The following is a 56507-nucleotide window of genomic DNA, read 5'->3' as shown; positions in this document are numbered from 1 at the left end:
TAAAAGGGCGGCATGACAAAAAAAAGAAGGCATCCTTTTTAGACACCTTCTTTTTATATATACAAACCGACAACTCGCAACATGTGCCATTTTCAAATGTGTCTGTTTTTTGTCATAAAAACACAATTTTCTGTAAGTTTTTGTCATAAAAAACGTTTTAAGCACATCATTTTTGATTGAAAATACATAAAAATAGAGACAACTGCTTGCAAATAAAAAAACAATATATACCTTTGCTTTTTGAAAAGGATTGAAAATGCTAGGTTTACAAAAATACAGGATAATAAACTCGACAGAAACTCAATTAAATAATAAACCGTCGCATCAAACTGTAAAACAAGAAATTAACTTAAACATTTAACTCATATGAAGAAAAGCAAGTTTATCTTGTGGGGAATAATGTTCTCTTTTATCGGTGTCTGCTATGCCGGAGAATTGCCTGTAAACAATACGATTCAACAAGAAGAATTACAACTAAACATATTCAAGAAAAAGAATAAAAAATCCCGTAAATCTAAAAAGGATGAAACCGTAGCGGCCAAAGACTCTACAAAATCAAAAAATGATTATGAAAAAATCGTTGGGCCGGGAACTATTACCCAAGAAGGGATGTTCCGCATTCATAAAAAGAAAAACGATTACTATTTCGAGATTCCGGCAAAGCTACTTAACCGGGATATGCTGATTGTCAATAAGCTGACAAAAGTTCCGGCTGTCATCAACGGATCGGGAATAAATAAAGGAATCAATTACCAAACCGAGTTAGTACGTTTTGAGTGGAATAAGGACGAAAATAAAATTCTTGTCCGGGAAATACAGCCCAAACCTCAATATCCGGAAGGCGATGCCATCGGTAAATCGGTCGATGAAAATTACATCTCACCGTTAATGACAAGTTTCAAAATAGAAGCATACAATAAAGACACAACTGCGTTTGTAATCAAAATTAATGATATTTACAATGGAGAATCTCCTATCAACAGATTTTTTCCGAATTTGAATGTCAATTCTTCAATAGATAAGAATCTTTCAAGAATTGTCAAAACCAAGGCATTCGAAAATAATGTAGTTGTCATATCCGAATTGACGACCCATGAAAAAGAGTTCAACAAAGTAAATAATCTGACTGCAGAAGTCAGCTCCTCGATTGTGTTGTTACCGGAAAAACCGATGATAGGACGTTATACGACTCCCCGAGTAGGATACTTTTATGTTCCTCAACTCTTTTTCAGCGATAAACAACAAAAACTGGATTCTCGAAAATTAATTACCCGTTGGCGGCTCGAACCGAAACCCGAAGACAAGGAAGCCTATCTTAGAGGAGAACTGGTCGAACCGCAAAAGCCGATAGTCTTTTATATCGACAAAACGACTCCCGTACAATGGAGAAAATATATAAAACAAGGAGTAGAAGACTGGCAGGTAGCTTTTGAAAAAGCAGGATTTAAAAATGCTATAATTGCCAAACAACTTCCGGATAGTGTTGCTGCTGACGAAGATGACATTAATTATTCTGTTATCAATTATGTCGCTTCGGCAGAGTCGAATGCCATGGGTCCTTCGATATACGATCCCCGTTCAGGAGAAATCATCGAAGCCGATGTTATCTGGTGGCACAATGTCATTTCTATACTTAAAAATTGGATTACCATTCAAACCGGAGCTGTTAATCCGGCTGCACAACAATGTCTATTACCGGATAGTCTCATGGGAGATGCCATGCGTTTTGTAGCCTGTCATGAAATCGGACATTCTTTGGGTTTACGCCACAATATGATCGCTTCGGCAGCTTATCCGACAGATTCATTACGCTCCAAAACATTTACAAACAAAATGAAATCTACGGCATCGTCTATCATGGATTATGCACGCTATAATTACGTAGCGCAACCCGGAGACGGAATTACTGAATTCGCTCCGCATATCGGCCCGTATGATATATTTGCTATAGAATTCGGATACCGTTGGAGAGATATTGAATCTCCCGATCAAGAGAAAGATGCCGTTTACGAATTTTTGAGCAAACATACCGGACCGTTATATCGATTTGCCGACGCCCAATCAATGCGTGATGCAACCGATCCGCGAGCCATGATAGAAGATCTCGGAGATGATAACGTAAAAGCAGCCCGTTACGGGATGGCAAATATTAAAAGAATCATGCCGCATATCATCGAATGGACAACCACCGGAGAAAAAGGGCAAACTTATACCGATGCCGGAAGATTATACAATGCGATAATCGGACAATGGAATCTCTATACTTATCACGTACTTTCTAACGTAGGTGGCATGTATCTTGAAAATACGGCTATCGGAGACGGACAAGAAACTTACGCTTTTGTCGAAAAAGATCGCCAGAAAGAAGCATTACAGTTCTTATTAGATGAGGTATTGACCAGTCCCGATTGGCTATTGAATGCGGATATAAACAAATATACATTTCCGATACAAAATTCGATGATGGGAGCTATCGAAAACTCTCCTTCATACACATTAAAAAACATGCACGGATATATTTTCTGGGACTTGCTCACCAATAACCGGATTATCCGCATGATAGAAAACGAGAAACAGAACGGGAAAAAAGCTTTCACCGCTATCGAAATGCTGGACATGATGCACAAGCATATATTCGGTATTACAGAAAGAGGAGGAATTCCCGATGCAAATATGAGAGCGCTACAAAAAGGCTTTATCGATGCGCTTTTAGTCGCCGCCCAAGAAGAAGCAACGACCAAAAGCGCTCCAAAACTAGTCGGAACTGGATTACAAGATCTTGTATTACCTTGCTGCGGACAACATTTTGAAGGAGATGAAGAACGGTCTGCCCGTAATGTAAACTTTTACAGCGGACAATCGAATCGTACTTCTGACGCCGTATCTGTAAAACGAGGAGAATTACTCAGAGTAAGAGAACTGTTACAAAAACGAGTAAATACAACATCCGATTTGGCCGCCCGTTATCATTATACAGACGTTTTATTACGTATCAATACCGGTTTAGGATTAAACAAATAATATCCGTACCGGACTTTTTATAAATTGCTTATCCTTAATTTCATTCAAACAAACGTTCGTTTTTTCAGCAAGAAAAACAAGGTTGTCAGATAAAGTCAAAGGATCAGCAAAAAACTGAAATAAAAGGATTTATAGAAATTATATCCTCGAAGAGTAAATATTATAAACCGTCCGAAAAAACGAACGTTTTTTTGGACATACAGATTTTGTCAGATGAAAAAATTCTTATTGATTTCCACACTGATGGTTTATACAATGTCGGTATTCTCGGCTACCCGTGAAATCAAAGGACTTGTTACCTCAGATGAAGACAACATGCCGCTTATCGGAGCATCTGTATTCGTGTCGACCGATGACCTGAAAAAGATAAATTATCCTAAAGAATCGATCGGTGTAATGACGGCTATCGACGGAAGCTTTATTATCAATGTCCCCGATAATATTACCCGCATTTTCTGCAGTTATCTGGGACACAATCAAAAAGAGATCAAACTCGGAAAAGAAACATTTTACAACATCAAATTAGAATCATCCTCTCATGAGCTTGATAATATCGTCGTTACCGGATATCAGAATATCGAGCGACGGAAACTTACCTCAGCCATTTCTAAAGTAAAAATGACTGATCAACTGATCGGAAGTTCTCATTCGATTGACCAAATCCTAGCAGGGCAGGTAGCTGGGCTTTCTGCAGTAACATCAACCGGTGCTCCGGGTGCTCCGGTAAAAATAAGGATCCGCGGAACTTCTTCATTAAACGGAACACAAGATCCGTTATGGGTATTGGACGGTATTCCGTTAGAAGGCACAGATATACCTAAAATGGAAGACTTACAAGATATAGATAATATATATTCTACATCTATTGCCGGTATCAATCCGAACGATATAGAAGATGTTACCGTTTTAAAAGACGCTGCTGCTACGGCGATATACGGTGCACGAGCTGCCAACGGAGTTATTGTTATTACGACCAAAAGCGGAAAAAAAGGGAAAACTCGGGTTTCTTTCTCTACAAAACTGTCTTATGTTCCCAATGTAAACATCGATAGATTAAACTTACTGAACTCTGATGAAAAAGTTCAGTTAGAAATGGATTTATTACAATCTGACTATACTTATCGAGAAAAAAAAGGCGGTGTATCGGAAATATTGCAACAATACAATCAGCTCGATGCTTTCAAAGCAGGAGGGTTCAGTGCCATTTCTCCCGAAGCCCAAGCCGCAATAAACCAATTACGCGCGATAAATACAGACTGGAATGATATTCTTTTCCGGGATGCATTCAATCAGGAATACAATTTAAGTTTATCCGGTGGAGGCGATCGTGCTACTTATTACACCTCTTTGGGCTATTATACCGAAAAAGGAAACGTTATCGGTGTAGACGCCAGCCGATTCAATTTTACCGGCAAAACCACTTACAAGGTAAATAAATACTTGCAACTGGGAGCTAATATATACGCTAACCAGATGAAGAACCATTCATACTTAACCGATGCGGACAGCTTTACCAGCCCGACATTTTATTCTCGGAGAGCAAATCCGTATCAACAGGTATATGACGAAAATAATAATTACATATATGATGACAACATCACGGGCAAAGGTGACGATGAAATAGAAAATTTCAATATTTTCGAAGAAAGGAATAATACCTCAAACGAAAATACGATTCAATCGTTTTCTTCTATATTCGATGTAAATTTAAGGTTAAACGACCATTTCAAAATTACATCTCAAGTAGGTTTACAGGTAAATAACAGCTCGATCGAAAAAATAGCAGACCACGACAGCTATGCTATGCGTAAAGAAAAGAGAAAAACTCGTCTTGCCAGTTTGGGAGACAAATCATTTCTTCCAGACGGAGGTTTCCACAAACAATACGAAAATAAATCTTCTCAGGTCACTTGGAAAACAATGGCCGAATACCGTACTCAAATAAAGAACATACACGAAATAGAGGCTATGGCAGGAGCTGAGATAAGAAAAACTTGGTATCAAACCTTGTTCTCTGCAGGTTATGGGTTCGACCGGAAAACTTTGACTACACAACCGGTTATTTTCCCAAGTAACGAGCAAGCTTCATCTGTTCCCCTGCATTCAAAAACTTATGTTGAAAATGCTTATGCGTCATGGTTCGGAACATTCTCTTATACGTTGCTGCAACGCTATACATTAGGAGGAAGCATCCGGTTTGACGGTTCTGACCTTTTCGGTGTAGATAAAAAATACCGTTATCTCCCGCTTTATTCGGTCAGCGGATTATGGAGAATCTCCAGTGAAGAATTTATGCGCTCGGCCGATTGGATAGATAACCTTGCTGTCAGAGCTTCTTATGGTATTCAGGGAAATATCGATAAAAATACATCCCCATACGTTATGGGAACTTACAAAGTAGAACAGATATTACCGGGCAACAGCGAGAATACCATCCGGGTAGATTCTCCACCCAATGATAAACTGCGTTGGGAAAAAACCCAATCGGTAAATGCGGGTCTTGATTTCTCGGTACTCGATCAGGCTATCAGCTTGGGAATAGACTATTACTATCGTTATAGCAGCGACTTGATCGGGACAAAAATGACACCTTTGGAAACAGGCTTCTCTTCTACCACTGTCAATTGGGCGACGTTGAGAAACCAAGGAATAGAGTTGAGTTTGACGACAAGAAACATACATACCAAAAATTTCACATGGTACACAAATTTCAACATCGGATATAACAACAACAAGATTTTGAAAATGTCCGTACCTGCCAACCAAACGACACCGTCATTGGTAGGTTACCCGATCGGTGCTATCTTCGCTTATCCGTCTGCCGGTCTCGACAGCGAAGGGTACCCTCTATTCCTAAATAGTGCCGGAGAAAAAGTTACCGCAGAACAATATTTCAATATGAAGAATGATGGTCCTGACCTTACGGCTGAGGAACATCGGGCCCTATTCAAATATATCGGAACTACAGAACCGCTTTACTCAGGAGGTTTTACAAACACATTTACTATCAAACGTTTCGAAATAGCGGTCAACTGTATTTTCAATTTAGGTCAATACGTCCAGACACAACCTTCATACTCCATCACAAGTTATGATCGGGGAATGAATACGAATCGTGATATTTTAGACAGATGGACACCAAGCAACCCGAACGGACGCTTCCCCGCACTTATCAGTGATACGAAAAACGGACAGTCTTATCGCCACAACGAATATACGGCTTTCAATGACTTGAATTATTATAATTCGATGGACACTTGGGTAAAAAAAGGGAACTATATGAGAATACAAAGTATTCGTGTCGGATATAAACTGCCTGAGAATTGGCTGAAGTTATTCCACATGAGTTCCGGATCTATTTCTTTAGAAGGACGCAACCTGTTTGTAGTCGGATCGGACTATACCAATTATCTCGATCCGGAAACAATGGGTAACGTATATGCACAACCCATTCCGAAGTCAGTTACGTTCAGTCTTAATTTAAACTTTTAACGTACGAATCCGATGAAAAAGATAATTTATATACTGTCAATATTTTTGGCAACAGGATTCATTTCCTGCGACAATTTTTTGGATATTACTCCTGTCGGAAAAGTAATTCCTACGACTGCTACAGAATTCAGAGCTTTAATGACACAGGCATACGTAAGTACTCCTAAAAGCGGAAGAGCACGCACGGCATTCCGCAGCGATGAAGTAGGATCTTTTACCGATACGGAAAGCCGAAGTCTTTATTTCGAAGAATGGACATGGGATGATTACAGTCCCGACTATTCTTCTGATTTTGGTTGGCGGCAATATTACCAAGCCCTTTTCCTCATCAACTATACAATAGAAAACGAGAATAAAATGACTGGGGGAAGTAAAGAAGAAATAGCACAACTCGTAGGGGAAGCATACGCCATGCGGGCATATATACATTTTATGCTGGTCAACCTTTACGGAAAGCCCTATAACGAAGAAAATTTAAATACAAAAGCTGTTCCTCTTAAACTGAATTCGAACACTGAAGACGCTCCTTCACGGAATACGGTAGCGGAAATATACGCAGCCATAGAGTCGGATATCGTTGAAGCCGGGAAACGATTGAATGTAGAAAAATGGGATGTAGGTTTTAACTACAGATTCACCACTACAGCTTTAAAAGCATTCAGATCAAGATTATACCTGTATATGCAGAAATGGAGCGAATCTTTAAATGCATCTAAAGAAGTTCTGGAAATAAATAAAGAACTCGTAGATCTTTCGCAAACCACAATGCCAAACAATTATCAATCTGTAGAGTCGATTATGGCACTGGAATATTCCTCAGCAGATATAAACAGAGCTATCTATATCTCTACAGATCTATATAACCTCTACAACTCTAACGATTACAGAAGAAAAAATCGCTTCTACACTTCAGAAGGAGGCGGAAGATATACGGTAAGAAAGGGCGGAAGCAACGAATATGCCTGTACATTCCGAACCGGAGAAATATATCTGAATGCTGCCGAAGCGGCTTGTCAGGATGATAATCTGATTGATGCGAAAGATTATCTTTTACAACTAAAAGCAAAACGGTTCAATGCTACCGGCTATGCCGAAGAAGAAACAAAAGTAGAGGCAATGGATAAGGATGAACTGCTTCAAGAAATATATGACGAACGTTATCGTGAGCTGGCTTTCGAAGGACACCGCTGGTTTGATCTCCGTCGTACTACTCAACCGGCAATCACAAAAACAGAAAACGAGAAAGAATATAAACTCGAACAGGGTGACGAGCGTTATACTATCCGCATACCGAATGAGGCTATACAAAGTAACCCTAATCTGACCAACTAAAGTCAGATTAGGTATTTTTCTCATATACTATTTATTCACTTTAAATTATTGTGATTATGAAAAAAGGACTACTTATTCTTTTTTGTGCAGCGTTAGTAACGTCGGCACAAGCACAGTGGAGTAAAACCATAGATACTCCGACAAAGGCATCCTATGCCACAACATCCTCTGCCGTTGTTGTTACACCATCTGGTGAAACTTACGTGGCAGGAAGCTTAACTAAAGAAGATGTCAGTTTTGGCAATACAGCCTTGAACTTTGAAAACACAGGAGATTCGTTCCTGTTTAAATACAGTGCTACGGGTGAACCGGTATGGGCAAATGTAATTAACGGAGAATCGACTCAAATCAACGCTATCACTTATGATAACGATGGTAATATTTACGTAGCCGGTACATATACAGGAGAAACAACCATATTCAACGGCCAGGACAATAGCAAACAAACAGCAACTTGTAATACATACGAATCTCCATTAGGAGAAGGAACTTTATATACAAATTCCGGATTCATTGCAAAATACAGTAATGCTGGTGTTTTGTTGAAATTGGAAACTTTTAAAACCAATCTGGCAGACCTACCCGGCTCATCTTTTATGTTTCTAATAGTGGACGCAAGTTTTAACATACAAGATCTACAATTTATAAATGGTAAATTATATGCATCTGTTCTTTATGCCGGAAAAACAGAAAAAGACGGATTCACTTTTAATGCAAAAGCCTTTGATGACGGTACAGGCATGGCTGCCGACTTATATAGCGGTTGTGTAATTTCATTGACTACCGACCTCGCAATCGATGCAAAATTAGCAGATTTAAGTCCTATTGTGGAAGGAGCAAATGCCCTTTACTCGGTTACGGATGCCAAAATGTATGCTAATACAGATCACATATACGCTATATTCGGTGCGATGGGTAATCAGACCCTGACCGTAGGTAATAGTTCCGAGAATATAGAGTTACCTATCGAAGGAGAATTATACAGCAGAGGAATTATTCTTGCCGATATTAATATCGACGGTACACTGAATCAGAAAAACGTATATGAATCAGCCAAGGTATTAACAAATGATCTTCAAAATGTAATCGGTGGCATTTCGGAAAGAGATGGCAAAATTGTCGTAGCCGGGTTGTTTAATGAAAACCTTCCTTTCCAAAACGATTTAATATGTAAAGGAAAATTCGACTCGTATGTAGTAAAAATAAATCCATCCGACCTCTCTGTAGAAACAGCAAGACAAGGAAATATAGAGACTCCTGCTATTGATGCTTCACAAAATGAATATATGACCGTATATCCGACAGGAACTACATTCTCCACAAACAATATTTATTCGACTGTCGATTATGGATTCAGCTCCAGAGATCAAGCAAACAAAGTAGTTACCACCTATTCTTCTTATTCCATCGTTTATGACTATAAAAGCGGAGAAACAACATCTACAAAAGAAGCTGAAAATGTATATAAGAATGGTGTAGGAGCATGCGATAATAAAGTATCTACTGTAACTATAAATATAACAAATAGTGAATTTGACGAAGGAACATTTACCGTAAATCAAATTATAGACGGAGAAAGCTCTGCTATCGACAACAATGTAGCTGATAAAACTACTGTTAAAGCTTATCCTAATCCGGTAAAAGACATTCTTAACTTCTCTGAAGTTTGTGATGTGACCATCGTAAACGGACAAGGTAGTGTAGTAAAAGCAGTTTCTGCAACTACTCAAATTTCGGTAGATGACCTTGCTGCCGGTTATTATATCGCAAAAATCAAAACTGCTGATGGAACAACTGTAATTCCATTCATCAAAAAATAAAGAATAGAAGCCTTTTAATAAAAAAACCGGGAAATAATTTTCCTGGTTTTTTTATTAAATAATTGTCTATATATAAGATACGTAAAAAGACAAAAAACAGATCAATCGATTAGAGGAATAGCACGACCCGACCCGATTCCACGTTTCTTGACAGTAGGCTTTCCCTTATAATAAACATCGCCTTTCCCGGTAATAAAAGCTTTCAGATTTTCTTCAGCCCAACAACCTATACTTCCGTTTCCGGTAATATTGCAATTTACATCACGGGCTTTCAGCTCATGACCTTTTATTTCTCCCGAACCGGCAATAGACAAACGGGCTTCACGGCATGTACCGCTTAAAAATATATCTCCCGAACCGGTCATAATACGAGCTTTTACAATGCCATAGTCAAGTTTGTTACAACGAACAAGACCATTACCCATCAGTAGAATATCCAATTCTGAACCGGACAAACTACCGGAAGTCTCGAAAACTCCGCCTGCATCGCTCTGCACTTCCTGTAAATCGGAAGAATAAACGTCTAAAATAATAACTCCGTACTCACGCTTAGCTGTATTGACGAATTTGATCTCTAAAGTTCCGTCTTTCGAAACCGGCTTTACTTCATCCAGAATATTTTCTTCTCCGTAAATCCGGATCAATCCTGCAGAATCCTTACTGTGATGATACACTACATTAAACGCCGTATTGATCTTTACTCTATAAAAATCATCTACTTTCATCTCTTTAGTAACATATTTGTTATTTCCGTCACCGACAGCCTGCGCTGAAAATAACGACAATGAAAAGAGACAGCATACCGCTGCTATTCTCCATAAATTTTTCATTCTCATGATCTCTGTTTATTTTATAATTAATTCTATTTTATCAATATTTCAGACTCTATTTTATCCAAAATAGCAGACAACTCACCAAGAGTTTCAGCCCTGAGCATGGCTATACGCGTATCCCTAAAATTAGGAATACCCTTAAATAAAGGTGTTGCTGCCAAATGTCTGCGGATATGCAAAATTCCACGACGTTCATCCAATCGATCGACGCTTTCTTTCAATTGCCGACGCAAAACAGACATTTTATCCGAAACAGACAAAGGTTCACAATGCCCGGTTTCCATATATTGCTTTATCTCCTTAAAAATCCAAGGAGAACCGATAGAAGCCCTGCCTACCATAATGGCATCTACACCGTACTTTTCGAATTTTTCACGAGCGATTTGCGGTGTCGTTACATCACCGTTTCCTATGATAGGTATTTTCATACGAGGATTCTCTTTCACCTTGCCTATCAAACTCCAATCCGCCTCTCCGGTGTACATCTGACTGCGAGTACGCCCATGAATCGCCAATGCAGCAATACCGCAATCTTGCAACTGCTCGGCCAGTTCTACGATTATTCGGGAATCATGATCCCAACCCAAGCGAGTTTTCACCGTCACGGGGATTTTTACGGCATTCACAACAGCCCGGGTAATCTCAAGCATTTTAGGAATATCTCTCAACATTCCGGCTCCGGCGCCTTTTCCTGCCACCTTTTTCACCGGACATCCGAAATTAATATCCAACACATCAGGACAAGCCTCCTCACAAATACGGGCAGCATCAGCCATAGCTGCTGTCTCGCGACCGTAAATCTGTATTGCGACGGGACGCTCTTCATTTCGGATAGAAAGTTTGGCTTGTGTCTTACTCACATTCCGTATAAGAGCATCGCTCGACACAAACTCGGTATATACCATATCTGCTCCGAACTCTTTACACATGAGTCGAAAAGAAATATCCGTAACATCCTCCATAGGAGCTAATAAGACAGGGTATTTGCCCAAATCCATATTTCCTATTTTCATTATTCAATCTATCATTAGATTATGACTATTCTCATATATACAAGAGATATCTTTACAAACGTACAAAAACTTTTTATTTTACAGACAATCACCTCTTATACCGAACTCTCTTTTCACACATTTTTTAAAGTTATCCCGTTCTTATAACCATAAACTATCTTTCTGAACAAGACAAGAAGCTTAGGGCTTGTCGGAATTTTACAGAAGGAAAATTTAGACTGGCTCTTATATACAGCATATTTTTATTACTTTTGCAAAGATATTTACTATCAAAACCAACATATTGTAAATAACACACTTACGAAAAAGAGATAAAAAAGATATAAAATGGAATATAATTTCAGGGAAATAGAAAAAAAATGGCAACAGTACTGGAAAGATAACCAGACGTATAAAGTGACCGAGAAAGAGGGAAAAAAGAAATTTTATGTTTTAGACATGTTCCCGTACCCGTCCGGTGCAGGTCTGCATGTCGGACATCCGCTCGGATACATCGCTTCAGATATTTATTCCCGTTTTAAGCGCCTGAAAGGATTCAATGTTCTGCATCCGATGGGATATGATGCATACGGGCTTCCGGCCGAACAATATGCGATACAGACCGGACAGCATCCGGCAATAACTACCGAAAAAAATATCAACCGTTATCGGGAACAACTCGATAAAATAGGATTTTGTTATGACTGGAGTCGTGAAATACGCACGTGCGATCCGGAATATTATAAATGGACACAATGGGCTTTTGAAAAAATGTTCAACAGTTTTTACTCCTATGATGAACAAAAGGCTCTACCCATAGAAACTTTAACGAAAATCTTCGAAACGTCCGGAACTGAAGGGTTGAATGTCGCTTGTAGCGAAGAGCTTTCTTTTACGGCGGACGAATGGAAAAAGATGAGTGTCAAGGAACAGCAAAAAACTTTGCTGAATTATCGTATTGCCTATTTAGGAGATACGATGGTAAACTGGTGTCCGCAACTTGGAACGGTCCTCGCTAATGATGAGGTCAGCGAAGGTTTGTCGGTTCGTGGAGGCTATCCCGTAGAACAAAAAATTATGCGTCAATGGTGCTTACGGGTATCGGCTTATGCTCAACGCCTGCTCGACGGACTCGATACGATAGACTGGAGCGAGTCTCTCAAAGAAACGCAAAGAAACTGGATAGGACGTTCCGAAGGTGCTGAAATGAAATTTAAAGTAGTAGAATCGGATGTAGAGTTTACGATATTCACAACACGTGCCGATACGATCTTCGGAGTCACTTTTATGGTATTAGCTCCGGAAAGCGATTACGTGGCACAGGTTACTACTCCTGAACAAAAAAAAGAGGTAGATGCCTATCTGGACAGTATCAAACACAGAACAGAGCGAGAACGATTAATGGACAGAAGCGTAAGTGGCGTATTCTCCGGAGCATACGCCATAAATCCGCTGAATAATGAAAAAATTCCTATCTGGATAAGCGATTATGTGCTCGCCGGGTACGGAACAGGAGCAATTATGGCAGTACCGGCACATGACAGCCGCGACTATGCCTTTGCTAAACATTTCGGCTTGCCGATCATCCCGTTGATAGAGGGCTGCGACGTTTCCGAAGAAAGCTTCGATGCCAAAGAGGGTAAAATGATCAATTCTTGCGGAAACGGTCTCGACCTCAACGGCCTTGAAGTAAAAGAGGCTATAGCTAAAACAAAAGCCTTTATACAAGAAAAAGGATTAGGACGGATCAAAGTCAATTATCGTCTGCGCGATGCCATTTTTAGCCGCCAACGATATTGGGGCGAACCGTTTCCTGTCTATTATAAAGACGATATGCCCTATATGCTGGACGAAAGCAAATTGCCTTTGTTATTGCCGGAAATAGATAAGTTTCTACCGACCGAACAAGGTGAACCGCCTCTGGGAAGAGCGAAAAATTGGGAAACAGAAGATCACTTTCCTTTAGAACTTTGCACCATGCCCGGATTTGCTGGATCATCAGCATATTATCTCCGTTATATGGACCCGCATAATAACAATGCGCTCGTATCGAAAGAGGCTAACGAATATTGGCGCAATGTAGATCTCTATATTGGTGGAACCGAACATGCCACCGGACACCTTATTTATAGCCGTTTCTGGAACAAATTTCTGTATGATCTGGGAATTGTCTGTGAAGCCGAACCATTCCGCAAATTAGTAAATCAAGGTATGATTCAAGGCCGGTCTAATTTCGTTTACAGAATAAAAGATACCAATACATTCGTATCATACAATCTTAAAAAGGAATATGACACGACCCCTATACACGTAGATGTAAACATCGTAAGTAATGATATTCTCGATATAGAGGCCTTTAAAAAATGGAGACCTGAATTCGAAACGGCAGAATTTATCTTAGAAGACGGAAAATATATCTGCGGATGGGCAGTAGAAAAAATGTCAAAATCGATGTTCAACGTCGTAAATCCGGATGATATAGTAGAAAAATACGGTGCAGATACTCTCCGTTTATATGAAATGTTCTTAGGCCCACTCGAACAAAGTAAACCTTGGGATACAAACGGTATAGACGGTGTACACCGTTTCTTGAAAAAATTCTGGAATCTGTTCTTCGACGGAGACCAATTGGTCGTAAACAACGAAGAACCTACACGGGAAGAACTGAAATCATTACACAAACTCATCAAAAAAGTAAGCTGGGATATAGAAAATTTCTCATACAATACTTCTATCAGTGCTTTTATGATTTGTATAAATGAACTTTCTGCGTTAAAATGCAGAAACAGTAAAATACTGGAACAAATCATAATACTGCTGACTCCGTTCGCACCGCATATATGCGAAGAATTATGGTCGCAATTAGGACACACGACATCGGTATGTGATGCTCAATGGCCGGGATTCAATGAAGAATATCTTAAAGAAGATACTGTCAACTATACAATTTCATTCAATGGAAAAGCCCGCTTCAATATCGAATTCGCAGCAGATGCTTCTAAAGAAGAAATAGAAAAAACAGTATTGGAACATCCGTCATCTGCAAAATGGATAGATGGAAAGACTCCTAAGAAAATCATCATCGTCCCTAAAAAAATCGTCAATATCGTTCTTTAAACGAAAAAATTTTTACAAGAATATCCCCGAAAAGTATAATAATTAAGACTTTTCGGGGTTGTTTATGAATATCAGTCTGCTAAGAACCTAAATTTGGAAAAATACAAAAAAGATGTAACTTTGAAATTGTTTTAGAGCGTCGAAATTTTGCTCAGGGCAAGTTTGAAAGTTTCTTTTGAGAACCTTTTTTACGAGAATGATAGTAGGCTATCTGACGAATGAAAACAAGAAAACAGTCCGGAAAAAACACAAAAATGATCTGATCATATTTTCTTATTGGAAAATTCAGACAAGGTTCTTGATAACAATAATATAAACAGTATCAGCATTATGAATCTAAATTCTCATAAAGCCTGGATCGAAATAAAAGACTACACGATCATCGTCTTCGGATTAGTTCTTTATGCTTTCGGATGGACGAGTTTTCTACTTACCAATGAAATCACCACCGGTGGTATTGCCGGAGTTTCGGCACTCATCTTTTTCGGGACTAAAATCCCGGTAGCAATATCTTATTTTACACTAAATGCTTTACTGCTAATAGCAGCAATACGTATTTTGGGAATACAGTTCTGCATACGCACCATATTCAGCGTCATAGTCATGACTTTGCTTCTTTCATTTTTCGGAATGTATATAAAAGAACCGCTTATTACCGGAGAACCGTTTATGTCGTGCATCATAGGAGGAATACTCTGCGGAGCGGGAATAGGTATTGTCTTCACCCATAACGGCAGCACCGGAGGAACAGATATTATTGCCGCCATGATAAATAAGTATAAAGAAATATCTTTAGGAAGATCTATTTTGTATTGCGACTTTCTTATCATATCGTCCTCTTACGTACTTTTCCATAGCATCGAAAAAATTGTTTTCGGGATCGTAGTCATGGCAGTCATGACTTATACCTGCGATATGGTTATAAACGGAGTCAGACGATCTATACAAATATTGATATTTTCAGAAAAGTATGAGGAAATAGCAGACCGTATCAACAAGGATATCAACAGGGGCGTCACTATTCTTGATGGAATGGGATGGTACTCTAAACAACCCAAAAAAGTATTGGTCATCCTTGCCAAAAGAAACGAATCCTTATCGATTTTCCGACTGGTAAAAGAAATAGATCCTCACGCATTCATATCTCAATCTAATGTAGTCGGCGTGTATGGAGAAGGTTTTGATAAGATCAAAGGATAATATTCATTTGCTGCTATTCCGAACTTGCAAAAATACTTTTACTCTTAACGAGTATATCCGTATCCAAACATCCGGCATCTATAATAGAAGGAAAAACAAAATCGGTCATATAAGATTTATCCTTATTTTTTAAGGCATTCTCCAAATGTTCAGGATGCAATGACTTATATTTTTCAGACATCCATACAAACATTGCCGTACGGAACATTGCCGGATGAGAGGTTCCATGTAAATAAAAAGAATCGTCTCCTAAAGCCTCACCATGATCCGAAACAAATATCAAAACAGCGTTTTTATCTTTTAACTTATCTATTATTTCAGAAAGAATATAATCGGTGTATAAGATCGTATTATCATACGAATTTTTGATTTCTTCATCTGTACAATAAGAAATGATCTTACTCTTCAAAACAGGTTTATATACTTCATATTTTTTTGTATAATGCAAATTATACCACCAATGCGAACCGATAGTATGAAGAATTACCAGTTTTTTAGAATACTCAGAGTCTATCATTCGATTATAATAAGGTAATATATCTTCATCAAGCCATTGGTCGAAACTATAAACATCATGAGATCGATTTACATAAAAAATTGTATCGGCTTCATTTATAAAATAAACATACGACTTTTCCGAATCTTGATTACTTATCCACGAAGTATGAAACCCTCCGGCCTTGAATACATCTATAAAAGACCTCTCTTTATAAGCTCTATCCGTATGCAACGTATCGGTACGAGTCATTAAATAGGGAAGAGCTTGATTTGTATAAGAATATAAAGAATTTACATTAGGAAATGATATAACACCGAGAGTATCGAGATTAGGAGTAGTTTTACGAAAATACCCATTTACAGAAAGATGATCGGGACGAAGAGATTCTCCTATAACCAAAACCACAGTAATAGAATCGCATTCCGATTTCACATAGTCAAAAGAGCGTTCTCTCTCTTTAGCTATATCTGCCTTTCCTTTATAATAATCGAGAGTAGTAAAAACAAGATTGGCCGGAATACGCTTCTCTATCATTCTCTTTATAGGGGAGTTGCCTTGAAACATCAGAAAGAAAAGAGAAAATGCTAAGAAACCATTAAAAGAAAACAAGCAAGACTTTTTATATATCTTCATTTTCCAAAGATACCGTACAAATAAAAAAGAAATAAACAGATTTATCAGTACAAATAACACCAAATAAGGAGAAATAAGCTCTGCCGTTATACGCACATCGTTATTAAAAGCTGTATACAGCATCATACTGTTTAAAACAAATTTATAAGCATATCTAAAATAGGCAAGTACAGCACATACAATACTGAATAAAGGAAAAAGAAAAGCGAACAAATATTTGTTCATAGAAACAAATACCCAAAAAAGAAACGGGACAAACGAAACGCAAGCCCATTGAATTCCATTACCTACATAATCTTTGAAAGAGGAACATGGTATAGATATAAAATCTGATAGTGTAAAAAATAAAGCCCAATAGAAACCTATACCAATCAAAAAATAATAATAATTTTTATTCCTATATAATATATTTCCGAACTCCCGAAAAAACTTATATGCCCGTATCGATTTCATAAAATCTATTTTAAAAACAAAAATAGATAATTTTATTCTATAACAATAAGATAATCATTATATAGAATATTCATTTTATATTTTATACTTTTGTTTCAGAAAGAACTAACAATAATAAGTTTATTTATAACGTTATATACAATAAGTTATTCTATTATGAAACAAATCGTCTTCGCAACAAATAATAAGCATAAATTAGAAGAAATCAGGAACATTCTTGATAATGCATTGAATATTTTAAGCCTCGATGATATAAATTGTCATGAAGACATCCCTGAAACCGGAAGTACGATAGAAGAAAATGCACTTATTAAAGCTCGATATATAAAAGAAAAATACGGTTACGACTGTTTTGCAGACGATACGGGGCTCGAAATAAAATCCTTAAATAACGAACCCGGAGTATATTCGGCCCGATATGCCGGAAACGATCATAACTCAGAGAAAAATATGCAAAAAGTCCTTGAAAATTTAAAGGGCAAAAACGATCGTTCAGCCTGTTTCAGAACTTGCATAGCATTAATAACAGGTAACAACGAATATCTTTTCGAAGGAAAAATAGAAGGAGAAATAATCACAGAAAAAAAAGGAGAATCAGGATTCGGATACGATCCTATATTTGTACCGGACGGATATACTCAAACATTCGCAGAGTTAGGAAATGACATAAAAAACAAAATAAGTCACAGAGCCTTAGCTGTAAAGAAACTTATAAACTTTTTGCAATCTATACAATAAAAAAAGAGTACCTCGATTATGACGAAGAAATTATTCTTTTTTGTCGGTATATTACTTTATTCTCTTCTGTCTTTCGCCCAGACAGAAGTAGGAGCATGGAAAATTTATCCGGTATTTCTTACACCTTCACAAATAACGGAAACGAAAGATAAAATATATTTTCTTTCGAACGGATATTTGTTTTCTTATGGTAAAGAAGACGAAGAATTCAGGGAATTGAACCGGTTGAATATATTATTCGACAACGATATAAAACTTATAAAATATAACGATGAACACGATATATTGACAATTGCTTATACAAACAGCAATATAGATCTTATAATAGGGGAATCGGTATATAACATACCTTACATAAAAAATACAGCCATAACTTCTTCTAAAAATATCAATGACATAACTTTCTATAAAGATGAAATATATCTTTCTACAGATTTCGGTATCGTTATATTGAATGTTCCCAAAAAAGAGATAAAAACAACTTATAATTTTAATAAAGCCATTAATTCTGCCGCAGTAATGGGAGAATACTTTTATTGTCTGGTACAAGGAGAGGGGCTTTATCGCTGTAAATTGGATGATGTATTATATGATTTCGACAATTGGGAAAAATGCTATTCGACCGAAGGCACTCAATTGCTTTCTTTAGAAAACGGAATGTGGATGTTAGATACTAATAAAAATATCATTTACTTCGATACGGAAAGTAATTCTAGCACTATTTACAATAAAGGTAATATATCCTCTATAAAAGAAACGAATACCGGCTATATGGCCTGCGGAACAAATAACATAATAGTATATGATAAAAACAATAACAAAACCGATGAAATCATTTATTCTGATTACAATATGTCGGATATTATTCCGATAGATGTAAGTATGAATAATAGACAAAATACATATTGGATATTGCATAAAAAAGGCATTGCCGCATTTAAAAGAAGCAACGAATCTTTCCAGCAATCTAAAAATATAGACAACCTCAATTACTCGACTGTCAATATTCCCTATTTTTTGACTATGACCGACAACGGCAAATTATATGTCAGTACACAGGGGGTAGGCAGTAAAAATATTTATGACCAATACATAGATTCCCACATATCGATTTACGAAAATAATAAATGGTCTAATATAGAAACTGACAATATCCCTACGACCATACATCCGGATATAAAATTTTGTACGACTTACAATATTGCCGAAGATCCGGAAGATCCGGAAACTTTTTATATAGGAACATGGTTCGAAGGGTTATATCGTTTCAAAAATAAGCAATATGACACCCATTGGAATGGAACAGAAGATAATTCTCCTATTTCCGGTGGATGGAGTCATAAAGTAAATTGTTTGAATTTTGATTCATCTAAAAACCTGTGGATGATAAATTACAGTACACCCGGTATTCTTGTCATGAAAAAAGACGGAAATTGGATAAAACTTAATTATCCCGACATAGTAACACAACAATATACCGAACAAATAATATTATGTAAACATTCTTCTTCTAAATGGGTTATTGTTCCTAAAACATCCTTTGTTTTCGCTTTTAATACGAATAATACTTTAGAAAATATGAGCGATGACCAGACCCGAAAATTTTCGACTTTTTCGGATCAGGATAATAAACAGATAGACGGAAACGACTTTATCTGTGCTGCAGAAGACAGAAACGGACAGTTATGGATAGGAACGAATAGAGGACCTATCGTACTAAATAATCCTGACAATTTCATGCAATCGGATTTTAGGTGTACACGGATAAAAATACCGAGAAATGACGGAACAAACGCAGCAGATTTACTTCTAAATGATGAAAATATACAATATATCGCTGTAGACGGAGCTAACCGCAAATGGATAGCTACCCAATCATCGGGAGTATATTTGGTTAGTGAAGACGGTCTTGAAACCATACACCACTTTAATATGGACAATAGTATATTGCCTTCGAATAATGTTCTCTCGATAGCCATAAATAAAACTACCGGAGAGGTATTTTTCGGAACTGAAAAAGGATTGGTTTCTTACCGTTCCGATGCGACCGAACCCAAGGAAGATTTCTCCAACGTATATGCATTTCCTAATCCTGTTCGTCCTGATTATACAGGAGTTATAACAATTACAGGATTACAGGAAAGATCTTTAGTCAAAATTACCGATACTACCGGAAATCTTATTTATCAAGATTATTCGGAAGGCGGCCAAATGGTTTGGAACGGATTGAACAGAAACGGAGATAGGGTGAAAACAGGAGTATATTTGGTATTTGCTTCATCCAGCAATGGAAAAGAAGGTGTCGTTACCAAAATATTAATAGTAAACTGATGACTTTTTTCCTGAACTTTAAGATCCTGTTTGAATTTTGCCCGGGTCAGATTTAAAAGTTCCTTTCGAGAATTTTTTTCTGATTTTACGAGGATGACAGCAGGCTATATGATGAGTGAAAATACTAATCTGACCTGATAATATTTCCTTATCGGAAAATTTACACAGGTTTTAAAATAAATTTGTTATGAAAAAGATTTTAATATTATGTATGACTGCCACTATCTGCATTACTTTTGCAACGGCACAAAACAAAAAATCAGTATCGGCAAATTCTATTCAGAAAGAAAAAACACAACAAACAGAGAGTAAAAAAATATTAGATGCCATACAGAATAAAAAATATAAAATATCGGTTATTTCAGCTTCTCCCATGAACGGAAAGACCGTATATCTCACCTCTCCCTATTCTGTAAAAATAAGTAACGATTCGGCATATATAGAACTTCCTTATTTCGGTGTAGCTTATTCTGTTCCTTACGGTGGCGGAGAAGGAGGAATAAAAGCAAAAAACAAATACGAAAATTATAAACTTCGTACTCTTAAAAAAGGAAAGTATGCCGTTAGTTTCAATATAAGAGGAAACGAAGATTTTTTCAAGGTATCCATAGATATGTGGCCTTCGTCAGGTAGAGCATACATACATGTACAACCGAACAATAAACAAGGTATTTCTTACAACGGAAACATTGTTTTATAGCTTATTTAATTTTCAAAGATAAATTCTACTATAATGTCAAGCCGAAACTGAAACATTCAGACCGGCTTGACGTATTTTCAAAGCTATTTTTTCAAGTTCTTCCTTAGATAGTTTTACAAGGTTTTTCTCAGGAGTCTCTCTATCTATACTATAAATCATTACTTGTTTAGGGTTTATGAGTTTTACGGTTTCTAACCATGCATCCACTTCTTTATCTGTCGTATTATCTATTCTTTTACCCTTATGCTCTCCACGTAAAAATAAAGTCTGTATAATCAAATTTCCATTAAAACGTTTCAGATTATCAACTAACTTATCAACCGAAAATTTCGGTTGATTAGGTTCATTAATGAGTTTTATAGTATCTAAAAATACAGAATCCAATTTCAATATATTATTATCCACTCTATTCAATGCTCTGAAGACAGACTCTTTTCCTATATGACAGGCATTAGATAAAACACTCACTTTAGCCTCCGGAAAATATCTATTCCGCAAATTTATAGTATCTTCTATTATTTCTTCGAACTGCGGATGCAAAGTAGGTTCACCATTACCGGCAAAGGTAATAACATCTGGTTTTTCTCCCTTTTCGACCATAAGCTTCAACTTATCATCTAATGCATTATACACAGCCTCCCGAGTAGGCAAGCCGTTTTTACCCCGCTTGTCGGCATTATATCCGCACTCACAATAAATGCAATCGAAAGAACATACTTTACCGTCATCGGGTAAAAGATTCACTCCTAAAGAAACACCCAATCTTCTACTATGTACCGGTCCGAAAACAATTTCTCTAAATAGAATAGTTGACATATTTTTCCTTTTTACCGACTACAAAAATAATCATTCGCTTTTTCTGTAACAAAAACGAATTGTCAATTGTTATATCAACTATTTTACTCTAATTGTTAATAAACAAAATAATAAACTTATATACAATTGATTATATAATATAATCAATATCTTATAAACAGATAAATTACTAGTTATTAACAAGCTGAAACTATATAATAAATAATGCAAAAAATAAAATTCATACTTACTAATACACTATTTTTGTAACTGATGAAGAAAGTAGTAGTCATAATATGTAGCATAGTATGTTTATGCGGGTTAACCTCCCCTATACATAGTCAGTCCGTAGCTTATAATCAGATGTACAGGACAATTATAGAAAACGGAGATACTGTATGGATGGTACTTATGCGACCTGTTTATTGTTTCCCCCCGTTAAAATTCAAAAACAGCAAAGAAGAAAAATACTACTGGAGAACCGTACGTGATGTAAAAAAAACTCTGCCCTACGCAAAACTTGTATATAATGCACTCATAGAAACTTATGAATATATACAAACCCTACCTGAAAAAGAAAGAAAAGCTCATTTAAAACGTATGGAGAAGGAACTTTTCAAAGAATATAAACCCGTATTGAAAACATTCACCTATTCTCAAGCTAAATTGCTCATAAAACTCATAGACAGAGAATGTAATCAATCTTCCTTCAATCTTATAAAAGCTTTTTTAGGAGGTTTCCGGGCAAATGTATGGCAAACTTTCGGAAGTTTGTTCGGAGTGAGCCTTAAAAAAGAATGGGAACCGGAAGGGAGCGACAAAATGCTGGAAAGAATATGTATCTTAGTAGAATCGGGACAACTTTAATACATAAAATTTATCTCAACATTTTAAAGAAATCCCATATAACTAATCCTGCAGTTACCGATACATTTAAAGAATGCTTTGTCCCGAACTGAGGTATCTCTATACTTTGATCACACTTATTAACAACGCTTTGTTGCACTCCTTTCACCTCATTACCCAAAACGACAGCGTATTTACAATCTTTATTCAACTGTAAATCAGATAATATGATACTGTTTTCAACTTGTTCTATGGCATACACGATATACCCTTCTTCATGTAATTTATCAACAGCAGCGTTAGTATCCTCGAAATAATGCCACTCGACACTATCTTCTGCTCCTAAAGCCGTTTTATGTATCTCAGGATGAGGAGGAGTAGCAGTAATGCCGCATAAATAAACAGCTTTCACTAAAAAAGCATCGCTTGTGCGAAAAACCGACCCTACATTATTCAAACTCCTTACATTATCCAGAATCACTATAAGAGGTATCTTATTTTTCTTTTTAAATTCTTCCTGCGAAATTCGATCAAGTTCTAAAATAGTCTTCTTTTTCATTATCTCTAAATATTACGCATCTTAATATATTGCAAAGATATAATTTTCTCTTTGTGCAAACCCTATTAAAAGTATGCTGATAACTTGTGAAAAACATCGGATAAATAAAGAATAACTTTTTCTCATCAAACATAGGACAATTAAAATATTCTATTATATGAAACGAGAAATCTAAATTACAAATCAAAAACACAAAAGTTTTAAATGAATATATCAACTGTAAAATAAGGGTTTATCCATACAGTAAATAAAAGAAAGTTTTTAACTTTGCTACTTATTAACGTATAGTTAATTATGATGGTAAAACTCTTATAATAAGAGAAAACAGATGTTGATATACTCTTTATAAAAAGACATAAAACCTTAATAACTTAATATACAATAGTTCTTATAAAAAAGATATCAATACTATCAACAAGCTATTATCATCATCTATTTTAAGTTTTAAATAAATAAAAGAAGAAATATAATTATGAGTATTGTGAACATCGATAAGGGATATGTCGATTTCCCTGTTCCGGAAGGTATAGACTTGAGAAAAGAGATCGATAGATTGCGGAAAGATAAGAATGCCGTGATACTTGCCCATTACTACCAATCGGGAGATTTACAAGATATAGCCGATTTTGTAGGGGACAGTCTGGCTTTAGCTCAATGGGCATCTCGGACAAAAGCCGACATTCTCGTATTATGCGGAGTTCATTTTATGGGTGAAACAGCTAAAATTCTTTGTCCCGATAAAAAAGTTTTAGTTCCCGATCTGAATGCCGGATGCTCTTTAGCCGATAGTTGCAATGCTACCGACTTTGCCGAATTCATCAAAAAAAATCCCGGACACACGGTCATTTCTTATGTTAATACATCGGCTGCGGTCAAAGCTCTTACCGATGTAGTGGTCACTTCTACGAATGCCCGTCAAATAGTAGAAAGTTTTCCTGTTGAAGAAAAGATTATATTCGGACCTGATAGAAACCTCGGGAATTATATAAATAGCGTCACAGGGCGTAATATGAAGCTGTGGAATGGTGCATGTCATGTACACGAACAATTTTCTGTTGAAAAAATAGTGGAATTAAAAAAAGAGTATCCTGATGCCTTATTATTGGCGCATCCTGAATGTAAAAACGTCATATTGACGTTGGCTGATAAAATAGGGTCTACGGCTGCATTATTGAAATTTGCAACTCAGTCTGAAGCAAGACGATTTATCGTAGCTACGGAATCGGGTATTTTGCATGAAATGCAGAAACAGAATCCTGATAAAATTTTTATTCCCGCCCCGCCTAATGACAGTACTTGTGCTTGCAATGAATGTAATTTTATGCGGTTAAACACGATGGAAAAATTATATAACTGCCTTAAATATGAGCAACCTGAAATTACAGTGGACGCTGAAATAAGAGAAAAGGCCGTATTGCCTATTCAGAGAATGCTCGATATTTCGGCGAAATTAGGACTCTGATTTATTTTTTCGAAGTATATTTATATTTCTTAGAAGTCCTTCGTATTTTATTCGTTTGACAGCCGATTTTTTAAATATGCGGTTATAATCTTCGTGTGTCAGATGTTCAAGTTTCTCTTGATCGAGAGATAAAAACTCGGAAGAAGGTTCAAACTCCGGTATTGTTGTGGGAATAGAAAACCTGTTCCAAGGACATACTTTCTGACAAGTATCGCAACCATATACTCTATTATTCATTTTAGAGCCTATTTCAAATGGAATATCAGACCTGTTCTCTATCGTTTGGTATGATATGCACCTGTTAGAGTCAAGTGTCGTAAAATCGCCCGGAATCAAAGCCTGTGTGGGACAGTGTTCGATGCACGAATTGCAATGTCCGCATCTGTTTTGCATGGGAGTATCCCATGGTAGTTCGAGAGAAGAAATTATTTCTCCTAAAAAGAAAAAAGATCCTTTTCCCGGTATGATCAGTTGTGTATTTTTTCCTATAAATCCTATACCGGCCTGCTGAGCCCAGTAACGTTCCATGATGGGAGCTGTATCGCAAAATATTCTTCCTTCTATGGGAGTCAGTGTATTTATATAAGAAAATAATTCATTTAATTTTTCTTTTAGAACAATGTGATAATCTTGTCCATAAGAATATAGTGCGAATTGAGGATGATTTTCAGGAATGTGTATAGAGGGATAATAATTCAAGGCTACTACAAGCACAGAACGAGCGTTTTCTACCAATAATCGAGGATCGAATCTTTTGTCTTTATAATTTCTCATATATTGCATTCGGGCTTCTTTACCCTTCTGTAACCATTTGTCGAAATGCAAACGGCAATCTGCATCGACTTCTTTTACAGGGGTTATACCGCAAGCTGAGAAACCTAAGGCAAAAGCTCGTTCGAAGATTTTATTTTTAAGGGAAAATTCGTTCAAAATTATATCCTTTTTCTAATAACCATTCGATTGATTTAGGAAGAGCATAACGTAAATTTTTTTGAGATTTGAGAGAATCGTGGAAAACGATGATAGATCCGTTTCTTACAAATTTCTTCACGTTATTAAAAACATCTTCTCCGTTTAATTTTTTACTGTAATCGCGAGTTACCACATCCCACATGATAATATGATAATCGAGTTTTTGTAAAGTGAGGAGTTGAGAGAAACGCATGTGACCGTGAGGAGGTCTGAATAATTGGCTTTTTATGAGTTGATTAGCCGCTTCTACATTTCTCACATAGTTTTGAGTAGTATATTTTATACCTTGTATATGGTTCATTGTATGGTTTCCCGTAGAATGTCCCCGCAATTTTATCTCTTCATATAATTCTCTGTTTCGGGCAACGTTTTCTCCCACACAAAAAAAAGTAGCTTTTACTTGATAATGATCCAATAAGTTAAGTACCCAGGGAGTTACTTCGGGAATAGGACCGTCATCGAAAGTAAGATATATATTTTTTTCTTTTCCCGGAACCGGAATACGCCATATTGTTTCCGGATAAAGCATTCTATATAAATAAGGCGGCTGTTCTATCAACATGACCAAAACTTTTTAAAACAAATAGGATATTCTCTCTTATAACGAGAATATCCTATTCGTCGAATATTTATATTTTTACTGTTGTTGCAGCATGGCAGTAGGATCTATACCTATGCTTTTTAGTTTATTGACATATTTCATTGCCGATTCTTGATCGTTCTGAGAAATGAACATAGGTATGACATTTTTTATAAGAATAAACTGATTGATCTGTACATCTCTGTCTATCGATCTCAATTGATTAGGAGTAAGAGTTGTGTACCATTTGAGGTATTCGAAAGAATTATCGGCTATCTCTTCCAATAGTTTTTTCGCTTTTTCTTTTTGTCCCAATTGATAATAATTCATAGCCAATTGAGTAGAAATGTAGTCGTGAGGAATTGCCGTGCCTGGAATTTTTTCCATACAATAATCCAACGCTTTCAATGCTTTATCTGTTTTACCTTCTTCCATTAGCTGGCCGATAAGTTCTACAAACATCATACGCAGCGTAAAACACATTCTTCTTATGTTTTCGTCTAAATAAACGTTCGGATTCTCAATGCCTCCCCATACGAATTTGTTCATCATATTGTCATACATTTTTTCCGTATCGATAGAACTGTCTCCATCCGGATTTTTGACAGGTACGATACGATATGCCAATCCTACACGGCTGAAATACGGTTTAAGATTCATATACATTTCCGGTCCTACGGTTACTGCATAATATATAGGACGTTTCCAGCCTTCTTTCGCATTTGTATTGATCATATCCAGAATAGCTATTTCGTTTAATGTCATGGAATTTTTATTTGTGTATGACAAATCTATTCTTTTAACGATACTGTCTTTCAGTTCAGGAGTTACAGTTCCCGATTTCAATACAGATGCAGAATCTACAGGTATATAAAAAGCATTGGTAGGGAAATAGTTGAAAGTACCTTGTGCTTCGGGTATTTTCTTGGTCCATTCTTCATCGGACAAGAAAAAGTTCATTGCATCGCTTACCGACATAGGTTGTTGTGTAACGTTATATAAGTAAGCATATTCGCGTTTTCCGTTACCGTATTGATATTCTTTCATAGATATAGGAAGAGGAGTAGATTCATAAGCTTGACTCTTCATCTGATCTATATACCAATCAGTTTGCAAGTAACTTAGATTACATACACGTACATCGGTACGATAACCTTCCGTTTCTTGTACATACCATAAAGGGAAAGTATCGTTATCTCCGTTGGTAAAAATAATACCGTCTTTTTCTATACAGGAAAGGTAATTTTTACCGAAATCTCTACAAGTATAACGTCCCGAACGATCGTGATCGTCCCATGTCTGACTTACCATTTGTATAGGTACTATGAGACAGAGTACGGTGGCTATGGAAGATGCCACTTTCGGAGAAAGGTATCTTTCAAGACCTTTACTTATTGCCGCTACACCTAAACCTATCCAAATTGCAAATGCGTAGAAAGAACCGGCATAAGCATAATCTCTTTCACGCGGTTGATAAGGAGTTTGATTCAGGTAAATAACAATAGCTATACCGGTCATGAAAAATAAGAAGAACGTTACCCAAAATCCTTCTATACCTTTTTTTCCCGAATATGCTTGAAAGAATAATCCTATAAGACCCAATATGAGCGGCATCATGTAAAATACATTGCGTCCTTTATTGTTTGCCAGTTCAGAAGGAAGATTAGTCTGATCTCCGGCCAGGTGTTTATCTATAAAATTAAAACCGCTGATCCAATTACCTTTACTTACCTCTCCGTTTCCTTGCAAATCATTTTGGCGTCCTGCAAAATTCCACATGAAATAACGCCAGTACATAAAATTCAATTGATAATCGAGGAAGAATTTCAAATTCTCTCCGAAAGTAGGTTTATAGACTGTATGAGTTTCTCCCTGGTAATTTTTTACTTTAACAGGTTTTCCTTTGAAATTAGTCCACTCTTTATAAGCTTCTATATGTTGAGGACTACTGCTGTACATACGAGGGAAAAACATATCCAGTTCGGGAGTATATATATAATCTCGTTTATGGTCTATGATTATATATTTGTCTTTTTCGTTTTTATCGGTTTTTATATTTCTTCTCCATATAGCTGAACCTTCCTTAAACATGGGTGCTCCGTTATTGTCGCGTGCTACATCCGATACGAACGTATTTCCGAACAGAAGAGGACGATCTCCATATTGTTCCCGATTCAGATAACTTGCCAATTTGAATACATCTTCAGGAGAGTTTTGATCCATAGGCGTGTTTGCAGAAGAACGAATCACGATCAGGGCATAAGAAGAGTAACCTATGAAAATAACCATGATAGATACCAAAATAGTATTCAAAGCACGAACCGGCAGCTTTTCTTTGAAGAAAAGATAACAAGCTAAAATGATAGATAACAATATGCCTATCCATATTTTATCTCCTATAAAAGGAATACCTACCATAATGACGCTTATTAAAAAAGAGAGCCGCAAACGGAACTTATTTTTTTGACTGTATGTTTCATAAATAGCCCAAGAAATGCATCCTATTACGAGGAAGAAATAAATAATGACACCGGTATTGAAAGGTGCGCCGAATACGTTTACAAATAAAAGTTCCGCCCATCCGGCGACTTTTACAAATCCCGGAATCAATCCGTATAATAAAATTACGATTATAGCGAACGAAATGGCAATAGCTATAAGAGAGCCTTTTGCATTCGTATTTTTGAATTTTCTGTAGTAATATACCAGTACGATAGCCGGAATACATAATAAATTGAGAAGATGTACTGCAATGGATATACCGATAAGATAAGCTATAAGTACTATATACCGGTAAGAATGAGGTTCGTCGGCTACAGTTTCCCATTTCAAGATGAGCCAGAATACAAGAGCCGTACAGAAAGAAGAATATGCATAAACTTCACCTTCTACTGCCGAAAACCAAAAAGTATCACTGAATGCGTAAGCTAAAGAACCTACGAGTCCGCTTCCCAAAATAGCGATCATTTGTCCCATACTCATCTCTTCTCCTTCTTTTACCACTATTTTTCGGGCAAGATGAGTTATAGTCCAAAATAATAATAATATAGTGCCTGCACTGAGTAGTCCCGACATCAGGTTTATCATGTAGGCTACCTGAGTAGGATCAGAGGCAAAATTTGCGAAAAATCTTCCCGTTAACATGAAAATAGGATTTCCGGGCGGATGTCCTACTTCGAGTTTATATGCAGAAGAAATGAATTCTCCGCAATCCCAGAAACTGGCTGTTGGTTCCAGCGTTAAAATGTAAGTTACGGCCGATATGACAAACACGACCCAACCTAAAACGTTGTTCAGTAATTTGTATTGCTTCATAGATTTTATTTGATGAAGAGGCTATAAGCTCTATATGCGTTGCAAATATAGGAAAAGATTGTCAACAAAATGTTTTAAAGATTGTAATAATCTCTCTATTAAAGCTCTTCAAGAGAATAAAATGCAATAATAAGATATGATTTTTTGTTAATTCTCCTTTTATTATTACTTTTATCACATATAAAATGAAGTTATTTATGCTCAAAAAAATATTGGTTACGGGTGCGGGAGGTTTTATAGGAGGTTTTATAGTAGAAGAAGCTTTGCGGCGAGGTTATGAAACTTGGGCCGGTGTTCGTGCCTCTACCAATAAAGAATATTTGAAGGATGAAAATATAAAATTTATAGACCTTAAATTTAATGATAAGGAACAATTGAAAAAACAGCTTTCAGAACAAAAAGAAAAGTTCGGTGCGTGGAATTATATTGTTCATAATTTGGGAGTGACAAAATGTAAAAACCCTGAAGACTTCGATCTGATCAACTACGGTTTTGTAAAAAATTTTACCGAAGCTTTAATAGAAACCGAAACCGTCCCCGAGCAATTTATCATGATGAGTAGTCTGGGTGCGTGGGGAATAGGTGATGAAACAGGTTTTACTCCTATACGACAAAGCGATGTTCCGCATCCCAATACTCGTTATGGGAAGAGTAAACTTAAAGCAGAACAGCATCTTTATTCCTTATCGAATTTTCCTTACGTGATAATGCGTCCTACCGGAGTATACGGTCCTCGTGAAAAAGATTATTATCTGATGATGAAAACTATTAAATTCGGATTTGACTTTTCTGTCGGATATAAAAAGCAATTGATAACTTTTATTTATGTTCGGGATTTGGTAAAAGCTATTTTTCTGGCTATAGATAAAGGTGTTAAACAACGAGGATATTTTATTTCTGACGGAGGAGCTTATACTTCTACCCAATTTCGCAAATATATAGCTTCAGCTATGGGAAAGCGATTTGTCATTCCTATTCGTTTACCTCTTGTTTTTCTAAAGATTGTTTCTTATTGTGCCGAATTTTTTGCGTCTTTGACAGGTTCTGCCAGTACGCTTAATAGAGATAAGTATAATATTATGAAGCAACGTAACTGGATTTGCGATATAACTCCTTTACAAAAAGAACTTGAATTTGAACCTGATTATCCTTTGGAAAAAGGTGTTTATGAAACTGTAAACTGGTATAAAAAATCGGGTTGGTTATAATAGATAAATTATTTTTAGTTACACAAAACAATAACACACACATGAAATCGAAAAAAGTAATTTTATTTACACTGCTGTTTTTTTCAGCTTTTTCTTTTAGGGCCGAGAATCCTCCGTATAAAAATCCGGAATTATCTCCGGATGAAAGAGCTTTGGATTTATTGAATAGGATGACTTTGAAAGAGAAGTTCGCCCAAATGCACAATAACAGCGGAGGTATAGAACGTCTGGGCGTTCGTCCGTATGATTGGTGGAATGAAGCTTTACATGGAATTGCACGTGCGGGAAAAGCAACGGTTTTTCCGCAAGCAATAGGTCTGGCAGCGACTTTTGATGATACGGCTGTTTATGAAATGTTCGATATGGTTTCGGATGAAGGAAGGGCGAAATATCATGATTTTCAGAGAAAAGGAATGTATAACGGTTATAAAGGACTTACGTTCTGGACTCCGAACATCAATATTTTCCGTGATCCTCGTTGGGGACGCGGCATGGAAACATATGGAGAAGATCCTTTTTTGACTACGAAAATGGGGCTTGCTGTCGTAAAAGGTCTTCAGGGAGACGGTACTCAAAAGTATGATAAGGCTCACGCTTGTGCGAAGCACTATGCTGTTCATAGCGGACCTGAATGGAATAGGCATAGTTATAATGCCGAAAATATTTCTATACGTGATTTAAGAGAAACTTATTTGCCGGCTTTTAAGGCGCTTGTTACAGAAGGAAAAGTGAAAGAAGTAATGTGCGCCTATAACCGTTTTGAAGGAGAACCTTGTTGTTCTAATAAGACTCTGTTGATAAATATATTGAAAGACGAGTGGGGATTCGATGATGTTATCGTTTCCGATTGCGGAGCTATTGCCGATTTTTATACAAAAGGCAGACATGAGACTCACGCTTCGGCGGCAGATGCATCGGCAGATGCGGTTATATCCGGAACAGATTTGGAGTGCGGCGGTTCTTATTGGGCTTTGGATGAAGCTTTGGAAAAAGGACTAATTACCGAAACTAAAATCAATGAATCTGTTTTTCGATTGCTTCGTGCCCGTTTCGAATTGGGAATGTTCGACGATGACTCTTTGGTATCTTGGTCTTCTATTCCTTATTCGGTAGTTTGTTGCGATAAGCATAAAGCAAAGGCCTTGGAAATGGCACGTAAAAGTATGGTATTGTTGAGTAATAAAAATAATACGTTACCCTTGAGTAAAAGTATAAAGAAAGTAGCGGTAATGGGACCGAATGCTAATGACTCGGTAATGCTTTGGGCTAATTATAACGGGACGCCCGACAGATCGGTTACTATATTGGAAGGAATTAAAGCGAAGTTGCCTGAAGGAAGCGTAATTTATGAAAAGGGATGCGATTATGTAGACACCGAAGTTTTTCTCAGTTATTTCGATCGGTGTCAATATAATGGTAAAAAAGGTTTTAAAGCGACTTTTTGGAATAATCGTGATTTGTCGGGAGATATTGCAGCGACAGGTCAAATAAGCGAACCTTTTAATTTCGATACGGGAGGAGAAACAGTCTTTATGCCCGGAGTGAATCTAAAAGATTTTTCGGCCCGTTTCGAGTCTGTATTTATTCCTGAACGAACCGAAGAGGTTGTATTTACTATATCGGCAGATGATGGTTGCCGTGTTTATGTCGACGGAAAAGAAATTATTTCGGATTGGAAAAACGGACCTGCATCCAGAAAAGATTATCGGATGAATGTCGAAAAAGGAAAGAAATATGATATTCTTATCGAATATTATCAGGGAGGAGGAAAAGGAGCACTTAAATTCGATGTAGGGTTGAGCCGTCAAATCGATTATAAAGCTGTCGCCGAAAAAGTGAAAGATGCAGATGCTATTATTTTTGTCGGAGGTATTTCTTCTTCTCTTGAGGGAGAGGAAATGGGAGTGAAATATCCCGGATTCAAAAACGGTGACCGCACGAATATAGATCTTCCTCAAGTACAGAAAAATATGATGAAAGCTTTGAAAGAAACAGGAAAGCCCGTAATTTTTGTATTGTGTTCGGGAAGTACTATGGCTTTATCTTGGGAAGATAAAAATATGGACGCTATTCTTCAGGCTTGGTATCCGGGACAGGAGGGGGGTACTGCGGTTGCCGATGTGCTTTTCGGAGATTACAATCCTGCCGGGCGTTTGCCGTTGACTTTTTATGCATCTTCCGATGATCTTCCTGATTTTGAAAATTATAATATGTCCGAAGGTCAAGGGCGTACTTATCGTTATTTTAAAGGAAAACTCTTATATCCTTTCGGGCATGGATTGAGTTATACCGGTTTCAGTTATTCGAAAGCTAAATTGAGTAAAAAGTCTATGAGGGTAAATGATTCGGTATTTTTGAGTCTGAATTTGAAAAATACGGGTCTGCGAGACGGGGATGAAGTAGTTCAAGTATATATACGCAATTTGCAAGATCCCGAAGGTCCTTCTAAATCATTGAGAGGATATAAACGTGTTTCGGTAAAAGCGGGGCAAACCGTACCTGTAAAAATAGATTTGCCGGCTTCTTCTTTCGAATTTTTTAATCCGGTAATTGAGAAAATGGAAGTACGACCAGGAAAATATGAAATTCTTTATGGCGGGACATCCGATGATAAGCAGTTGAAAAAACTCGGTTTAGAAATCAAATGATAGATAGAAAAATATGATATGAAAAAGATCTGTTTAAATAGTCTCGCTTAAGCAGATCTTTTTTGTTTCTATCAATTTTATTTTGTGATTTTTATGTCGGGATTGCATTTGATTGTTTCACGGATAAACCCTTCTTTATCATAAGGAGAAATAGCTATTCTCCGATTATCTTTGCAGTATAGTATAATCTGGTCACTTGATAAAGCATACCTTTTTGTAGGATTCGTAGTAAATAACGAGTTTTTTTTCGGATGAGAAATAATTTCCGATATAGTATCTAACTTGATTTTTATTACAGGTAAATATCCCGATTTGATATATAACATATTGTTATTGAATATATATTCCGTATGTATAAAAGAAGGAACGAACAATACGTTTATGATGAGCATGATGACTAAAAAAATGATCGATTTAATCCACATACTGTAAAAAAGGAGAATGATCGTTATCAGCAGTAATATATGGGTGAGAATTCCTATTTTTGATTTGAATGTACGTTGCATAGAAATAGATTTTTTACGAAGATACAACATTGCTACTTTATTTTTACCTTTGTGTTTAGAAAAGTTCGGATACGCTCGGCAATCGTATCGAAAAAAAGAAAAATATGACACATAAATTTGATTTTTTGGTAATAGGCTCGGGTATAGCAGGGATGAGTTTTGCCTTGAAAGTAGCTGAAAAAGGTCGTGTAGCTGTAATTTGTAAAACAGGTCTTGAAGAAGCGAATACGTTTTACGCACAAGGAGGAATTGCTTCTGTAACCAATACGCTGGTCGATAATTTTGAGAAACACATTGAAGATACGATGATTGCGGGAGATTGGATCAGCGATCGGGCTGCGGTCGAGAAAGTGGTGCGAGAAGCTCCCGGTCAGATTAAGGAGTTGATCGATTGGGGAGTAAGTTTTGATAAAGACGAGAATGGAAAATTTGATCTTCATAAAGAAGGAGGACATTCCGAATTCCGCATTTTGCATCATCAGGACAATACCGGAGCTGAAATTCAGGATAGTTTGATCAGAGCTTTGAAAAATCATCCGAAAATTAAAGTTTTTGAGAATCATTTTGCGATCGAAATCATAACACAGCATCATTTGGGAGTAAACGTAACCCGTCACACCGGTAATATAGAATGTTACGGTGCTTATGTACTTGACCAGAATACGAACCATATTCATACATTTCTTTCAAAAACTACTTTGATTGCTACAGGAGGAGTAGGAAATGTTTACCGGACTACCACAAATCCGCCTGTCGCTACTGGAGACGGTATTGCCATGGTATATCGTGCAAAAGGCGATGTAAAAGATATGGAATTTATCCAATTTCATCCTACTGCATTATATAATCCGGGAGAGCGTCCCAGTTTCTTGATTACCGAGGCGATGCGCGGTTATGGAGCTGTATTGAAAACTAAAGATGGAAAAGAGTTTATGCAGAAGTACGATGATCGCCGATCATTAGCTCCTCGTGATATTGTAGCCCGTGCCATCGATAATGAAATGAAAACTCGCGGAGATGAATGTGTATATCTTGATGTGACCCATAAAGACCCGGAAGAGACCAAAAAGCATTTTCCTAATATTTATCAAAAATGCTTGAGTTTGGGGATCGATATAACAAAAGATTATATTCCTGTAGCTCCGGCTGCACATTATTTGTGCGGAGGTATTAAAGTTGATTTGGATGCACGTACGTCTATAAAAAACTTGTATGCCGTAGGTGAATGTTCTTGTACCGGTTTGCATGGTGCGAATCGATTGGCTTCCAATTCGTTGATAGAAGCGGTAGTTTATGCAGATGCTGCAGCAAAACATGCGGTGAAAGTATTGCCCGATATAAAGATACAAGAAAATATTCCCGATTGGAACGATGAGGGTACATCATTGCCAGAAGAGATGGTATTGATAACGCAAAGCGTACGGGAAGTAGAACAGCTTATGTCGGCTTATGTGGGAATAGTGCGTTCCAATCTGCGTCTGAAAAGAGCTTTGGACAGATTGGAAATACTTTATCGTGAGACGGAAGATCTTTTCCAGCGTTCGGTCGTGACTCGGGAGATATGCGAATTGCGCAATATTATTAATGTAGGATATTTGATCATCAAGCAAGCCATGGCACGTAAAGAAAGCAGAGGCCTGCATTATACGATAGATTATCCTAAGAAAAATAAAATTTGATCAGATATTTTTTACTGATAATTTAGTCTGTTATCATAAACTTTTAGAAAGTTACCGTAATATTTTTTCGGTAACTTTTTTATTTTACATATATACACAATTTTCAATTTTGAATAATTTTATATTGATATTATTTTTAGAAGTTTCTAATTTTAAAAATTAAAAAGTTGATAATTAGTTATATATAAATTTTATTTATATAAAAAGTTTTCAAAAATAGAAATTGTATTGTTATATAAGAAATAAATTTTTTACCTTTACATCGGTATTCAGAGATAATAAAAACGATATAAAAAATAAATTTTAGTCTCAAAAAAATGATACAGACAGTAGTAAAACGCGATGGACGTATCGTGGGTTTCAATGAAGAAAAAATTATTGCAGCTATTCGTAAGGCGATGTTGCATACCGATAAGGGTGAGGATATGAGTTTGATTCGTCAGATCACCGATCGTATCGTATGTCGGGGAAGCGAACAAATGAGTGTGGAAGCGATACAGGATTGTGTCGAAGTGGAACTGATGAAAAGTAGCCGTAAAGATGTAGCCCAGCGTTATATTGCTTATCGTAATCAAAGGAGTATTGCCCGCAAAGCGAAAACCCGCGATATTTTTCTTGAAATTATAGAGACTAAATCAAACGATATAACTCGCGAAAATGCTAATATGAATGCCGATACTCCGGCAGGTATGATGATGAAATTCGCAAGTGAGACTACAAAACCTTTTGTAGATGACTATTTATTGAGTGAAAGAGTCAAAACGGCAGTAAGAGATTCATATATCCATATACATGACAAAGATTATTATCCTACTAAAAGCCTCACGTGCGTACAACATCCGTTAGATAAGATTTTGAAAAACGGATTTTTTGCAGGACATGGAGAATCCAGGCCGGCAAAACGAATAGAGACGGCAAGTATTTTGGGGTGTATTTCTTTGGAAACGGCTCAAAACGAGATGCATGGCGGACAGGCGATTCCGGCTTTTGATTTCTATTTAGCTCCGTTCGTAAGAAACAGTTTTATCGAAGAAATAAAAGTAATTTCCGATATGAACGGTACTGATTATTCTCATCTTTATCAAGTAGATTTGGATGACTATATTACCCGTCCTCTTGATGGTCTTACAGGGGATGCCCGTGTCGTGCAGCATGCAGTCAACCGCACGGTAAGTCGGGTGCATCAATCTATGGAAGCTTTTATTCATAACATGAATACGATTCATTCTCGGGGAGGCAATCAGGTTGTGTTCAGTTCTATTAATTACGGAACCGATACTTCGGCCGAAGGGCGTTGCATCATTCGTGAATTGCTGGGATCTACGTATGAGGGTGTAGGTAACGGGGCGACAGCTATTTTTCCCATACAGATATGGAAGAAAAAACGTGGAGTAAGTTACTTGTCGGAAGACCGGAATTATGACCTTTATAAATTGGCATGTAAGGTAAGTGCCCGTCGTTTTTTTCCTAATTTCTTAAATCTGGATGCAACTTTCAATAATCATGAAGAATGGCGTATCGATGATCCGGAGCGTTATAAATATGAAGTGGCGACAATGGGATGTCGTACCCGCGTTTTTGAAAATCGTTTCGGAGAAAAAACGTCGATAGGGCGTGGAAATATTTCTTTTACGACAATCAATATCGTTCGGTTGGCGATAGAATGTATGAATATTCGAGACAAAAGCGAACGGATTGCTCGTTTTTTTGCTAAGCTGGATGAAGTGCTCGAGATTACCGCACTGCAACTTCACGAGCGGTTCGAGTTTCAGAAGACGGCCTATGCCAAACAGTTTCCTTTGTTGATGTCCGCTTTGTGGAATGGATGTGAGAAGTTGAAGCCGAATGATACGATAGCATCGGTTATTAATCAAGGAACTTTGGGTATAGGTTTTATCGGATTGGCGGAATGTCTGGTTGCTCTTGTCGGTAAACATCACGGAGAAGATGCTTCTGCTCAAGAATTGGGATTGCGTATTATTACCTATATGCGTGATCAGGTAAACCGTTTTTGTGATCAATATCAGCATAATTACAGCGTATTGGCTACACCGGCTGAAGGATTGTCCGGAAAATTTACGGCAAAAGACCGTCAGACATTCGGTGTTATTCCGGGAGTTACAGACCGAGATTATTATACCAACTCGAATCATGTTCCGGTGTATTATAAATGCAGTGCAAGACATAAGGCCGAAATAGAAGCTCCTTACCATGACTTGACTCGTGGCGGACATATATTTTATGTCGAAATAGATGGGGATGCTACACATAATCCTGAAGCAATTATGGCTGTTGTCGATATGATGGATAAATATAATATCGGTTACGGATCGGTAAACCATAATCGTAACCGCTGTATGCAATGCGGCTATGAAGATGCTTCTGCCGGACTCGATACCTGTCCTCATTGCGGTAGCAAAGAGATAGACCGGCTTCAGCGGATTACGGGTTATCTGGTGGGAACGACAGACCGTTGGAATCATGCAAAGTTGTCTGAACTTAATGATCGTGTCGTTCATGATTGATTATATATATATATTGGATATTGTCGAAGATACGACTGTCGACGGACCGGGGTTGCGTACCTCGGTCTATTCGGCCGGTTGTCCGCATCGTTGTCCGGGTTGTCATAATCCTCAGTCATGGGATATTTGTAACGGAAAAAAAATGTCGTTGAATGAAATTCTTTCCGTAATAAAAAGCAATGATTTCGACAATGTGACTTTTAGCGGCGGTGACCCGTTCTTTCAGCCGGAAGCTTTTACCGAATTAGCACGTCGTATAAAAGAAGAAACCTCTAAAAATATATGGTGCTATACCGGATATTTATATGAGGAGATCGTTGCTTCTGCCCGTTTATCCCTCCTATTGCCATATATAGATGTATTGGTTGACGGTAGATTCGTAGAAACGCAGAAAGATACCTCCTTATTTTTTCGGGGAAGTCGCAACCAGCGACTTATCGATGTGCCTGTTTCATTGCGGCAAGATCGTGCAGTAGAGTTCGTGTATGATCCCGTTTCTGTTTAAGCTTGTTTAGGAGATTGTCTAAAATACGATCTCCAATTCACTATTGGCTTTTACTTTCAATTTCAGTTCTTCTTCTGAAAAATCGAAATAATCGAGGACTTTATCGGGATGGGCGAGAGCGGGCATCCATGATTCAGGTAAAATCGTCAACTCCCTTTCGAAAAAGTCGATGAGTTTCTTATTCTCCGTATTGCGGCCTTTCAGTTTTATTTGAGCTACCGAACCGTCACAAGTTATTACGAAACGCAATGTATCTCCGGAAAGATCGATATTATTCAGTTGTTGGTATTTCTCTTTATTCCGGTTCAATTCGTTGCGTATAAATAAAAGACTTGCTTGCTGCGATTTGAATCTTTTAATATCATATATAGCCGAATCGGTGTATTCATTGCATATTCTGGGAGACCATAATTGCGGGTCGTTGTGATGTTTAGGGGATAGAGATAATACGTCGGATACATCCATTTTTACTTTTGAAGTATCTTTTTTGCATACGAGCCAGGAAATAAACGGTTCGAGTGTTTTATCTTGTGACTGTTTCACCCCGAAAAATCCGGAATAAGCTTCCATTTTTTTAGTTGTTCGGTTAAAATAATTTATCCATTTGATGTCTATTTGCGATAAACCGGAGGGAAAACTTTCAGTTCCTAATGTAGATAATTTGTAATCGTTTCCATGTAAATAGGGATTCAGGCGATATACCAACTCGTATTTACCCTTTCCTTCGGAAGTATATCCTAAAAAATCCTCTCCTGTTGTCGGTAAATATGGAAAAAACTTGATAATCCAACCCGATATATAGAATGCTCCGTATTCTGCGGCATCTTTATATATGGAATCCCAGAATGAAACATTGATTTTATCATCGAAAACATTGATAAACTCTTTTATTATAGGTCTAAGTTCCTTTCCCCACCATGTTAATCCGAGTTTATCCAAATCCGACAGATGATCGAATATCCATATCCAGTCTTCTTTGTTTCCCGTAATCGTTATTTGCGGAATGCCGCATCCGGTTTCTCCTACATAAGAGAATTTCTTTTTGTAACTTTCCAGAAGGGTTATTTGGTAAACGGTTGTCTGAACTGGGGTTGTGGTCGAAAAGTTCGGAACAAAGAAATCATAAAGGTCGTTACGGGTATGATTTTTTGTTTCATTGCAAAAATCCTTTATCAATGTTCCCCAATATCTTGCATTGTTTTCGAGGCTGTCGTTTCGAATGATAAGTTCTTCTTTCTTTTCATCTGTAAAGATGATATTTTTAAGAGAATCATAATGTTGGTTTATGTGTATCGATGTCGCCTGACAGATTAATGTCCAGATATGATCCGGACTCAGTTTCAGCGGCCTGTGTTCGTCATAGCAATATTGTAAAGTTTCTATAAATCCATTGTCTCGGGTATATATGAGGCGTTCATTTTTATGTTCATCCGGTAAAAAAGATATTTTTTTCTCTATTTTCAACTCCATCATATCTTTTACCGGATATGTCTTTAGTAAAGAGTCTGCCGGTTTTACGGAAGAAACATTAAAAGTTACTCCATTAACGGAGGTATCGATTACATTTTGTATTTTGATAATTTGGGCAGAGTCGAAGGGTTCGGCGCTTTTGGACTGAGAACCGGACTTACCATTACATGCAAAGAGTATAACCGTTAGAAAATATAATATCGAATAGTTTTTCATGTATAGAGATTGTATTATGGATTCTTAATTTTACAAAAATAAGAAAAATAAATTATTATGCAATAAGAGTGATGATAATATGTTTATAGTCAAAAAAATACGGCTGTCCGAAATTTCAGACAACCGTAGAGCTCCGTAAATACACCATTAATAATTATCTCGTTTAGGTTCGAAAAAATCTTTCGGATGCAGACATGCCGGACATTTTTCGGGAGGAGTTTTTCCTTCGTGAACGAAGCCGCAGTTCCGGCATTGCCATTTAATGGGCTCTTCGCGTTTGAATACCATTTTATCTTCTACCCGAGCAAGCAATTTGCGATAACGCCATTCATGGAACTCTTCCACTTTGGCGATCATCTTAAACGCTGTGGCAATATCTTTAAACCCTTCATCGGCAGCTATTCCCGAGAAATCGGCATATAGAGAAGACCATTCGAGCTTTTCCCCTTCTGCTGCTTCCAGTAAGTTTTGAGCTGTATTGCCGACAGGTCCGGTAGGATAGTCGGCAGTAATCATTACCATACCACCTTCAAGATAATCGAAAAAACGTTTTGCATGAGCCTTTTCTTGATCTGCAGTTTCAAGAAAAATTCCGGAAATCTGTTCATAACCTTCTTTCTTAGCTACCTCTGCAAAAATAGAATAGCGATTTCTTGCCTGAGATTCACCGGCGAAAGCTTTCAATAAATTTTGTTCTGTGATCGTACCTTTAATTGTTTTCATACAAAAATAATTTATGCTGTTTGAGAATGAGCTGTCTTTGAAGAAATTCCGGTTTGGGGTGTTTCTTAGAAATAACATATTAAAACAAGAAAAGGTTTACGAAAATTTGAACGACTTCTTAAATAGTCTCTGAAATGAGATTTATTCTATTTTATTTACGATTTATCGGGCTTGATAATAATCTGTGTCCTATCCGGCAATACAGACATTTTTTAGGCACGCAATAGGCTGTATGTAGCTGTATCAGAGCTTGACTGTCGAGTGCATTATCGGTTTTGATTCCCGCTTGAGAAAAATATCGGATTATTCTGTTTTGTTCGGCTTTTATATTTTCCAACAGATTCATAGCCCGTTCGTTATAAACCTCATTCCCTGTTTTTACTCCATAAGCATATAATAGTGGGGCTACCGTATTGATCAGCAAAATATCTACGGCACTTTTCCCTAAAGCTTTAGGCCGTTGTGGTGACGGTTGTCCGAAAGAGTAATGAGTATCCCAATACCCGTTTAGGTAGAGATCGAACAGTCGTCGGAAAGATTTCTCATCTTTAGTTTCACGAATTTGGGTAAATAGAGAAAATCCTTGATGAATAAGTTGTGCCAATAAAGCGATTCGCTGATGAGGAAAATTTGCCGGACGCAATCGGGCGAATTTCCAACATTCCGGATTTAGAGGAGAAAGTCCGAATTTATTTTTGAGAAATGCATATTCGTTTACCATTCTTTGGTAATAAGCATCATTCGGGAAATGTTCCGGATCGAGTAATCCGGCTTGCCCGAAAAGAAAAGCTTCGATTTGGAACAGAGAGTCGGCATGTTTTTGCATGAACAGTAAGGGCAAGCTGCGGGCAAGCCTTTCGAAAGCATCGCTATTGGTTCCGAAACCCAAACTTCGAGATAAAGTAATGTAGCATACTTCTTCCCAATTTCCTCTATAAGATTCTAACCAGTTGCATATCCGTCGGGCTTTTTCTTGAAGGCGTTCCATCGCTAAAGACGTTATCCAGTCGGTTAAAAAAAGAGGCGGTAGTTCATGCAAACGGTCTCCGCAGGGAAGAAAGGAGTTTTGATGGATTAATAATTCATAATTGTCTTTAATTATGTCCGGATACCGTATTATGAGTTGGGGGATAATTTCTCCGGTAGAACGAACAATTTCTGCATCGTTGTTTTCTATAACATGTAATATTACCGAATCGTAAGATTTATCGTGGTTATGGTTATGAAGTTTCCAGTCGGAGGCGTTTTTATGTATTTCGACATTTCCTGCCCATAACTTTTCTCCTATACGGATTTTGGCATTGAAAAAGTCCGGACTGGAGTCTGAGTTTCGGTGTCCCGGATCGATAATTTCTATCTTTTCGCCTTTTGTCGTAAGTAAGTTCCGGTTATCGAAAAGGCGATGTTCCCAAACGTAATATAATAACTTTTCCATTGAATCATAATTTTGATGCTCAAAAGATTATCCGAATGTTATGAATTGTCGGAAAAAATCTTTGAGTTCGAAATTTCAGATTGAATTTATTATATTTGCAAATTAAAGAATATCCGGTAAAAACCGGATGATTTGTGAGATGTTTTAAAACAGAAATAGAACAGATGAAAATAGCGTTAATAGGTTACGGAAAGATGGGGCATGCGATTGAACAAATAGCCCTTCAGCGAGGACATGAGATCGTTTCTGTCATTGATGTGAATAATCAAGAAGATTTTACGTCTGATGCGTTCAAAAGTGCCGACGTAGCCATAGAGTTTTCTATGCCGGCCGTGGCGATGGATAATTATCGCAGGGCTTTTGCTGCCGGAGTTCCGGTCGTTTCGGGTACGACTGGTTGGCTTGAACATCTGCCTGAAATAAAAGAAGCTTGTAAAGCCGGACAAACATTTTTTTATGCTTCGAATTTTAGTTTAGGAGTAAATATCTTTTTCGCACTCAATAAATATCTGGCAAAAATTATGAATGATTTTCCGGCTTATGATGTGAGAATGGTAGAAACACATCACGTTCATAAGTTGGATGCTCCCAGCGGTACGGCGATTACGTTGGCGGAAGGTCTGATCGATAATATAGAACGAAAAAATAAATGGGTTGAAGGGAAAGAACCTGCAGAAGATGAGATCGGAATCTGTTCGGTAAGAGAAGGTGAAGTTCCGGGAATACATACGGTTATTTACGAATCGGATGTAGATACGATCAGCATAACTCATGACGCCAAAAGTCGTATGGGATTTGCTTTAGGTGCAGTGATTGCCGCAGAGTTTACTTGTGGGAAAAAGGGCTTTTTGACAATGCAGGACATGCTTAAATTTTAAGAACAACATTAATATACGATTATAATGGAAGAAGAAAAAACAACTATATCCCCGGAAAAGGAAAAATCGATAAAAGGGCGTTTTTCCGGTGTACGCAAAAGCCGGTGGATACGTTTTTCGATAGCATGTATCATCTATATAGCTTTTGCGATATGGCTCGATAATTATTATATTTTGCCGGGGCTGTTGGTTTTGCTCGATATATATATTACCCGATTTATACCTTGGACATTTTGGAAGAAGTCGAAAAATAAGGCTACTCGTAAAACGATGGAGTGGGTCGATGCCATTTTGTATGCTTTGGTTGCTGTTTATCTGATCAATACTTTCTTTTTTCAAAATTATAAGATCCCGTCTTCTTCTCTCGAAAAGACCCTATTGGTCGGTGATTATTTGTTTGTCAGTAAGTTGAGTTTCGGACCTCGTGTCCCGAACACTCCTTTATCTTTTCCGCTGGCGCAGCATACAATGCCGGTTATCAACACAAAGTCCTATATAGAGTGGCCGCAATGGCCTTATCATCGTCTGAAAGGTTTGGGACAGGTAGAACGCAACGACATCGTCGTGTTTAATTTTCCGGCAGGCGATACGGTGGCATTAAAGGTTCAGAATCCCGATTATTATACACTTTGTTATAATGAAGGTTGGGAAACAGTAAACAATAATAAGGCGGTTTTCGGTGATATCGTTTATCGTCCGGTAGATCGTCGAGAAAATTATGTGAAACGCTGTATAGGAATGCCCGGAGATAATTTTGAAATTCGTAATAATCAAGTGTATATCGATGGAAAGCCATTGAAAAATCCTAAAGAAATGCAGCTTAATTATTATGTAATGACCAGTAGTCCGGATATTCGGTTGGGAGAATCTAACTTCAGAGAATTGAATGTCAGTGAAGACGATCGTTTCCTCGTTAGTGGAGATCGTGGTTATGATAATGTTCTTGAATATTTGGGTTTTCCGAGAAATGCCGATATGGGATTCAATCCGGTTTATCGTCTTCCTCTTACTCAAGAAGCTTTAAATAAGCTGAAAAGCTATAAATTTATAACAAAAATAGTTCCCGAACCGGGAGATTTCGGTGGAGATACGTATCCTTTAGGATATTATAAGAAATGGACCCGTGCCGATTACGGGCCGGTTTGGATTCCCGAACGGGGTGCTGTATTGAAACTTACGCAAGACAATTTGCCTATTTATGAACGGGTGATTCGTAATTATGAGGGAAATGATTTGCAGGTAAAAGAAGATGGCAAGATCTATATAAATGGGAAAGAGACCGATATGTATCAATTTAAGATGAATTATTACATGATGCTCGGCGATAACCGGGATAATTCGGCGGACAGTCGTAGCTGGGGATTTGTCCCAGAAGATCATATAGTCGGCAAACCATTGTTTGTGTGGCTGTCTATTGATAAAGATAGAGGCTGGTTTGACGGACGCATTCGTTTTGATCGTTTCTTCAAATGCGTGACAAAGGATTGATGATTCATGAAGGAGAGGGGCGTACAGGAAGGGAAAATTCCATGGAAGCTGATTGTCGGAATTATATTGTCGGTGTGGCTTTTGCGGACTTTTTGTGCCGAATCGTTTCGTATCCCTGCCAATCAAATGGAAAATACTTTGTTAGAAGGCGATCATCTTTGGGTTTGGAAAAGCAGTTACGGTGTACGTGTGCCTCAAACCCCAGTTTCATTACCGTTTTGTTATGATACGATTCCCGGTACGAAAATCCGGTCATATATCTCTTTGGGAATCCCGGAAATGTATTTTTTCAGAAAGTTCCCTAATCGTAATGATATTGTCGTTTTTAATATTCCTTCTTTAGAAAAGAATATTCCGGTAGATCGAAAAAAAATTGCGGTTGCACGTTGTATCGGATTTCCCGGGGATACGGTAAGTTTTCAAAATGGGGTTTTACGTATTAATGGTAACTTCGTTTCTCAGCCTTCCCGTGCAATTGCTGCTTATTTCTGCGCCGATTCGGTAAAGTCGGTGATAGATTCCTTGTTTTTAAAGTTGAATATCACTCCTGTTTCAACGAAAATCGAGAAAAAAAGTCTCTATTTTTTGTCTCGTTATGACTATTTTAGAGTCAAGAACCTATTGGCTTCTCCTGATCTTTTACAAGAAGTTAATCTTGATCGCAATAATTTTCGGGTCGTACTTCCTTTGTTTGGAGAAGCTACATCGGTGAATGCCGAAAACGCTTCATTTATTGCCCGGTTGATGAGTGCGTATGAAGGAAGAGATGTAGAGGTGCGTGACGGAAGAATCTATGACGGTGAAACCGAAATAGTTTCATATCGTTTTGCTCAGCCTTACTATTGGGTATTGGCAGATAATCGTGAAATGGGAACAGATTCGCGAAGCTTCGGAGCTCTTCCTCATTCTCATTTGGTGGGTAAAGGTAGCCGAGTCTGGCTTTCTTTCGATTCGGGAAAGCCTTTTTATAAAGCTTTTCGTATCGACCGTATTTTTAAAGTTCTTTGATTATGACTTCAGCTTGTCTTTCTACAGCTTATTTAGCTCCGGTTTCTTATTATAAAACATTGTGTAACCGAGATCATATAATTGTGGAGAAATGCTGTAATTATGTAAAGCAAACTTATCGTAACCGATGTAATATAATTAGTGCAAACGGGTTGATTCCTCTTTCTGTTCCGGTGATCAAGCCCGATACGGCGAAGTGTCTTACTCGGGATATTCGCATTTCCGACCATGATAATTGGCAACACATGCATTGGAATGCTATTGTTTCGGCATACGGTTCTTCTCCTTTTTTTGAGTATTATCAAGATGATATTATTCCATTTTTTGAAAAAAAATTATCCGGGACATTCCTATTCGACTTGAACGAGTCTTTGCGGGAAACAATATGCAGATTGTTAGAAATAACGCCCAATGTTGTTTATAGCGATGAATATGTTGATTATACAGGAAGCGAAACAGATGATTTCAGAGATGTGATACATCCTAAAAAAGAGATTGATAAAAGATTTCATCTGCAACCGTATTATCAGGTCTTTTCATCGAAGTTTGGTTTTATACCCGATGCCAGCATTCTCGATTTGCTGTTTAATATGGGACCTGAGTCTCAACTTGTGCTTTATGATCGGATATAACTGTCGAAACAAAATGTAAAGAAGACCTTGTCCGAATTTCTTTATCGGAGAATTTAAACAGTCAAAGAGACGGCTGAATATTTTTGTTTGAAAACTATTACCTTTGCATCGAAAAATTCATGAATTTTTCCGTTGAGATGACTTTTGACACAAGATGCGGAAAATTATTGTGCTAAATCGAAAGTGTTATGATGAAGGATAAGTTGTGGACTCGAAGCTTTTTAGCGGTTGCCGGGGGTAATTTTCTTCTGTTTTTTGCTTTTTATCTGTTGTTGCCTGTGTTGCCTATGTATTTGATAGAACAATTCGGGTCGAATAAGGCGACTGTGGGAGTTATACTTTCCTCCTATACGATAACAGCTCTTTTTGTCCGTCCTTTTGCAGGATACATGGTCGATACATTTCCCCGTAAGCCGTTGCAGTTAATTTGTTATGGGATATTTACTCTATTTTTCGGCGGATATTTACTTGCCGGGACACTGCTTCTTTTTGCTGTAATAAGGGCGATGCACGGCCTGGCATTCGGTATGGTGACTGTTTCGAACAGTACTGTGGCGATCGATGTCATGCCGTCTTCACGCCGAGGGGAAGGAATAGGATACTATGGGGTAAGCAGTAATTTGGCAATGGCAATGGGACCTACCGTATCATTATATATATTGGATGCATTCCGCAATTATGATTCGATATTTTTATTATCCTTGTTTTCCTGTATATTGGGTTTCATTTTGATTACTACCATAAAAATGCCGTTGAAACAGCGTTCCGTTGAGATGCAGCCGGAAAAAGAACATGTCTCTCTCGATCGTTTTTTATTGGTAAAAGGAGTATCCGGAGCGATCTCTCTTTGCCTTCTCTCGTTCAGTTACGGAGTCCTTTCTACTTATCTGGCTATATATGGGAAAGAGGAGGTAGGAATAGACTCGGGAACAGGATTATATTTTATGCTTATGGCTTTCGGTCTTATATTTTCTCGGCTTACTACCGGAAAATATTTGAATAAAGGATTGATCGTCAATATGATAACAGTTGGGATTGTATTCCTTGTTATCGGTTATTCTGTTTTTATCTTTCTGAAATCTCTTGTGGGATATTATTTTTCTGCTGCTGTTTTAGGAATGGGATACGGTTTGATTTGTCCTTCATTTCAGAATCTTTTTATCAATTTAGCTACTCATAGTCAAAGAGGTACTGCAAATTCTACATTTTTTACCGCATGGGACTTGGGGTTAGGTTTAGGAGTCTTGATCGGGGGAAGCATTGCCGATATGTCGGATTATACCGCAGCTTATACGTTTGCATTGGTATTGGTGGTGTTAGGATTCTTTTTCTTCCGCCATATCGCAGGCCCTTATTTTGAGAAAAATAAGTTGAGATAATATTTTGTTAAAAAAAACGAATTAAAATGCCGTAATTCGTTTATTATTTGTTATTTTGCCTCAAATTTCGGGTAAAAGTGTACTTGCGTTATTTTAGTTATAATTGAAGTATTGCGGGAGTCTGAGAATAAGAGAGATAGAAAATAAAACAAAATATATCATCAAGCGGTAAAGTCATATCGGTTATCCGGTTTCTGAATTTTTTTAAGACTATCGATGTTTCTGTATCACTCTATTTTTTAGATTTCTTTCCTGAGCTTTTCAATGCTGTATTTTTGAATTATTACGAATAAAGTAATGAGCGAATCGAAATCCGGACGACATATTACGTTCTTTAATGCGCGCCTGACCTCTACTATCAGTATTTCCTTGGTACTTTTTATCTTGGGAATTGTTGTTCTTATGGGTATATTAGCAACGCGTCTTTCGATGTATGTAAAAGAAAACATGGGATTTTCCATTGTTTTGAAAGAGAATGTGAAGGAGTCGCAGGTGAAAAAGTTACAAAAAAAACTTGACATAGCTCCTTATGTAAGAGCGACTCAATATATATCGAAAGAAGATGCTTTAAAAGAGTTGGAGGTCGAATTAGGGGAAAACCCGAAAGATTTATTGGGCTTTAATCCGTTGCAAGCCTCTATCGAAGTAAAACTTCGTTCGGATTATGCTCATCCTGATAGTCTGGTGTGGATCGAGAAAGGATTAAGAAAAGGAACTGTTGCGATCGATGATATAGTTTATCAAAAAGATCTGATACAACTGGTAAATGACAACATTCGTCGTATAAGTTTTATGCTTTTGGGATTAGCTGTCGTACTGATGCTTATATCGTTCGCCTTGATCAGTAATACAATACGTCTCGGCGCTTATTCTAAGCGTTTTATTATTCATACTATGAAGTTGGTGGGAGCGACTCCTGCATTTATTCGCAAACCTTTCATCATATCCAATATTATAAACGGAATTATAGGTGCGTTTATAGCAATGGCTTTACTCTCCGGATGTGTCTATTATCTGCTGACCGAATTTGATAATCTGTACACATTGATCGATATCAGCTCCCTTTTTTGGGTGTTTGTGATTGTCCTTTTATTGGGAGTTGTACTTACTGCGATTTCTGCGTGGTTTGCTGTAAATCGTTATATCCGGATGGATCGGGATAATTTATATTATGTTTAGAACCATAGAAAATAAATATAGATGGATACAAAAGATTTTGCATTAGGAAAACAGAACTTGATTTTGATCGGTATCGCTTTTGCTGTGATTATTTTAGGGTTTGCTTTGATGGCAGGTCCCGGATCTACACCAGAACATTATAATCCGGATATTTTCAGTTTCAGACGTATCGTATTAGCTCCCGGTATTGCGTTTGCCGGATTTGTGTTTATGATTTATGCAATCATGAAAAAATCGAAATAAAACGCAGTACGATAAGTATATGGAAGAATTAAGTTGGTTTCAGACCATTATTATAGCGATTGTAGAAGGATTGACCGAGTTTCTTCCAGTTTCTTCTACCGGTCACATGATCATTGCCCAGAATATGTTGGGTGTCCCGAGTAGTGACTTCGTAAAAGCATTTACCGTGATTATACAGTTTGGGGCGATCTTGTCGGTAGTCGTGTTGTATTGGAAACGGTTCTTTAAGTTGAATCCTTGTAAAATATTCGATTCTGAGGCCGTTTCCGGAAAAACCGGATCTGCCCGATGGGTGGAATACGGCAGACGGTTTTTATATAAATACGATTTTTACTGGAAGCTGTTGGTCGCTTTTATACCTGCTGCGTTTTTCGGATTATTGTTCAGTGACAAAATAGACGAGATGCTCGAAAGCGTTACGGTTGTCGCCGTTATGTTGGTTATCGGTGGTGTTGTAATGCTGTTTGTTGATAAGTGGTTTAACAAAACGACACCCGATCAGACAATGACGCTGAAAAGAGCATTCAATGTGGGGCTGTTTCAGTGTATTGCTATGATTCCGGGAGTATCTCGTTCGATGGCGACTATTGTCGGAGGTATGGCTCAGAAAATGACTCGTAAAAATGCGGCCGAATTTTCTTTCTTTCTGGCCGTTCCTACCATGTTTGCAGCTACGGCATATAAATTGTTGAAACTACTGACTTCTGAAAATGGAATGCAGGTATTGCAAGATAATTTATTGACTTTGATTGTAGGTAATGTGGTAGCGTTTATCGTGGCTTTACTGGCGATTAAATTTTTTATCAGTTTTGTAACGAAATACGGATTTAAAGCGTTCGGATATTACCGTATTATTGTAGGAGGTATCATCATTGTGCTGATGTTGTTAGGGTATAATTTGGAAATAAGCTGATGAATTTTTTAGAAGGAGAAGTTCTCTATTTCGATAAGCCTTTGTATTGGACCTCTTTTAAGTTGGTTAAGATTGTGCGTACGCGCATATCGCGGAAGTTGAAAATAAAAAAGATAAAAGTCGGGCACGCCGGAACTCTTGATCCGTTGGCTTCAGGAGTAATGATAATTTGCACCGGGAAAGCGACGAAGTTGATAGAGAGTTTTCAGTACCAGACAAAAGAGTATGTCGCAACTTTACAGTTAGGAGCAACAACACCCTCTTTTGATCGGGAAACAGAAATAGATGGGGTTTATCCGACGGAACATATAACCCGTGAAGGCGTAGAAACGGTTTTAAGGCAGTTTGTCGGTTCTATTCAACAAGTTCCTCCGGTTTATTCCGCATGTAAGATCGACGGACGGAGAGCCTATGATTTTGCACGTAAAGGTGAAGATGTCGAACTGAAAGCGAAAGAGCTTGTTATAGATGAGATAGAGTTGCTCGAGTATCAGTCTGATATAATAAAAATCAGAGTGGTTTGCAGTAAGGGAACTTATATACGGGCTTTAGCACGGGATATCGGACAGGCGTTGGGTAGTGGGGCTCATTTGATCGGTTTGGTTCGTACCCGGGTAGGAGATGTCCGTTTGGAAGATTGTTTGCAAGTCGACCAGATCGATGAATTGGTCGAAAAGGCTGTTGTTACAGAAGTTGATAATAAAGAAGAAATAAAGTAGAATATTCCGGCATGAAGTGATGTCCTCTTAAAATAGGACAGTGCTTTTTCGGAAATAAAATTGATATACAAATGAAATTATCGCAATTCAAATTTAAGCTTACCGAGGAGCAAATAGCTAAATACCCGGCAAAAAACAGAGACGAATCGCGTTTGATGGTTGTGCACCGTAATACCGGTGAAATAGAACATCGTATATTCAAGGATATACTTGAATATTTTGACGATAAAGATGTTTTTGTTTTTAACGATACAAAAGTCTTTCCGGCAAGATTATATGGGAATAAAGAAAAGACAGGTGCGAAGATCGAAGTATTTTTGTTGCGTGAATTGAATGAGGAAAATCGTTTGTGGGATGTATTGGTTGATCCGGCACGAAAAATCCGCATCGGGAATAAGCTATATTTCGGTGAAGACGATTCTATGGTTGCCGAGGTCATAGATAATACGACATCGAGGGGACGTACTTTGCGTTTCTTGTTTGACGGTACTCATGAAGAATTTAAGGAAGCTCTTTATAAGTTGGGAGAAACCCCGCTTCCCCGCTACATAAATCGTCCTGCCGAACCGGATGATGTAGATCGTTACCAGAATATTTTTGCAAAAAACGAAGGCGCTGTTGTCGCTCCGGCTGCCGGACTGCATTTTAGCCGAGAGCTGTTGAAACGAATGGAGATAAAAGGAATAGAGAGCGGATTCCTTACACTTCATTCCGGCTTGGGAAATTTCCGTGAAATAGATGTAGAAGATCTTACCAAGCATAAAATGGATTCGGAGCAAATGTTGGTAACGCCAGAGTTGGTTGCTTTTGTAAATAAGGCAAAAGACGAAAATCGGCAAGTTTGCGCTGTGGGAACGTCCGTGATGAGAGCTATCGAAAGTACGGTAAGTACCGATGGTCACATGAAGCCTTATAGCGGTTGGACTAACAAGTTCATTTTCCCGCCTTATGATTTTACGGTAGCAACCAGTTTGGTCAGCAATTTCCACATGCCGCTTTCTACTATGTTGATGATGGTAGCTGCATTCGGAGGGTATGATCTTGTACTTGATGCGTATGACAAGGCATTGAAAGAAGGTTACCGGTTCGGTGCCTATGGGGATGCTATGTTGATCATTTAAACTATAAGGGATGAATATTGTTTATATCGCTTTGGGGTCTAATCTGGGAGACCGGAAATATTATTTGACTCGTGCGGTAGATGAAATAGAAAAGCGGATAGGGGAAATTATTTCTCTATCCGCTTTTTATGAAACCGAACCTTGGGGTTTTATTTCCCGATATCCCTTTTTGAATGCTGTCTTAAGAGTCGATACCGAGCATGATGCTATTTCTGTATTGGATTTGACACAGTCCATAGAAAAAGATTTGGGTCGTAAGGTAAAAAGTCATGGATCATATCAGGATCGCTGTATCGATATAGATCTCTTATTTTTTAATACTGAGATATTAAAAAACGACCGATTAGAACTGCCGCATCCTCTTTTACAAGAACGGCGCTTTGTCCTTGAGCCTCTTGTAGAGATTGCTCCGGATTTGTATCATCCGATCTTACATAAGACAATAAAAGATATATGGCAGGAATTTTTGTCTGTCTCAAAATAAGCAGAGACCATCTCTATTTTATTTTGAGATGGCCTCTGTTTTATAGATTAATTTATCGCTTCTCCCAATAGTGTTGCCGATGAAGCATCCGTGATTTTTACCTGCACGAAATCTCCGATATGGTAGTTTTGTTTCGGGAATACGACAACTTTATTTTGTCCGGTGCGTCCGAACAAGTCTTCTCTCGAACGTTTGGAATATCCTTCGACCAAAACCTCGAAAGTTTTGCCTATATCCCGTTTATTGCTCTCTGCAGACAGCTTATTTTGTAGATCGATCATTTGTTCCAATCGTTTTATTTTGATCTCTTCTGCAATATTGTCCGGCAGATGTTTAGAGGCGTATGTTCCGGGACGTTCCGAGTATTTAAACATGAAAGAAGCGTCGAATCCTACAGTTTGCATTAAGGATAAGGTTTCTGCAAAATCTTCATCCGTCTCGGAATGAAATCCGCTGAACATATCTGTCGTAATCCCGCAATCGGGAATTATCCGGCGAATAGCGGCGATTCGGTCGAGATACCATTCCCGGGTATATTTACGATTCATCAATTTTAAAATGCGGTTGCTTCCTGATTGTACAGGTAAATGTATATGGTGGCAGATATTCGGGTTTGCAGCAATCGTGTATAAAATATCATCGCTCATATCTTTGGGATGTGAGGTCGTGAATCTTATGCGTATTCCAGAGCCAGCTTCTTTTGCAACTAAGGCGAGTAATGCCGGAAAATCTATTTTTTCACCGTTGGGACGGCTGAATATATACGAATTGACATTTTGCCCTAATAAAGTTACTTCTTTGAATCCTCTGTCTTTTAGGTCATTCAATTCTTTAAGTATGCTTTCGGGTTCTCTGCTGCGTTCGCGTCCACGAGTGTAAGGAACGATGCAATAAGAGCAGAAATTGTTGCACCCTCGCATGATAGAGATAAATCCCGAAATGCGGTTTCCTCCGATTCGTTTAGGAATTATATTTTTATAAGTTTCTGTTGTCGATAGATCTACATTAATTGCTTTTTCCCCTTGTTCTACAGCTCCGATCAAGTTAGGGAGGTCAAGATAAGCATCTGGGCCTACAACTAAATCGACATGATGTTTCTCCAATAATTCTTCCTTTACCCGTTCTGCCATGCAACCGAGTATTCCGATTACCAGATTCTTTTTCTTTTTGCGTAAAGAGTTGAAGTATTGGAGACGAGATAAAACTTTCTGTTCGGCATTATCTCGAATAGAGCAGGTATTAATCAGGATAGCATCGGCGTCTTCGATAGAGTCGCATAGTGCATATCCGTCCATTTGCATAATAGAAGCTACAACCTCGCTGTCGGCTACGTTCATTTGACAACCATAGGTCTCGATAAAGAGTTTTTTTTCTGCTGTCTGCTCGGTCGCAGATTTAAAGTCTGCTTCGGAGTTTTCTTTCATTTGGATATATTTTTATAGTTAGAAATGGTATTATGTATTTTTTTTAGATAAAAACCTAACAAAAAATAATATATAATGCTTGCTTTTAAAAATTTATTTATACTTTTGCGTCTAACAATATATGAAATTTTTTCATAGTTAAGGTTTAGGTTAAATCTGTTAAGGGCAGTTGTGAAATTGCCCTTAATTCTTTATATACCATCGGTTTAATTTCTTATAGAGTATTTTTAACCTGCCTTTATTTATGAATTTGTTTCATATCGACTTTACATAACCGCTTTTCAGATCATTATATCTGACCGATCTGATATAAATTTTGAAAGTCATCTGTTGTTTATCAGCTTTATTTTGTACATTTGGGAACAAAAATACGAAAAGCTATGGAGAATTTGTGGATTTACGTTCTTCTTATTTTTATATTTATCGTCAGAGCGATTACTAAGAGTGCGCAGAAACAGATTGATGTCCATAAAAAAATAGATCAGGATGAGACATATATTCCGGCAGAAGAGGGCGAACATCCGGTAAATCGACCTTTAACTTGGGAGGATCTGTTCCCTTCGGAACCTAAACAGCAAGTACCTGTACGGCCTGTTGTTGTAAAGGCTGAAAAAGAAGAGAAGAAGATAAAGCTTACAAATATAGAATCGCCTTCTCAACCGGAAGTTACGAAAAAGGTTTCCGAAATCGTAAAAAAGGAAACTGTTATTCCGGATGAAGTTTATGATATTCCGAATTATTCGGATCTGTTACCTTATGGTTCGGATGAGCTCCGTAAAGCGATAATTGCTTCTGAAATTTTGGCAAGAAAGTTCTGAAAATTAAAAACACAATTGGTTCATATAAAATCTAACGCAAATATGTCATTTAAAGTTATTTCGGCAGAAGAAGCCGCCTCATATATTCATCACGACGATAATGTGGGCTTTGGCGGTTTCACAGCTGCGGGAACACCTAAAGTCGTACCCGCGGCAATAGCAAAGAAAGCACAAGAAGAACACGATGCCGGGCGTCCTTTCGCAATCGGCGTTTTTACCGGAGCTTCAACGAATGATTCTCTTGATGGGGCTTTATCCAGAGCCAAAGCAATAAAGACCCGTACACCTTATCAATCGCATAAAGACAGCCGCAATGTGATAAACAGCCGGGAGATGTCTTATTATGATATGCATCTTTCACATCTGGCTCAAAACTTGAGATATGGTTTTTTAGGAAAAATAAACGTTGCGGTTATTGAAGCTACAGATGTTTCTGAAGATGGCAAAATCATATTGGGTACAGGTGTAGGGATAGCACCTACGGTATGTCAGTTAGCCGATAAAATTATTATAGAACTTAATAGCCATAATCCGAAAGAGTTAGCCGGATTTCATGATATTTATCAACCTGCCGATCCTCCATACCGGCGTGAGATACCGGTGTATAAACCCAGTGACCGTATCGGTAAACCGTATATACAAGTCGATCCGAAAAAGATTGTGGGAATCGTGGAAACAAATCTTCCGGACGGTGTGAAGGAGTTTGCTCCGGCAGACGAGGTGACGACCCGTATTGGAGATAATGTTTGCAACTTCTTAGTTTCTCAGCTGAAAGCAGGTTTGATTCCTAAAGAGTTTTTACCGTTGCAGTCGGGTGTAGGGAACATTGCAAATGCCGTATTAGGCGGATTGGGAAATAGCCCGGATGTTCCGGCTTTTGAAATGTACACCGAAGTGATACAGGATGCCGTTATCGGATTGATGAAAACAGGTAAGTGTAAGTTTGCCAGCGGATGTTCATTAACTGTCAGTCCGGCTGTTTTAGACGAAATATATAAGGATATAGACTTTTTCAGAGATAAGATCGTATTGCGTCCGGGGGAAATCTCCAATAGTCCTGAAGTTGTAAGACGACTTGGTTTGATAACAATAAACACGGCTCTTGAAGCCGATATTTTCGGGAATATAAACAGTACGCATGTCACCGGTAATAAGATGATGAACGGTATCGGAGGTTCTGCAGACTTTACCCGCAACGCCTATTTATCGATCTTTACATGTCCTTCTGTTGCTAAAGGCGGAAAGATCAGTGCTATCGTACCGATGGTGTCTCATCTCGATCATAGCGAACATTCGGTAAGTGTTTTGGTGACCGAACAAGGCGTCGCCGATTTACGGGGAAAATCTCCGATCGAAAAAGCGAAGCTGATTATTGAGAATTGTGCTCATCCTATGTATAAACAATTGTTGTGGGATTATCTCAAACTTGAAAGGGGAGGACATACTCCGCATAATTTGAAAGTATGTTTTGCTTTTCATCAAGAATTCAATAAATCGGGGGATATGGCTTTGACTAACTTTGATGATTATAAATGAATCTGATGATTAAATAATAAAAGAGAAGAAGGTGTCTAAAAAGGATGCCTTCTTTTTTTGTTATGCTGCCCGTTTATTAT

The 56507-nt window shown here is 37.7% G+C and carries 42 protein-coding genes; 29 read left to right on the top strand and 13 right to left on the bottom strand.

What is annotated here, in order from left to right; all coding sequences use genetic code 11:
• Positions 1 to 366 precede the first annotated feature (366 nt).
• From AC0UMU_RS07625 to AC0UMU_RS07610, 4 genes are all read left to right on the top strand, one after another.
• Positions 367 to 3021 carry a zinc-dependent metalloprotease gene (locus AC0UMU_RS07625; protein ID WP_278714807.1) on the top strand — a complete coding sequence of 885 codons (2655 nt, stop codon included), beginning with the start codon at positions 367 to 369 and terminating at the stop codon, positions 3019 to 3021.
• Positions 3022 to 3234: 213 nt separating this feature from the next.
• Positions 3235 to 6513 carry a SusC/RagA family TonB-linked outer membrane protein gene (locus tag AC0UMU_RS07620; RefSeq protein ID WP_031258182.1) on the top strand — a complete coding sequence of 1093 codons (3279 nt, stop codon included), beginning with the start codon at positions 3235 to 3237 and terminating at the stop codon, positions 6511 to 6513.
• A 12-nt stretch (positions 6514 to 6525) separates the two neighbouring features.
• The gene (locus tag AC0UMU_RS07615) at positions 6526 to 7845 is read left to right on the top strand and encodes a RagB/SusD family nutrient uptake outer membrane protein (RefSeq protein ID WP_022600082.1); all 1320 of its coding nucleotides are present in this window, start codon (positions 6526 to 6528) and stop codon (positions 7843 to 7845) included.
• A 56-nt stretch (positions 7846 to 7901) separates the two neighbouring features.
• A complete protein-coding gene (locus AC0UMU_RS07610; RefSeq protein WP_473979906.1) occupies positions 7902 to 9665 on the top strand; it encodes a T9SS type A sorting domain-containing protein in 1764 nt (587 codons plus the stop codon).
• Positions 9666 to 9766: 101 nt separating this feature from the next.
• Here AC0UMU_RS07610 and AC0UMU_RS07605 read toward each other — a convergent pair whose 3' ends face one another.
• Both AC0UMU_RS07605 and dusB read right to left on the bottom strand, forming a co-directional pair.
• The gene (locus AC0UMU_RS07605) at positions 9767 to 10501 is read right to left on the bottom strand and encodes a head GIN domain-containing protein (protein ID WP_009318374.1); all 735 of its coding nucleotides are present in this window, start codon (positions 10499 to 10501) and stop codon (positions 9767 to 9769) included.
• A gap of 26 nt (positions 10502 to 10527) precedes the next feature.
• A complete protein-coding gene (dusB, locus tag AC0UMU_RS07600; protein ID WP_009318373.1) occupies positions 10528 to 11511 on the bottom strand; it encodes a tRNA dihydrouridine synthase DusB in 984 nt (327 codons plus the stop codon).
• Between the two features lie 327 nt (positions 11512 to 11838).
• Between dusB and leuS the strand changes: the two genes are divergently transcribed.
• Positions 11839 to 14607 (top strand): leucine--tRNA ligase, encoded by a 2769-nt coding sequence (gene leuS / locus AC0UMU_RS07595; protein WP_278714819.1) that lies wholly within the window; start codon positions 11839 to 11841, stop codon positions 14605 to 14607.
• 330 nt (positions 14608 to 14937) lie between these two features.
• The gene (locus tag AC0UMU_RS07590; protein ID WP_022391206.1) at positions 14938 to 15807 is read left to right on the top strand and encodes a YitT family protein; all 870 of its coding nucleotides are present in this window, start codon (positions 14938 to 14940) and stop codon (positions 15805 to 15807) included.
• 13 nt (positions 15808 to 15820) lie between these two features.
• On the opposite strand, the gene AC0UMU_RS07585 is transcribed toward AC0UMU_RS07590, so the two are convergent.
• A complete protein-coding gene (locus tag AC0UMU_RS07585; RefSeq protein WP_278714823.1) occupies positions 15821 to 17392 on the bottom strand; it encodes a phosphoethanolamine transferase in 1572 nt (523 codons plus the stop codon).
• A 156-nt stretch (positions 17393 to 17548) separates the two neighbouring features.
• On the opposite strand from AC0UMU_RS07585, the gene AC0UMU_RS07580 reads away from it, so the two are divergent.
• The 3 genes from AC0UMU_RS07580 to AC0UMU_RS07570 all read left to right on the top strand — a co-directional run bounded on the left by AC0UMU_RS07580 (position 17549) and on the right by AC0UMU_RS07570 (position 21161).
• Entirely contained in the window at positions 17549 to 18130 is a 582-nt protein-coding gene (locus AC0UMU_RS07580) for a non-canonical purine NTP diphosphatase (RefSeq protein ID WP_022600066.1), read from the top strand.
• Between the two features lie 18 nt (positions 18131 to 18148).
• A complete protein-coding gene (gene porZ, locus AC0UMU_RS07575; RefSeq protein ID WP_278714827.1) occupies positions 18149 to 20461 on the top strand; it encodes a type IX secretion system anionic LPS delivery protein PorZ in 2313 nt (770 codons plus the stop codon).
• 187 nt (positions 20462 to 20648) lie between these two features.
• A complete protein-coding gene (locus AC0UMU_RS07570; protein WP_122303709.1) occupies positions 20649 to 21161 on the top strand; it encodes a DUF4251 domain-containing protein in 513 nt (170 codons plus the stop codon).
• Positions 21162 to 21197: 36 nt separating this feature from the next.
• Here AC0UMU_RS07570 and AC0UMU_RS07565 read toward each other — a convergent pair whose 3' ends face one another.
• On the bottom strand, positions 21198 to 21977 hold the full coding sequence (locus tag AC0UMU_RS07565) for a radical SAM protein (RefSeq protein WP_022391211.1): 780 nt from the start codon (positions 21975 to 21977) through the stop codon (positions 21198 to 21200).
• A gap of 252 nt (positions 21978 to 22229) precedes the next feature.
• On the opposite strand from AC0UMU_RS07565, the gene AC0UMU_RS07560 reads away from it, so the two are divergent.
• Positions 22230 to 22823: a DUF4294 domain-containing protein gene (locus AC0UMU_RS07560; RefSeq protein WP_022391212.1), complete on the top strand. Its 594-nt coding sequence runs from the start codon at positions 22230 to 22232 to the stop codon at positions 22821 to 22823.
• Between the two features lie 10 nt (positions 22824 to 22833).
• Here AC0UMU_RS07560 and AC0UMU_RS07555 read toward each other — a convergent pair whose 3' ends face one another.
• Positions 22834 to 23361 (bottom strand): RNA methyltransferase, encoded by a 528-nt coding sequence (locus AC0UMU_RS07555; protein WP_288639974.1) that lies wholly within the window; start codon positions 23359 to 23361, stop codon positions 22834 to 22836.
• 472 nt (positions 23362 to 23833) lie between these two features.
• Here AC0UMU_RS07555 and nadA point away from each other — a divergent pair, with 472 nt between their 5' ends.
• Positions 23834 to 24823 (top strand): quinolinate synthase NadA, encoded by a 990-nt coding sequence (gene nadA, locus AC0UMU_RS07550; protein WP_022391214.1) that lies wholly within the window; start codon positions 23834 to 23836, stop codon positions 24821 to 24823.
• On the opposite strand, the gene queG is transcribed toward nadA, so the two are convergent.
• The 3 genes from queG to AC0UMU_RS07535 all read right to left on the bottom strand — a co-directional run bounded on the left by queG (position 24812) and on the right by AC0UMU_RS07535 (position 29690).
• Complete coding sequence (gene queG / locus AC0UMU_RS07545; RefSeq protein WP_022391215.1) at positions 24812 to 25753, bottom strand: tRNA epoxyqueuosine(34) reductase QueG; 942 nt, start codon at positions 25751 to 25753, stop codon at positions 24812 to 24814. The two genes, nadA and queG, sit on opposite strands and share 12 nt — an antisense overlap.
• A complete protein-coding gene (locus AC0UMU_RS07540; RefSeq protein WP_022391216.1) occupies positions 25734 to 26357 on the bottom strand; it encodes a polysaccharide deacetylase family protein in 624 nt (207 codons plus the stop codon). Before AC0UMU_RS07540 ends, queG begins: the two co-directional genes overlap by 20 nt.
• 75 nt (positions 26358 to 26432) lie before the next feature.
• Entirely contained in the window at positions 26433 to 29690 is a 3258-nt protein-coding gene (locus tag AC0UMU_RS07535; RefSeq protein ID WP_022600057.1) for a DUF2723 domain-containing protein, read from the bottom strand.
• 197 nt (positions 29691 to 29887) lie between these two features.
• On the opposite strand from AC0UMU_RS07535, the gene AC0UMU_RS07530 reads away from it, so the two are divergent.
• Both AC0UMU_RS07530 and xyl3A read left to right on the top strand, forming a co-directional pair.
• A complete protein-coding gene (locus AC0UMU_RS07530) occupies positions 29888 to 30898 on the top strand; it encodes an NAD-dependent epimerase/dehydratase family protein (RefSeq protein ID WP_022391218.1) in 1011 nt (336 codons plus the stop codon).
• 41 nt (positions 30899 to 30939) lie between these two features.
• On the top strand, positions 30940 to 33546 hold the full coding sequence (xyl3A, locus tag AC0UMU_RS07525; protein WP_278715397.1) for a xylan 1,4-beta-xylosidase: 2607 nt from the start codon (positions 30940 to 30942) through the stop codon (positions 33544 to 33546).
• Between the two features lie 77 nt (positions 33547 to 33623).
• On the opposite strand, the gene AC0UMU_RS07520 is transcribed toward xyl3A, so the two are convergent.
• Positions 33624 to 34052 carry a PH domain-containing protein gene (locus tag AC0UMU_RS07520; RefSeq protein ID WP_278715399.1) on the bottom strand — a complete coding sequence of 143 codons (429 nt, stop codon included), beginning with the start codon at positions 34050 to 34052 and terminating at the stop codon, positions 33624 to 33626.
• A gap of 104 nt (positions 34053 to 34156) precedes the next feature.
• Here AC0UMU_RS07520 and nadB point away from each other — a divergent pair, with 104 nt between their 5' ends.
• The 3 genes from nadB (at position 34157) to nrdG (ending at position 38761) form a co-directional block, all read left to right on the top strand.
• Complete coding sequence (nadB, locus tag AC0UMU_RS07515) at positions 34157 to 35731, top strand: L-aspartate oxidase (protein ID WP_022391222.1); 1575 nt, start codon at positions 34157 to 34159, stop codon at positions 35729 to 35731.
• Positions 35732 to 36048: 317 nt separating this feature from the next.
• Positions 36049 to 38256, top strand: coding sequence for an anaerobic ribonucleoside triphosphate reductase (locus tag AC0UMU_RS07510; protein WP_122303716.1), 2208 nt, complete (start codon positions 36049 to 36051; stop codon positions 38254 to 38256).
• Positions 38249 to 38761 (top strand): anaerobic ribonucleoside-triphosphate reductase activating protein, encoded by a 513-nt coding sequence (gene nrdG, locus AC0UMU_RS07505; protein WP_022600052.1) that lies wholly within the window; start codon positions 38249 to 38251, stop codon positions 38759 to 38761. The genes AC0UMU_RS07510 and nrdG overlap by 8 nt, the downstream gene beginning before the upstream one ends.
• A gap of 18 nt (positions 38762 to 38779) precedes the next feature.
• On the opposite strand, the gene AC0UMU_RS07500 is transcribed toward nrdG, so the two are convergent.
• The 3 genes from AC0UMU_RS07500 to AC0UMU_RS07490 all read right to left on the bottom strand — a co-directional run bounded on the left by AC0UMU_RS07500 (position 38780) and on the right by AC0UMU_RS07490 (position 42605).
• The gene (locus tag AC0UMU_RS07500; RefSeq protein WP_288639984.1) at positions 38780 to 40447 is read right to left on the bottom strand and encodes a DUF4419 domain-containing protein; all 1668 of its coding nucleotides are present in this window, start codon (positions 40445 to 40447) and stop codon (positions 38780 to 38782) included.
• Between the two features lie 147 nt (positions 40448 to 40594).
• Positions 40595 to 41170, bottom strand: a complete 576-nt coding sequence (rbr, locus tag AC0UMU_RS07495) for a rubrerythrin (RefSeq protein WP_009318349.1) — start codon at positions 41168 to 41170, stop codon at positions 40595 to 40597.
• Between the two features lie 151 nt (positions 41171 to 41321).
• On the bottom strand, positions 41322 to 42605 hold the full coding sequence (locus AC0UMU_RS07490) for a DUF2851 family protein (RefSeq protein ID WP_288639986.1): 1284 nt from the start codon (positions 42603 to 42605) through the stop codon (positions 41322 to 41324).
• Positions 42606 to 42769: 164 nt separating this feature from the next.
• Between AC0UMU_RS07490 and dapB the strand changes: the two genes are divergently transcribed.
• From dapB to folK, 11 genes are all read left to right on the top strand, one after another.
• Positions 42770 to 43483 (top strand): 4-hydroxy-tetrahydrodipicolinate reductase, encoded by a 714-nt coding sequence (gene dapB / locus AC0UMU_RS07485; RefSeq protein WP_022600047.1) that lies wholly within the window; start codon positions 42770 to 42772, stop codon positions 43481 to 43483.
• Positions 43484 to 43507: 24 nt separating this feature from the next.
• Positions 43508 to 44971 (top strand): signal peptidase I, encoded by a 1464-nt coding sequence (gene lepB / locus AC0UMU_RS07480; protein WP_022391229.1) that lies wholly within the window; start codon positions 43508 to 43510, stop codon positions 44969 to 44971.
• Positions 44972 to 44977: 6 nt separating this feature from the next.
• Positions 44978 to 45979, top strand: coding sequence for a signal peptidase I (gene lepB, locus AC0UMU_RS07475; RefSeq protein WP_022391230.1), 1002 nt, complete (start codon positions 44978 to 44980; stop codon positions 45977 to 45979).
• 2 nt (positions 45980 to 45981) lie between these two features.
• Positions 45982 to 46611 (top strand): WbqC family protein, encoded by a 630-nt coding sequence (locus tag AC0UMU_RS07470; protein WP_022391231.1) that lies wholly within the window; start codon positions 45982 to 45984, stop codon positions 46609 to 46611.
• A gap of 188 nt (positions 46612 to 46799) precedes the next feature.
• The gene (locus tag AC0UMU_RS07465) at positions 46800 to 47990 is read left to right on the top strand and encodes an MFS transporter (protein ID WP_288639988.1); all 1191 of its coding nucleotides are present in this window, start codon (positions 46800 to 46802) and stop codon (positions 47988 to 47990) included.
• Positions 47991 to 48287: 297 nt separating this feature from the next.
• Positions 48288 to 49169: a cell division protein FtsX gene (locus AC0UMU_RS07460; protein ID WP_009318342.1), complete on the top strand. Its 882-nt coding sequence runs from the start codon at positions 48288 to 48290 to the stop codon at positions 49167 to 49169.
• A gap of 21 nt (positions 49170 to 49190) precedes the next feature.
• A complete protein-coding gene (locus AC0UMU_RS07455) occupies positions 49191 to 49412 on the top strand; it encodes a DUF3098 domain-containing protein (protein WP_009318341.1) in 222 nt (73 codons plus the stop codon).
• A gap of 19 nt (positions 49413 to 49431) precedes the next feature.
• Positions 49432 to 50325, top strand: a complete 894-nt coding sequence (locus AC0UMU_RS07450) for an undecaprenyl-diphosphate phosphatase (protein WP_288639989.1) — start codon at positions 49432 to 49434, stop codon at positions 50323 to 50325.
• On the top strand, positions 50325 to 51044 hold the full coding sequence (gene truB, locus AC0UMU_RS07445) for a tRNA pseudouridine(55) synthase TruB (RefSeq protein WP_022600037.1): 720 nt from the start codon (positions 50325 to 50327) through the stop codon (positions 51042 to 51044). Before AC0UMU_RS07450 ends, truB begins: the two co-directional genes overlap by 1 nt.
• Before the next feature lie 71 nt (positions 51045 to 51115).
• Complete coding sequence (gene queA / locus AC0UMU_RS07440) at positions 51116 to 52165, top strand: tRNA preQ1(34) S-adenosylmethionine ribosyltransferase-isomerase QueA (RefSeq protein ID WP_022391235.1); 1050 nt, start codon at positions 51116 to 51118, stop codon at positions 52163 to 52165.
• Positions 52166 to 52175: 10 nt separating this feature from the next.
• A complete protein-coding gene (gene folK, locus AC0UMU_RS07435; protein ID WP_009318337.1) occupies positions 52176 to 52649 on the top strand; it encodes a 2-amino-4-hydroxy-6-hydroxymethyldihydropteridine diphosphokinase in 474 nt (157 codons plus the stop codon).
• 47 nt (positions 52650 to 52696) lie between these two features.
• Here the strand turns inward: folK and miaB are convergent, their stop codons facing one another.
• Positions 52697 to 54073 carry a tRNA (N6-isopentenyl adenosine(37)-C2)-methylthiotransferase MiaB gene (gene miaB, locus AC0UMU_RS07430; protein ID WP_288639993.1) on the bottom strand — a complete coding sequence of 459 codons (1377 nt, stop codon included), beginning with the start codon at positions 54071 to 54073 and terminating at the stop codon, positions 52697 to 52699.
• 380 nt (positions 54074 to 54453) lie between these two features.
• On the opposite strand from miaB, the gene AC0UMU_RS07425 reads away from it, so the two are divergent.
• Positions 54454 to 54891 (top strand): hypothetical protein, encoded by a 438-nt coding sequence (locus tag AC0UMU_RS07425; protein ID WP_288639995.1) that lies wholly within the window; start codon positions 54454 to 54456, stop codon positions 54889 to 54891.
• Between the two features lie 42 nt (positions 54892 to 54933).
• The gene (locus AC0UMU_RS07420; protein WP_288639997.1) at positions 54934 to 56427 is read left to right on the top strand and encodes a butyryl-CoA:acetate CoA transferase; all 1494 of its coding nucleotides are present in this window, start codon (positions 54934 to 54936) and stop codon (positions 56425 to 56427) included.
• Positions 56428 to 56507 lie beyond the last annotated feature (80 nt).

Source organism: Coprobacter fastidiosus, from assembly GCF_982245605.1.
This window is presented reverse-complemented; position numbering and strand designations above follow the sequence as displayed.

What these genes read in the sequence shown, in the direction of transcription:
- leuS (WP_278714819.1), top strand. Translation starts at nt 11,839, where the DNA reads ATGGAATATAATTTCAGGGAAATAGAAAAAAAATGGCAACAGTACTGG.
- miaB (WP_288639993.1), bottom strand. Translation starts at nt 54,073, where the DNA reads ATGAAAGAAAACTCCGAAGCAGACTTTAAATCTGCGACCGAGCAGACA.
- AC0UMU_RS07500 (WP_288639984.1), bottom strand. Translation starts at nt 40,447, where the DNA reads ATGAAAAACTATTCGATATTATATTTTCTAACGGTTATACTCTTTGCA.
- lepB (WP_022391229.1), top strand. Translation starts at nt 43,508, where the DNA reads ATGGAAGAAGAAAAAACAACTATATCCCCGGAAAAGGAAAAATCGATA.
- truB (WP_022600037.1), top strand. Translation starts at nt 50,325, where the DNA reads ATGAATTTTTTAGAAGGAGAAGTTCTCTATTTCGATAAGCCTTTGTAT.
- AC0UMU_RS07565 (WP_022391211.1), bottom strand. Translation starts at nt 21,977, where the DNA reads ATGTCAACTATTCTATTTAGAGAAATTGTTTTCGGACCGGTACATAGT.
- AC0UMU_RS07625 (WP_278714807.1), top strand. Translation starts at nt 367, where the DNA reads ATGAAGAAAAGCAAGTTTATCTTGTGGGGAATAATGTTCTCTTTTATC.
- AC0UMU_RS07470 (WP_022391231.1), top strand. Translation starts at nt 45,982, where the DNA reads ATGACTTCAGCTTGTCTTTCTACAGCTTATTTAGCTCCGGTTTCTTAT.
- AC0UMU_RS07580 (WP_022600066.1), top strand. Translation starts at nt 17,549, where the DNA reads ATGAAACAAATCGTCTTCGCAACAAATAATAAGCATAAATTAGAAGAA.
- rbr (WP_009318349.1), bottom strand. Translation starts at nt 41,170, where the DNA reads ATGAAAACAATTAAAGGTACGATCACAGAACAAAATTTATTGAAAGCT.
- dusB (WP_009318373.1), bottom strand. Translation starts at nt 11,511, where the DNA reads ATGAAAATAGGAAATATGGATTTGGGCAAATACCCTGTCTTATTAGCT.
- AC0UMU_RS07605 (WP_009318374.1), bottom strand. Translation starts at nt 10,501, where the DNA reads ATGAGAATGAAAAATTTATGGAGAATAGCAGCGGTATGCTGTCTCTTT.
- AC0UMU_RS07420 (WP_288639997.1), top strand. Translation starts at nt 54,934, where the DNA reads ATGTCATTTAAAGTTATTTCGGCAGAAGAAGCCGCCTCATATATTCAT.
- AC0UMU_RS07530 (WP_022391218.1), top strand. Translation starts at nt 29,888, where the DNA reads ATGCTCAAAAAAATATTGGTTACGGGTGCGGGAGGTTTTATAGGAGGT.
- AC0UMU_RS07535 (WP_022600057.1), bottom strand. Translation starts at nt 29,690, where the DNA reads ATGAAGCAATACAAATTACTGAACAACGTTTTAGGTTGGGTCGTGTTT.
- AC0UMU_RS07560 (WP_022391212.1), top strand. Translation starts at nt 22,230, where the DNA reads ATGAAGAAAGTAGTAGTCATAATATGTAGCATAGTATGTTTATGCGGG.
- AC0UMU_RS07510 (WP_122303716.1), top strand. Translation starts at nt 36,049, where the DNA reads ATGATACAGACAGTAGTAAAACGCGATGGACGTATCGTGGGTTTCAAT.
- AC0UMU_RS07610 (WP_473979906.1), top strand. Translation starts at nt 7,902, where the DNA reads ATGAAAAAAGGACTACTTATTCTTTTTTGTGCAGCGTTAGTAACGTCG.
- AC0UMU_RS07555 (WP_288639974.1), bottom strand. Translation starts at nt 23,361, where the DNA reads ATGAAAAAGAAGACTATTTTAGAACTTGATCGAATTTCGCAGGAAGAA.
- AC0UMU_RS07455 (WP_009318341.1), top strand. Translation starts at nt 49,191, where the DNA reads ATGGATACAAAAGATTTTGCATTAGGAAAACAGAACTTGATTTTGATC.
- queA (WP_022391235.1), top strand. Translation starts at nt 51,116, where the DNA reads ATGAAATTATCGCAATTCAAATTTAAGCTTACCGAGGAGCAAATAGCT.
- AC0UMU_RS07585 (WP_278714823.1), bottom strand. Translation starts at nt 17,392, where the DNA reads ATGAAATCGATACGGGCATATAAGTTTTTTCGGGAGTTCGGAAATATA.
- dapB (WP_022600047.1), top strand. Translation starts at nt 42,770, where the DNA reads ATGAAAATAGCGTTAATAGGTTACGGAAAGATGGGGCATGCGATTGAA.
- xyl3A (WP_278715397.1), top strand. Translation starts at nt 30,940, where the DNA reads ATGAAATCGAAAAAAGTAATTTTATTTACACTGCTGTTTTTTTCAGCT.
- AC0UMU_RS07490 (WP_288639986.1), bottom strand. Translation starts at nt 42,605, where the DNA reads ATGGAAAAGTTATTATATTACGTTTGGGAACATCGCCTTTTCGATAAC.
- AC0UMU_RS07540 (WP_022391216.1), bottom strand. Translation starts at nt 26,357, where the DNA reads ATGTTGATAGAACAGCCGCCTTATTTATATAGAATGCTTTATCCGGAA.
- AC0UMU_RS07465 (WP_288639988.1), top strand. Translation starts at nt 46,800, where the DNA reads ATGATGAAGGATAAGTTGTGGACTCGAAGCTTTTTAGCGGTTGCCGGG.
- AC0UMU_RS07590 (WP_022391206.1), top strand. Translation starts at nt 14,938, where the DNA reads ATGAATCTAAATTCTCATAAAGCCTGGATCGAAATAAAAGACTACACG.
- AC0UMU_RS07425 (WP_288639995.1), top strand. Translation starts at nt 54,454, where the DNA reads ATGGAGAATTTGTGGATTTACGTTCTTCTTATTTTTATATTTATCGTC.
- AC0UMU_RS07620 (WP_031258182.1), top strand. Translation starts at nt 3,235, where the DNA reads ATGAAAAAATTCTTATTGATTTCCACACTGATGGTTTATACAATGTCG.
- AC0UMU_RS07450 (WP_288639989.1), top strand. Translation starts at nt 49,432, where the DNA reads ATGGAAGAATTAAGTTGGTTTCAGACCATTATTATAGCGATTGTAGAA.
- AC0UMU_RS07460 (WP_009318342.1), top strand. Translation starts at nt 48,288, where the DNA reads ATGAGCGAATCGAAATCCGGACGACATATTACGTTCTTTAATGCGCGC.
- lepB (WP_022391230.1), top strand. Translation starts at nt 44,978, where the DNA reads ATGAAGGAGAGGGGCGTACAGGAAGGGAAAATTCCATGGAAGCTGATT.
- nadB (WP_022391222.1), top strand. Translation starts at nt 34,157, where the DNA reads ATGACACATAAATTTGATTTTTTGGTAATAGGCTCGGGTATAGCAGGG.
- folK (WP_009318337.1), top strand. Translation starts at nt 52,176, where the DNA reads ATGAATATTGTTTATATCGCTTTGGGGTCTAATCTGGGAGACCGGAAA.
- AC0UMU_RS07570 (WP_122303709.1), top strand. Translation starts at nt 20,649, where the DNA reads ATGAAAAAGATTTTAATATTATGTATGACTGCCACTATCTGCATTACT.
- porZ (WP_278714827.1), top strand. Translation starts at nt 18,149, where the DNA reads ATGACGAAGAAATTATTCTTTTTTGTCGGTATATTACTTTATTCTCTT.
- AC0UMU_RS07615 (WP_022600082.1), top strand. Translation starts at nt 6,526, where the DNA reads ATGAAAAAGATAATTTATATACTGTCAATATTTTTGGCAACAGGATTC.
- nrdG (WP_022600052.1), top strand. Translation starts at nt 38,249, where the DNA reads ATGATTGATTATATATATATATTGGATATTGTCGAAGATACGACTGTC.
- AC0UMU_RS07520 (WP_278715399.1), bottom strand. Translation starts at nt 34,052, where the DNA reads ATGCAACGTACATTCAAATCAAAAATAGGAATTCTCACCCATATATTA.
- nadA (WP_022391214.1), top strand. Translation starts at nt 23,834, where the DNA reads ATGAGTATTGTGAACATCGATAAGGGATATGTCGATTTCCCTGTTCCG.